General features: G+C 60.1%; 56 protein-coding genes and 4 pseudogenes (1 of these 60 only partly in view). 38 read left to right on the top strand and 22 right to left on the bottom strand.

What is annotated here, in order from left to right:
• On the top strand, positions 1-186 hold the end of the coding sequence (locus NKH23_RS30725; protein ID WP_502912392.1) for a DUF7986 domain-containing protein. It extends 1,176 nt beyond the left edge of the window; the window shows 186 of its 1,362 coding nt (coding positions 1,177-1,362); the start codon falls outside the window, past its left edge; the stop codon is at positions 184-186.
• Between the two features lie 378 nt (positions 187-564).
• Here NKH23_RS30725 and NKH23_RS30720 read toward each other — a convergent pair.
• The 3 genes and pseudogenes from NKH23_RS30720 to NKH23_RS30710 all read right to left on the bottom strand — a co-directional run.
• A pseudogene (locus NKH23_RS30720) lies at positions 565-809 on the bottom strand (diguanylate cyclase); the annotation flags it as partial.
• Between the two features lie 204 nt (positions 810-1,013).
• Positions 1,014-1,763 carry a DUF7146 domain-containing protein gene (locus NKH23_RS30715; protein WP_353036268.1) on the bottom strand — a complete coding sequence of 250 codons (750 nt, stop codon included), beginning with the start codon at positions 1,761-1,763 and terminating at the stop codon, positions 1,014-1,016.
• A gap of 987 nt (positions 1,764-2,750) precedes the next feature.
• The gene (locus tag NKH23_RS30710; protein WP_353036266.1) at positions 2,751-3,092 is read right to left on the bottom strand and encodes a hypothetical protein; all 342 of its coding nucleotides are present in this window, start codon (positions 3,090-3,092) and stop codon (positions 2,751-2,753) included.
• 725 nt (positions 3,093-3,817) lie between these two features.
• Between NKH23_RS30710 and NKH23_RS30705 the strand changes: the two genes are divergently transcribed.
• Positions 3,818-4,270, top strand: coding sequence for a helix-turn-helix domain-containing protein (locus NKH23_RS30705; protein ID WP_352903032.1), 453 nt, complete (start codon positions 3,818-3,820; stop codon positions 4,268-4,270).
• Between the two features lie 145 nt (positions 4,271-4,415).
• Positions 4,416-4,748 carry a hypothetical protein gene (locus NKH23_RS30700; RefSeq protein WP_352903034.1) on the top strand — a complete coding sequence of 111 codons (333 nt, stop codon included), beginning with the start codon at positions 4,416-4,418 and terminating at the stop codon, positions 4,746-4,748.
• 42 nt (positions 4,749-4,790) lie between these two features.
• Here NKH23_RS30700 and NKH23_RS30695 read toward each other — a convergent pair whose 3' ends face one another.
• The 3 genes from NKH23_RS30695 to NKH23_RS30685 are packed head-to-tail and all read right to left on the bottom strand — an operon-like array spanning position 4,791 to position 6,650.
• Positions 4,791-5,489: a transglycosylase SLT domain-containing protein gene (locus NKH23_RS30695; RefSeq protein ID WP_352903036.1), complete on the bottom strand. Its 699-nt coding sequence runs from the start codon at positions 5,487-5,489 to the stop codon at positions 4,791-4,793.
• A gap of 1 nt (position 5,490) precedes the next feature.
• On the bottom strand, positions 5,491-6,000 hold the full coding sequence (locus tag NKH23_RS30690; RefSeq protein WP_353036263.1) for a hypothetical protein: 510 nt from the start codon (positions 5,998-6,000) through the stop codon (positions 5,491-5,493).
• 59 nt (positions 6,001-6,059) lie between these two features.
• Complete coding sequence (locus NKH23_RS30685; protein ID WP_353036261.1) at positions 6,060-6,650, bottom strand: hypothetical protein; 591 nt, start codon at positions 6,648-6,650, stop codon at positions 6,060-6,062.
• 67 nt (positions 6,651-6,717) lie between these two features.
• Here NKH23_RS30685 and NKH23_RS30680 point away from each other — a divergent pair, with 67 nt between their 5' ends.
• Together NKH23_RS30680 and NKH23_RS30675 are read left to right on the top strand one after the other, a co-directional pair.
• A complete protein-coding gene (locus NKH23_RS30680; RefSeq protein WP_353036259.1) occupies positions 6,718-7,788 on the top strand; it encodes an acyltransferase family protein in 1,071 nt (356 codons plus the stop codon).
• On the top strand, positions 7,785-8,063 hold the full coding sequence (locus tag NKH23_RS30675) for a hypothetical protein (RefSeq protein ID WP_353036257.1): 279 nt from the start codon (positions 7,785-7,787) through the stop codon (positions 8,061-8,063). The genes NKH23_RS30680 and NKH23_RS30675 overlap by 4 nt, the downstream gene beginning before the upstream one ends.
• A 146-nt stretch (positions 8,064-8,209) precedes the next feature.
• Here NKH23_RS30675 and NKH23_RS30670 read toward each other — a convergent pair whose 3' ends face one another.
• A complete protein-coding gene (locus NKH23_RS30670) occupies positions 8,210-9,022 on the bottom strand; it encodes a hypothetical protein (protein ID WP_353036255.1) in 813 nt (270 codons plus the stop codon).
• Positions 9,023-9,976: 954 nt separating this feature from the next.
• Here NKH23_RS30670 and NKH23_RS30665 point away from each other — a divergent pair.
• Positions 9,977-10,714 carry a helix-turn-helix transcriptional regulator gene (locus tag NKH23_RS30665; RefSeq protein ID WP_353036253.1) on the top strand — a complete coding sequence of 246 codons (738 nt, stop codon included), beginning with the start codon at positions 9,977-9,979 and terminating at the stop codon, positions 10,712-10,714.
• Between the two features lie 670 nt (positions 10,715-11,384).
• Here the strand turns inward: NKH23_RS30665 and groL are convergent.
• Together groL and groES are read right to left on the bottom strand one after the other, a co-directional pair.
• Positions 11,385-13,040 (bottom strand): chaperonin GroEL, encoded by a 1,656-nt coding sequence (gene groL, locus NKH23_RS30660; RefSeq protein WP_353036251.1) that lies wholly within the window; start codon positions 13,038-13,040, stop codon positions 11,385-11,387.
• Between the two features lie 64 nt (positions 13,041-13,104).
• Positions 13,105-13,401: a co-chaperone GroES gene (groES, locus tag NKH23_RS30655; protein WP_352458515.1), complete on the bottom strand. Its 297-nt coding sequence runs from the start codon at positions 13,399-13,401 to the stop codon at positions 13,105-13,107.
• Positions 13,402-13,552: 151 nt separating this feature from the next.
• Here groES and NKH23_RS30650 point away from each other — a divergent pair, with 151 nt between their 5' ends.
• Complete coding sequence (locus NKH23_RS30650; RefSeq protein WP_353036249.1) at positions 13,553-14,074, top strand: S46 family peptidase; 522 nt, start codon at positions 13,553-13,555, stop codon at positions 14,072-14,074.
• Positions 14,075-14,259: 185 nt separating this feature from the next.
• On the opposite strand, the gene NKH23_RS30645 is transcribed toward NKH23_RS30650, so the two are convergent.
• Positions 14,260-14,451 (bottom strand): hypothetical protein, encoded by a 192-nt coding sequence (locus NKH23_RS30645; protein ID WP_352509872.1) that lies wholly within the window; start codon positions 14,449-14,451, stop codon positions 14,260-14,262.
• Positions 14,452-15,492: 1,041 nt separating this feature from the next.
• On the opposite strand from NKH23_RS30645, the gene NKH23_RS30640 reads away from it, so the two are divergent.
• From NKH23_RS30640 to NKH23_RS30630, 3 genes are all read left to right on the top strand, one after another.
• The gene (locus NKH23_RS30640; RefSeq protein ID WP_353036247.1) at positions 15,493-15,792 is read left to right on the top strand and encodes a Y4lK-related protein; all 300 of its coding nucleotides are present in this window, start codon (positions 15,493-15,495) and stop codon (positions 15,790-15,792) included.
• Positions 15,780-15,950 carry a hypothetical protein gene (locus NKH23_RS30635; RefSeq protein ID WP_353036245.1) on the top strand — a complete coding sequence of 57 codons (171 nt, stop codon included), beginning with the start codon at positions 15,780-15,782 and terminating at the stop codon, positions 15,948-15,950. Before NKH23_RS30640 ends, NKH23_RS30635 begins: the two co-directional genes overlap by 13 nt.
• Positions 15,951-16,039: 89 nt before the next feature.
• On the top strand, positions 16,040-16,306 hold the full coding sequence (locus tag NKH23_RS30630; RefSeq protein ID WP_353036243.1) for a hypothetical protein: 267 nt from the start codon (positions 16,040-16,042) through the stop codon (positions 16,304-16,306).
• Between the two features lie 596 nt (positions 16,307-16,902).
• Here NKH23_RS30630 and NKH23_RS30625 read toward each other — a convergent pair.
• Both NKH23_RS30625 and NKH23_RS30620 read right to left on the bottom strand, forming a co-directional pair.
• Positions 16,903-17,361, bottom strand: a complete 459-nt coding sequence (locus NKH23_RS30625; RefSeq protein WP_353036241.1) for a hypothetical protein — start codon at positions 17,359-17,361, stop codon at positions 16,903-16,905.
• 127 nt (positions 17,362-17,488) lie between these two features.
• Positions 17,489-18,091: a hypothetical protein gene (locus NKH23_RS30620; protein WP_353036239.1), complete on the bottom strand. Its 603-nt coding sequence runs from the start codon at positions 18,089-18,091 to the stop codon at positions 17,489-17,491.
• Between the two features lie 96 nt (positions 18,092-18,187).
• Here NKH23_RS30620 and NKH23_RS30615 point away from each other — a divergent pair, with 96 nt between their 5' ends.
• On the top strand, positions 18,188-18,760 hold the full coding sequence (locus NKH23_RS30615) for a helix-turn-helix domain-containing protein (RefSeq protein ID WP_353036237.1): 573 nt from the start codon (positions 18,188-18,190) through the stop codon (positions 18,758-18,760).
• Positions 18,761-18,878: 118 nt separating this feature from the next.
• Here the strand turns inward: NKH23_RS30615 and NKH23_RS30610 are convergent, their stop codons facing one another.
• Genes NKH23_RS30610 through NKH23_RS30595 form a run of 4 tightly spaced genes read right to left on the bottom strand, consistent with a single transcriptional unit; the run spans position 18,879 to position 22,063 of the window.
• Complete coding sequence (locus NKH23_RS30610; RefSeq protein WP_353036235.1) at positions 18,879-20,195, bottom strand: sensor histidine kinase; 1,317 nt, start codon at positions 20,193-20,195, stop codon at positions 18,879-18,881.
• Positions 20,192-20,746, bottom strand: coding sequence for a putative pterin-binding protein (locus NKH23_RS30605; protein WP_353036233.1), 555 nt, complete (start codon positions 20,744-20,746; stop codon positions 20,192-20,194). The genes NKH23_RS30610 and NKH23_RS30605 overlap by 4 nt, the downstream gene beginning before the upstream one ends.
• Positions 20,727-21,428, bottom strand: a complete 702-nt coding sequence (locus tag NKH23_RS30600; protein WP_353036295.1) for an FkbM family methyltransferase — start codon at positions 21,426-21,428, stop codon at positions 20,727-20,729. The genes NKH23_RS30605 and NKH23_RS30600 overlap by 20 nt, the downstream gene beginning before the upstream one ends.
• A 5-nt stretch (positions 21,429-21,433) precedes the next feature.
• On the bottom strand, positions 21,434-22,063 hold the full coding sequence (locus NKH23_RS30595) for a response regulator (protein WP_352509861.1): 630 nt from the start codon (positions 22,061-22,063) through the stop codon (positions 21,434-21,436).
• 142 nt (positions 22,064-22,205) lie between these two features.
• On the opposite strand from NKH23_RS30595, the gene NKH23_RS30590 reads away from it, so the two are divergent.
• Positions 22,206-22,550, top strand: coding sequence for an SPFH domain-containing protein (locus tag NKH23_RS30590; protein ID WP_353036231.1), 345 nt, complete (start codon positions 22,206-22,208; stop codon positions 22,548-22,550).
• Here the strand turns inward: NKH23_RS30590 and NKH23_RS30585 are convergent.
• The 3 genes from NKH23_RS30585 to NKH23_RS30575 are packed head-to-tail and all read right to left on the bottom strand — an operon-like array spanning position 22,547 to position 23,855.
• On the bottom strand, positions 22,547-22,711 hold the full coding sequence (locus NKH23_RS30585) for a hypothetical protein (protein WP_353036229.1): 165 nt from the start codon (positions 22,709-22,711) through the stop codon (positions 22,547-22,549). The two genes, NKH23_RS30590 and NKH23_RS30585, sit on opposite strands and share 4 nt — an antisense overlap.
• On the bottom strand, positions 22,708-23,256 hold the full coding sequence (locus NKH23_RS30580) for a thermonuclease family protein (protein ID WP_353036227.1): 549 nt from the start codon (positions 23,254-23,256) through the stop codon (positions 22,708-22,710). The genes NKH23_RS30585 and NKH23_RS30580 overlap by 4 nt, the downstream gene beginning before the upstream one ends.
• Positions 23,253-23,855 (bottom strand): hypothetical protein, encoded by a 603-nt coding sequence (locus NKH23_RS30575; protein WP_353036225.1) that lies wholly within the window; start codon positions 23,853-23,855, stop codon positions 23,253-23,255. Before NKH23_RS30575 ends, NKH23_RS30580 begins: the two co-directional genes overlap by 4 nt.
• An 87-nt stretch (positions 23,856-23,942) precedes the next feature.
• Here NKH23_RS30575 and NKH23_RS30570 point away from each other — a divergent pair, with 87 nt between their 5' ends.
• The 16 genes and pseudogenes from NKH23_RS30570 to NKH23_RS30495 all read left to right on the top strand — a co-directional run.
• Positions 23,943-24,596, top strand: a complete 654-nt coding sequence (locus NKH23_RS30570; protein ID WP_353036223.1) for a lytic transglycosylase domain-containing protein — start codon at positions 23,943-23,945, stop codon at positions 24,594-24,596.
• Positions 24,597-24,608: 12 nt separating this feature from the next.
• On the top strand, positions 24,609-24,923 hold the full coding sequence (locus NKH23_RS30565; protein WP_353036221.1) for a TrbC/VirB2 family type IV secretion system protein: 315 nt from the start codon (positions 24,609-24,611) through the stop codon (positions 24,921-24,923).
• Positions 24,924-24,926: 3 nt separating this feature from the next.
• Positions 24,927-25,220, top strand: a complete 294-nt coding sequence (locus NKH23_RS30560; RefSeq protein WP_353036219.1) for a VirB3 family type IV secretion system protein — start codon at positions 24,927-24,929, stop codon at positions 25,218-25,220.
• Entirely contained in the window at positions 25,217-27,619 is a 2,403-nt protein-coding gene (locus NKH23_RS30555; RefSeq protein WP_353036217.1) for a VirB4 family type IV secretion/conjugal transfer ATPase, read from the top strand. Before NKH23_RS30560 ends, NKH23_RS30555 begins: the two co-directional genes overlap by 4 nt.
• Entirely contained in the window at positions 27,603-28,760 is a 1,158-nt protein-coding gene (locus NKH23_RS30550) for a transglycosylase SLT domain-containing protein (protein ID WP_353036215.1), read from the top strand. The genes NKH23_RS30555 and NKH23_RS30550 overlap by 17 nt, the downstream gene beginning before the upstream one ends.
• A gap of 9 nt (positions 28,761-28,769) precedes the next feature.
• Positions 28,770-29,504 carry a type IV secretion system protein gene (locus NKH23_RS30545; RefSeq protein WP_353036213.1) on the top strand — a complete coding sequence of 245 codons (735 nt, stop codon included), beginning with the start codon at positions 28,770-28,772 and terminating at the stop codon, positions 29,502-29,504.
• A gap of 182 nt (positions 29,505-29,686) precedes the next feature.
• Positions 29,687-30,730, top strand: a complete 1,044-nt coding sequence (locus NKH23_RS30540; protein WP_353036211.1) for a TrbL/VirB6 family protein — start codon at positions 29,687-29,689, stop codon at positions 30,728-30,730.
• Between the two features lie 78 nt (positions 30,731-30,808).
• Positions 30,809-31,516, top strand: a complete 708-nt coding sequence (locus NKH23_RS30535; RefSeq protein ID WP_353036209.1) for a VirB8 family type IV secretion system protein — start codon at positions 30,809-30,811, stop codon at positions 31,514-31,516.
• Positions 31,513-32,310 (top strand): TrbG/VirB9 family P-type conjugative transfer protein, encoded by a 798-nt coding sequence (locus tag NKH23_RS30530; protein ID WP_353036207.1) that lies wholly within the window; start codon positions 31,513-31,515, stop codon positions 32,308-32,310. The genes NKH23_RS30535 and NKH23_RS30530 overlap by 4 nt, the downstream gene beginning before the upstream one ends.
• A complete protein-coding gene (gene virB10 / locus NKH23_RS30525) occupies positions 32,310-33,773 on the top strand; it encodes a type IV secretion system protein VirB10 (protein WP_353036205.1) in 1,464 nt (487 codons plus the stop codon). Before NKH23_RS30530 ends, virB10 begins: the two co-directional genes overlap by 1 nt.
• Positions 33,770-34,795: a P-type DNA transfer ATPase VirB11 gene (virB11, locus tag NKH23_RS30520; RefSeq protein ID WP_502912391.1), complete on the top strand. Its 1,026-nt coding sequence runs from the start codon at positions 33,770-33,772 to the stop codon at positions 34,793-34,795. Before virB10 ends, virB11 begins: the two co-directional genes overlap by 4 nt.
• Before the next feature lie 13 nt (positions 34,796-34,808).
• On the top strand, positions 34,809-36,956 hold the full coding sequence (locus NKH23_RS30515; RefSeq protein ID WP_353036201.1) for a type IV secretory system conjugative DNA transfer family protein: 2,148 nt from the start codon (positions 34,809-34,811) through the stop codon (positions 36,954-36,956).
• On the top strand, positions 36,887-37,159 hold the full coding sequence (locus tag NKH23_RS30510) for a type II toxin-antitoxin system TacA family antitoxin (protein ID WP_353036293.1): 273 nt from the start codon (positions 36,887-36,889) through the stop codon (positions 37,157-37,159). The genes NKH23_RS30515 and NKH23_RS30510 overlap by 70 nt, the downstream gene beginning before the upstream one ends.
• Before the next feature lie 392 nt (positions 37,160-37,551).
• Positions 37,552-38,583, top strand: a complete 1,032-nt coding sequence (locus NKH23_RS30505) for an IS110 family RNA-guided transposase (protein WP_353036199.1) — start codon at positions 37,552-37,554, stop codon at positions 38,581-38,583.
• A gap of 424 nt (positions 38,584-39,007) precedes the next feature.
• Complete coding sequence (locus NKH23_RS30500; RefSeq protein ID WP_353036197.1) at positions 39,008-39,916, top strand: tyrosine-type recombinase/integrase; 909 nt, start codon at positions 39,008-39,010, stop codon at positions 39,914-39,916.
• Positions 39,917-39,919: 3 nt separating this feature from the next.
• A pseudogene (locus NKH23_RS30495) lies at positions 39,920-40,624 on the top strand (IS91 family transposase); the annotation flags it as partial.
• 83 nt (positions 40,625-40,707) lie between these two features.
• Here the strand turns inward: NKH23_RS30495 and ltrA are convergent.
• On the bottom strand, positions 40,708-41,928 hold the full coding sequence (gene ltrA / locus NKH23_RS30490; protein ID WP_353036195.1) for a group II intron reverse transcriptase/maturase: 1,221 nt from the start codon (positions 41,926-41,928) through the stop codon (positions 40,708-40,710).
• 734 nt (positions 41,929-42,662) lie between these two features.
• Here ltrA and NKH23_RS30485 point away from each other — a divergent pair.
• From NKH23_RS30485 to NKH23_RS30450, 8 genes and pseudogenes are all read left to right on the top strand, one after another.
• Positions 42,663-43,139, top strand: a pseudogene (locus NKH23_RS30485) (IS91 family transposase); the annotation flags it as partial.
• 821 nt (positions 43,140-43,960) lie between these two features.
• Positions 43,961-45,754: an ATP-dependent nuclease gene (locus NKH23_RS30480; RefSeq protein WP_353036193.1), complete on the top strand. Its 1,794-nt coding sequence runs from the start codon at positions 43,961-43,963 to the stop codon at positions 45,752-45,754.
• The gene (locus tag NKH23_RS30475) at positions 45,744-47,561 is read left to right on the top strand and encodes a UvrD-helicase domain-containing protein (RefSeq protein ID WP_353036191.1); all 1,818 of its coding nucleotides are present in this window, start codon (positions 45,744-45,746) and stop codon (positions 47,559-47,561) included. Before NKH23_RS30480 ends, NKH23_RS30475 begins: the two co-directional genes overlap by 11 nt.
• A gap of 6 nt (positions 47,562-47,567) precedes the next feature.
• Entirely contained in the window at positions 47,568-48,248 is a 681-nt protein-coding gene (locus tag NKH23_RS30470) for a competence protein CoiA (protein WP_353036189.1), read from the top strand.
• Between the two features lie 481 nt (positions 48,249-48,729).
• A pseudogene (locus NKH23_RS30465) lies at positions 48,730-48,870 on the top strand (YegP family protein).
• 348 nt (positions 48,871-49,218) lie between these two features.
• Positions 49,219-49,884 carry a thermonuclease family protein gene (locus NKH23_RS30460; RefSeq protein ID WP_353036187.1) on the top strand — a complete coding sequence of 222 codons (666 nt, stop codon included), beginning with the start codon at positions 49,219-49,221 and terminating at the stop codon, positions 49,882-49,884.
• Positions 49,885-49,894: 10 nt separating this feature from the next.
• Positions 49,895-50,500 (top strand): BRCT domain-containing protein, encoded by a 606-nt coding sequence (locus NKH23_RS30455; protein WP_353036185.1) that lies wholly within the window; start codon positions 49,895-49,897, stop codon positions 50,498-50,500.
• Between the two features lie 409 nt (positions 50,501-50,909).
• Entirely contained in the window at positions 50,910-51,332 is a 423-nt protein-coding gene (locus NKH23_RS30450; RefSeq protein ID WP_353036183.1) for a hypothetical protein, read from the top strand.
• Positions 51,333-51,578: 246 nt separating this feature from the next.
• Here the strand turns inward: NKH23_RS30450 and NKH23_RS30445 are convergent, their stop codons facing one another.
• On the bottom strand, positions 51,579-53,816 hold the full coding sequence (locus NKH23_RS30445) for a relaxase/mobilization nuclease domain-containing protein (RefSeq protein ID WP_353036181.1): 2,238 nt from the start codon (positions 53,814-53,816) through the stop codon (positions 51,579-51,581).
• Positions 53,813-54,220 (bottom strand): hypothetical protein, encoded by a 408-nt coding sequence (locus NKH23_RS30440; RefSeq protein WP_353036179.1) that lies wholly within the window; start codon positions 54,218-54,220, stop codon positions 53,813-53,815. The genes NKH23_RS30445 and NKH23_RS30440 overlap by 4 nt, the downstream gene beginning before the upstream one ends.
• Positions 54,221-54,710: 490 nt before the next feature.
• Here NKH23_RS30440 and NKH23_RS30435 point away from each other — a divergent pair, with 490 nt between their 5' ends.
• Positions 54,711-55,391 (top strand): nucleotide-binding protein, encoded by a 681-nt coding sequence (locus NKH23_RS30435; protein WP_353036177.1) that lies wholly within the window; start codon positions 54,711-54,713, stop codon positions 55,389-55,391.
• On the top strand, positions 55,388-55,795 hold the full coding sequence (locus NKH23_RS30430; protein WP_353036175.1) for a hypothetical protein: 408 nt from the start codon (positions 55,388-55,390) through the stop codon (positions 55,793-55,795). The genes NKH23_RS30435 and NKH23_RS30430 overlap by 4 nt, the downstream gene beginning before the upstream one ends.
• The last annotated feature ends 593 nt before the right edge of the window (positions 55,796-56,388 follow it).

The raw sequence follows: 56,388 nt of genomic DNA, 5'->3' as shown, positions 1-56,388 counted from the left end.
GGAATGCTGGGTAATATTTCCCCGCGCGAGGCCATCAAAACCGCCAAGGGTCGCGAGAAGGCCGCCGAATGGCTCAAATATCTTGAAAACCGTTCTTCAAGCCAGCCTGACCCCAACGATCCCATGGCGACCTATGATTTCCGGTGGATCTGGGCCGAACTCGGTATCGAAAATCTTCGCCGATAATCGCTACCGCATATCTGCGTCCCTATAATGTACTGGAGCCGTCCAGGTTGTTGAGCAGCTTTTCGCCTCGAAGAGCCGCGTTGCGATATTGGCGGAAAGCGGAAAGGGGAGGGGAGATCGTCGTGCTCGCCACTGACTTGGCACAGCCCTCCACACAAAGGGCATGTGAAACGCCACCCCAGCAACTGGCTTCACAAAATCGGCCTCGGATCCTCGCGGTCAGACACGCAATTCGGGCAGGTCTGCAACGGTCGCGTAACGATCAGCCGGCATGACATTTTGGGGGGATGTTGGCGAAGGTCATGCCGCGCACCACTTCCGGTTCCGTGGCGAGCATGCTCACCAAATGATGCACCTGGGTGTCGGTCAGGTCATCTATAGCCAGCGGCCGTCTACAAGGTGCGTCTCAAATGCTCTGAAACCGTTTTGCCGCGCCTCGACTGCGTGGAGACCAACCAGGGTTCGAAATCCCGCTCGCGGATAACGGTGCCTCTGCCGGCGTGAAAATTGTGGCGCATCAGATCCGACCAAAATGGCATCTGATCGGCCTCAATGAAAAACGCCGAACGAAACGCTTGGTTCGCGTAGCGGAGGCGATCGAAACTGTCATACGCCGCCGCCATTACGGCGTATCGTACAGATGGGAAAGCTTCTTAAAATCTCATCTATGCCCAATTTTTAGAGGGCCGAGCTTAAGAGGGCCATCCGGCGCTCGCGGCCCGCTGCATCGGGTTGAGTAGGTCCCGATGCGCGCGGCCTCACCCTTCGCCAGAACAAGTGATGCTAGGTCGGCTATTACAGGTGACGGCAAGCTGGCCGCCGAGACTTCAGGTGGTGGCGAGTGTTTTGCGCAGCAGAAGATCCAGGGATAAGATCTCGGAGGTCGGATCGTCCTCCCACAACTTCGCGAAATCGCGATCATCGGGCGGTCTGTGCATGAGGACCTGGCGCCCAGGGTTGGCTTCGCGAACGCGTTCGGCCGCGCTAAGGCCGGGCTTGTCTGGATCGGCGAAGACGACGACCCGCTTTACGCTCGCGGGCATCTGAAGGAAAGGCAGGCGGGGCGCTCCCAGTGAGCACCATACGGGCAGGCCGTAGCGCAGCATTGCGGCATGGCCGGTCTCGTAACCTTCGGCAATGCCAAGGATGTCGGCCGCTGGGGCGAGCCGCAAGGCAAAGCCCCGGCTGGGGCCGATGATGCGGCGCGGCTCGTCCAGCGCCGCCTTTTCTGGCCGTGTCGGGTGCAAGAGGGTGAGCTGCACCGAACAGATCGAACGGTCTGGGGCCTGCAGAGCAGCCACCAGCGCTGGAAAGCACCTCTTTCCCAATCGATAATCCGGCAGAAAGCGCAAAGTTGGCAACGTCGCCGGCAGACGGCGAGAGGCAAGATAAGCTTCGCCGTGCGTGCCGGCGAGCGCAATCGCTCCCGACCAGAGCGCGAGCGCGTCCGCTGCCGTGGTTTTGGGCGCAGCCGGACGAACACGACGCAGAGGCTCGGCCGCGCGCTTCGACAAATCCAGGTCCGCAATGGCGGTCTCAACGTCGACGGGATCGCAGCCCGCAAAGCAGTGGAGCATAAGACGATAATCCCCGTCACGAACAGAGAGGGAGGGATGGCGGTCGACTTTCCCTTGCCCGTGACTTGGTACTGGGCAACGGCACAAGTAGCTCCCGCGCGCCGGGAATCCTCCCAAGGCGCGATATACCTGGGCAGCGCTTGGCCATGACACCTTTGTCATGGGCCTGATAATGCCGCCAAGCCGCTATCGGATCAATATAATGATTTAATAGCGCGTCGAATATCCCCGGCGAAATAGCCGGGGCGCTTCACGCGTTCTGCCGCTTGGAATAGATTCGCGAACAGCGGTACGTCGTGCTCCAACCTCTTCGCAAGGTTGCGGCACCGCTGGCGCCTGCCTCGGGGCTCCGGCGCCGAATGGGCTTCTGGCTGACCAGTTCCCAGCAGACGGCATAACCGCGCTCGTGCGACCAATGGCGCATAACATTCTCGGGGCACGGTTTGCGCGCCGAACGAGGACAGCGGCGAGAACCTTCGGGCCGGGCGGCTGGATACCCCCCGATCAACGTGTAAGGGAGGGGAAGGAAGGCGAGGGGGTTTTCCTCGCGCCGCCCGCCGCGCTGGGCATCCGGCATCTGGGACAAGAGAGCAAGGGCCAGGACTTAGCTGTCGTGACCGCAGGATCGCCTCGGCCAGGTGGCCCAAGCCTGCATCGCTGAGAGCGCCATTCGCAAACCTCGAGATTGGCGACCAGGAGCCGTTGCATCAGGTAACTACGAGGACCACTTGCGCGCGAACACAGCATAGTGGTGTCTGCGCAGGAACGCTTTATCACTGCGCGAGGGCGCGCGAACCCGACCTTCGGACGATCGGCACATTGGCGGCGTCCCTGGGCGTCTCGGTATGGGCCTTTTGGGAATTCGGGACGCCGCCGTGCGCAAGCGTTGAAGCATTTGGGGCTACGGTATCAGGAGATCGCAGACCTGACGGAACAGGAGGATCGGCTGTGCGTGTGATTGAGCAGATCCTGGCACGGTAGGACCTGTTAAAGTTTGAAGCGGCCAAGGCGCTGATCATTGAGGCGGTACTGCCAAACCAGGTTCGGATCCTTAGGGTTGACGCCGGACGTCGACCAGGCGGAGCGCTCGAACTTTGCAGCGTCATGCAAAGGAAGATCGTCATCACAGCGCGACGGCTGTAACGACGAGCGAAGGCGATAACGTCCGATACTGTGAGTTAGAAATTCGATGACACAGACGGCGGCGAGGGACAGGATCAAGAAAGCAGTGGAAAAGCTGAGCATGCGAAGGCCGGCTTCCTCATCGGGCAGGGCGAAGAAAGCGAGCACGCCGCCGGCGAAAATTGCGAACGCGAACTTCATGAGCATGACACAGAGCGTCCTATTTCGATGTAGATCATTATAATATCACAGATCAAGAGTTATTGTAATGATCAACGGAGATGGGATGGCCCCTCATGGATCAAGCGTTTTTCGAAGGCTGGGGGCATGGTGCCGCCTTTGGCGGTATCGGCTTCAGAGTGCGACGTGTCACCCGGCGCCTTTTCCAGCTCGAACAGGGATAGAGATTGGATCCTCGCCGGCTCCGGGGGGCCAAGCCTGGCGGCCCGTTTTGAGCGTAATCGGCAACAAAAATGAACTGCGCAGGCGCGCCTAAGATCGTTAATAGCCGGGAAATCATCCACGCTCTTGAAACAGCGGCGTCGAGGTTTCGCTTCTGGTCGATCTGAACCAGGTCATTCGAAAATGGTATGGGGCAACGATTGCAGGGCCTGCCTGCCGCAGGGGCAGAGAACAGGGTTGTCCCTCCGGGTGAGGTGTTACACGACAAATTCATAAATCGGATGGCCGGGCCATCCAAACTGGATCATTTAATTATTCATTTTCAACAGGGCATGCAGATCGAAATGCTATCGTGCTCTGGAACGATTTAGCGGCGGCCAAAAGCTGTACGCCGTCACTTTGCGGGAGTATGGGGAGGATGCGGCGACACTTTAATAGGGCAATGAGTCATCGTTTCGGCTAACACCCTGAGCGCTAGACATTTTACAAAAAATGGCCGTCATATTTCGCCGATAAGCAGGAGTGCAACCGTGCCGATATTTAAAAACAAGACAGAAGACAGCGATGGTTGGCTTTCGATCCTGCTCGCCCTGCGACTTCGCCAAATCGAGAACGAGTATCCGGACTATGCGAGTTTTGCCGACGCTACGGGGCTATCGCGCGGCACGCTCTACCAGTTGCGGACGGGGAAGGGGAACCCGACATTCGTCACTCTTGAGCGGCTGGCACGGCACCTGAAGGTGCCGGTGTGGACGCTCATTGGGCGTACTGGTGACGACGACAGCGTGAAGCGCGACATCGAGACGTTCGGCTTCAACTTCAACGAGATTGCGCGGCATATTGAGGCCACGCGTGCTGTGAAGCGCTCGATGACGGAGTTCAGTGGTGTACATTCTTTGAAAGAAGCAGCCATCCCCGCTGGGGCAACTTCCGAGAAGAAGCGGCTACCTCCGGTCAAAAAGGGACGCAGGACAAGCCAGTAGCATACAAGAAAAGCGGACGCTGCTAAACAATCAGCGTAGATTCGTTTGCTACGATACGCTGAAATTATGCTTTATATTTCTTTGACTGGCATTAGAGAATCCGCCAGCGTCGATGCAATGGCATCATTTTGCTGAAGGGTTCACGATGCAAGCGAATCTCTGGCAAGTCGCAGGAGACAATGCGCTCTATAAGGAAGCGGCGGCGTTCGTCGATTGCCGCCCGAAACCATGGGTGGAAGAGGTTTCCGAATTTCTGCGGAAGAAAGGCAAGCCCGAGACGATCACGTTGGTGATCGGACAGTTCATCGTGGCGGCCCTGTTCGAAGGACGACACGCGGATCTGCTGTACTGGTCGCTGGTTGCGTCCGAAGTGAACTGCGGTGGGATGGAGCAATGGCCTGATGATGTGCGCCAGGAGCTGGCGAGCCATCTGAAACGGGGATTTGGAAAGCTCTCGTCGCGCAATCTCTCCCATTGAAGGCGGCTGGCCGACGGCGTGGCCCTCAATGGGGAGACGGGGTCACACCTGACCAGAGGCAACGTTGATGTCGCTGCCGGCGGGACCGGGAGCGGATGAAGCGAGTTTTGTGTCATCACCGTTGGGCGTCTGAAAGTCGCCTGGTCCCATTTGGCAGACCGCTTGCGCGCCGCATCCCTGAGGAATGGATTGGCCGGCCGAATTGAGGCCGGCATAGCGGCGGTTTACGTCGTTCGTCCAGTTACGGCGCTGGCTTTCAGTGCTGCCGTTGTAACGATCGGCGAGGCAGCGAATACTTGACGTGCCGCCGCACGATTTGACGGCATCGCGAAGCGTCATTACGCCGCCTTCAATGTTTTCGGACAAGATGCCCCGATCCATTCCGTAGGCACGGCCGGTCGCCCCCGTAAGCTGCATCGGTCCAAGAACGCCACTGAAGGAGCCGGCACATGCTGACATCGCGCCTTCGTGAGCGGACACGGCAAGAGCAAGCTTGGGATCAACGCCATACTTGTTGGCGGCGTCTACAATCATATTGGCGATGTTCGGGCTGCGCTCCATCATCACTTGCGTGGACGGATAGCTCGGCAGACCCGCTCCGTTCTTACAAAGCGAACGCAAGGTCGTGTTGTCATTGAGGTCGCAAGAATTTGTATCCTGGTCAAAGGAATTCGCTTGTGCACCAGGCGCTTGTCCGACGACCAGGAGCGCGGAGAGGAGTATTGGGAAGGGACGCAGCATCTTACTTCCCCGGGCAGAAATTATAGATGGTGCCATTGATGGAGAGCGCGTCGCTGGATGGGCGCGTAATCTTCATCGGCGTGATGACCGGGGAGCTGCTGCCACGCTCTGTACATGAGGCTTGGAACGCATCGCCTGCATGACGGGTGCCTGCTATCTTGCAGGTGCTTGCGCCTACGGTGATTGCGTCGCCGTCAAACTCGGCAAGTTCGAGAACGCCGACGCCTTGGTCGAGATCGGCACATGTGTGTGTAGACGCTACATATGATCCCTGCGGAGCCTTGAGCGGATCAAGCGCTTGCGCGATTGCCGGCGAGATCAAGACAGCTAGAGTCGTGAAGATTGTCGGGCTGGCCATGGCAGATCTCCTGAACGTCATCCCGCCGCGGCCGCCGGCAGGAGCCGCGGTCAAGGCCGCGCATCGCGCGCCGTGAGGGAAGCCTTGATCCGGTGGCGATGGCCGGTGGCAGGCTGGCGTACTGAATAAGGTCAGGTTTTCCATGTCGATCATGGTTGCGCTCCTTCCGAATATCGAGGCTCCCGGAAACACACCGGGCATCGCGGCTTCCCCTAGGGTTGCGGGACAGGGACCCGGAATTGGCATTCCGGGGCGATTTCACCTTGGAATACGATGCCGGCGCGAATGCTTTTGGCCTGAACATCATATGCACCCATTGCACCATTCCGAGCGAGGTCGGGGCGGACGTTATTCGGTTGCGCGCCATATTCGATGAAACAGCCGGCGCCAGCGTCAGCGACCGTGGATCGGCCATTCTGGTAGATCGCCAAGCGCATGGGGCATCGTTTCAGCGTGGCATTGCCGACAGGATCGGTGCGGATCGGCGAGCAGCCGGTGAGCGTGTGCAGGACCGAGAGGACGACGGTTTTGGTCGGGCTGCGCACCACGATGTGACTCTCGGAAGCCGGCGCGTTGGCGACCGCAAAGCGCGTATCGCCTTTGGCCATGTAGGCGTCGTTGTTCTTCTTCAGCCGGTCGGCCCATAGGGAGGCGTAGGGCACAGCTTCCGAGTTCGGGAGCTCGAGATCAGCGTAGGCGACGGCACGCCAGGCGTTCGGATCATGCGTGAGTGACTGAGCCGAAGCGTGGGGCGCCAATGTAAGGGCAGTCGCGACTGCGACAAATGTCAGGCGTTCGTGCATTCCTTGCCTCGCTTTTGTGCATTATGATTAAATCAATGTCTCAGTGATTGTCGAGCGTGATATTTGAATGAACCAAGAAGCTCGCCTATCGGGGCTGGATGAATTGCGTGGTCTGGCGATCGGGCTGGTGGTGCTGTCGCATGTCGGGCCGGTCTTCGGAGAGGGCGGGACGAGCGCCGCTCTGCTGTTTGCGCCGGCATGGAGCGTCGGGGTCGACTTGTTCTTTGTGATTTCCGGCCTGCTGGTGGAACGCTCATTGCGAAGCCTGCGGCTCGAGCTCGGAGCGCTCGAGGCGGCCTCCGCTTTCTATGTCAGGCGTGCTATGCGGATCGTGCCGCTAGCCTGGTGCGTCGGCGCCTTCCTCTCGATCGGGTTGATCATCCCGGGAAGCGGCGTTGAGCCTGCAGACGCAAAGGCGGCATTTGCCTTCATCTCGAATGCGCATTGGGCGCCCTGTTTCGGTGGCGCTACAGGATGCGGGAACGCCTTTGCGTTTGGGCCATTCTGGTCGGTCGCCGCCGAGATGCAATTTTATCTACTGGCTCCGCTCCTGGTGTTCTTGCTACCGCGACGGGCGCTCGTCGCGCTGGCCGGACTCGTTCTCGTGGTCGGGACGTTCACGCTGCGGCCATGGGGCGGGACGCTTTGGACGTTCCGCATCGATGCAATCGCGGTCGGGCTGGCGATCGGAGCAACCATGGGCAAAAGCGCATGGCCACGACTGGCGGAACACCTGCGGGCGATCGGTAACATGGAAGCGGGGTTCTGGATGACGGCCGGGGCCTTCATGCTGTCGATCTTGCCGCCGGCGACACATGGCGTGGCGACTGCCGCACTGGCGCTGATGTGCGGGTGGATCGTGACAAGGGCGACCTTGCGGAATGGTTCTGTGAACTGGCCGGGGCGGATGCTGCGCCACCTAGGAGACATCTCCTATGCCCTCTATCTGATCCATCTGCCGGTGCTGGCAATGTTCAATTGGTCCCTTGGCCAATTCCTGGGCGCTCCGGCGACGGCAACGCTCTCGATCGTGATTGCGATCGGGCTGTCTCATGTGCTGACAGCGGCGATCGAAGATCCGCTCCGCCAGCTCGGCCGCCAATGGTCAAATCGAACAGTCCGGGAGGTGTCGCCGTGACAGAAGAAAATCGTCAGTGGTCGCTTGGTGGTGAAGATGCCGATAAAATTCCGCGAGGAGCGAGGGCGCTGGCGGAGCAGCTATTGACCGAGACCGACGGCGATGCCCTGGCAGCGCTCGTCGCGGCATGCTGCGTCATTGGAGCCATGCGCTCGGCGGTATCGAGGGGTATGGTGCGCAACGGATCGCCGTCAGGGGTAGATATCGCGCAAGTGCTGGAGGTGTTCGTGCGATGCGAGCCCCCAGCAGAAGAGCAGAACCTAACCGGTAGATGACCTCGACCGTGAAGTAGCTACGGTGTTGGGAGGCTGTGCAGCGTACCGCTCGATCCCCCGGAATCCTGAATGCACGATACCCGCGGGCCGTCGGCTTCTGTGCGCATCTGGCCTGCCGACACGCGCGGTAGTGTGACGGCCGCCGCTTAGTAGCGGTTGCCGAACCAGCCCTTGCTCTTGGGTGGCGAGGGTTCCTGATAAGCCCACGGGACGGATTTGTAGGACGGCCTCGGGTCTTGGACGCGCCAAGCCTTCTGCCAGTAGTAGAAATTGAGGGGTACTCGGGCGAGCACGCGACCATCGGCAGACAGGAGGTCGGAAGCGCAGGCGACGACGGGGCCGTCGTAATATTGCACGCGGCCGGTATAGCCATTGAGCGCTCCTGGCCGGCAGGCAAAGACGCGAACGCCTGCAGCGATCGTGTCCGGGGCTTCCGCAGGGACGGAGATCGTCTTGATGCCTTCCTTCGTGATGAGCGTGCGCACGGGCACAGAGCTCCAATGCGAGCGGCGCAAGGCGTTATTCGCCTGAGCTTCGGTTGGGTAGCCGGTACGCTGGGTAATGATCGGCGGGAAGCGGCCCCAGTCAGGCGCATATTCCTGCCGGCTGCGACTGACCCGATCGGGCTTCCAATAGGCGTCCGTAGCCGAAACGTGTCCACGCGGGACCGAATGTGCAGCATCCGGCACTCGCCCGGCGCAACCGGCGAGCAAGGCCGCGGATGCGACGATGGGGAGGATGTGACGAAAAGTACGCATATCGTGCTCGAGGGTCATGGGTTTCGCAGGTGAGGATTTCCGGTAGAGCCAAGGCATCGGGAAGGGGCTGGCCGAAATGCCGCGATGGGTTTTGCGAGCCTCGCGCCCGATCTGGGCGTAGAGGGGGATGCGACGATCGGGATCATCGGGGAGGGTGACGGCTACGCCTGCTTTCAGCCTCTCGCCGGCGACGTCGGCCATTTCGCTGGTTGCACAACGCCCGGACGATAGCCTCGTCTTTCCGGATCGGCGAGCAGACAACCCATTTTTTCAAGGTGGCGGTTACGAGCCATGCCATGGCGACAAGGCCACGTCTGCTTTCCCAGCGTCGCGGTCTGGCCCAGGTCGCAGCCGTCGACGCCGCGATAGGTGCACGAAAAGTTGATTGCTGGTTCCCATGAATCACTCCTCTTCAGATTCATTGAATCAATAAACTATCTTGCAAATCGCCGTGCAAGTGTCTCTGACTCATATCCAGCGAGGGGAGGAGGGTGCTCGTATCCGGATCGGTGCACGATGGGCCGGGTAGGGGCCTCGGTGTCGAGTTGGCGCGGGGCGGTCTGACTTTCTGGATTTCGGCAAGGGCTGGTACCATCAGGCAATTGATACTCTGAATGCGCGCTATGCAGCGGCATCCGACTGGACGAACTCAGCGGCTTCGTGGGTAGCCTTGCCTGATGTCGCTGCGAGCCTCTCGAAGCCGCTGTTCGAGCGCTAAATAGCGAGACGTAATCGCATTCAGCTTTGTGAAGAACTGCTTGCTCTGCGCAGGGTTGCCCGGCAGAGGTGGAGGGGACAAAGCAAAGAGAGCATCCCTATCAGCGTCTAATTGTTCCAGCTCCGAACAGAAACGGCAAACCTCGTGGTCGGTCGTTCCGGAACTCCGATGTGATGCACGGCGCGAGGCACGCGTAGGGTTAGTCCGCCGACCCACATCGTTTGACGAAAGTACGATCGTATCCAAGGCGTTTCCTCCACGCCGGTTGTGGCCATGCAATCTGGAATAAAGGGGGTTGCAACCTAAGTATACTGGCGGTTTCGCCTGTCACTTTTGACAGGTCGCGAGACGCTGGAATCCAGCGAGGAGCAACCTAGTTAAATAGCCCGCGCGAATGGCTTGGAGAGGCACGTCGATAGCAAGGAGGTAAGCTGGGTATGGCGCAATTTGACTCAAATTTTGATGACATGACTGAGGGTATTCGAGCAGTTGCCTCTCCTGCGGACGCAACGGACCTTCTGAACACAATTGTCGAAAGTTACGGCCTGGAGACGGCGGCCTTTCTTACCGTCAGGCCGGTTTATGAGGAACCGAGTAAGCCGTTCTACGTGACCACCTATTCGCCTGACTGGGTGAAACGCTACATCGAGAAGGATTTTTTCGAAATCGATCCCGTGCTTCCCTGCGGGCTGCGTGCTGTGACATTGGTTGATTGGAAGGAGATCGACCTATCGGACAAGGCTGTGCGGACATTCTTCGGTGAAGCGAGGGAACATGGGGCCGGAAAGCATGGCGTCACGTTCCCAGTTAGGGGTGTCGACGGCGACCGCGGCATTCTGAGCGTGACGAGCAACGAGAACGCAGCGGCGTGGCAGGCGTTTCTCAAATCCGAGGTTCGCGACTTCCAGCATCTCGCCGGCGAATTTCACAATGCTATCGGTCGAATCCAAGGAAGGCCACGCCATCAGACGGTATGCTCCGATAGAGAGATCGAATGCCTGAAATGGTACGCGAGGGGAGAGAAGGTCAAACGGACGGCAGAGATACTGTTGCTATCCCCTCGCACGGTCCGATTTCATCTTGATCTGGCACGGGCCAAGCTGGGTGCCAAAAGTTTGGCGCATGCGGTTGCGATCGCGGCCGAGCGTGGCCTTTTCCTCCAAAGACGGTTCTGATCGCTAGCCAAGCGGCGCGGGAAGGGCCGCCGGCAATGGTTGCCGCCGGCAATATTCGTGCTGTGGCGTGAAGCTGGGATTATAGAATGATAATGACTAGATCATGGGGAAAGAAGGGGGTCGGCGCTCTGGACAACCTCATCCGGAAAGGCGCCGCTACCCTCTGAGGGTAGAACGCTGGCCAAACCAAGCGCCCTATTCGCAAACCATACGGTACCGCTTGCCGGGCTCGCTGACGTTCTTGCAGACAAGCAGCTTGTGCGGCTCGGAAGAGGAGAGCGGAGGACTTGCGACCCGCGATGCACGTCTGTTTGATGTCTTGAGACTTGCCGTACGGCGCGGTTCGAGCCGTTCCGGCTCCTGTGGCGCAACCGGAAACACGCTGGTTTCGATCTGTGGCTGCTGCAGGGGTGGCGGCTCTTTGTCAAAGAATCGCCTCGCATCAAGCGATCGCGGAATAACCACCGTACCATCATCGCTGCGCGCGCAGCCGCTGCCCAACAGTAAAGCCAGCCCCAGGAAAAAAGGCAGTATCCGTCCAAACATAAGCACAACCCTTGGCGGGCATTTACCCCGGCTTGCGGGTCCCCGACAACCGGCGCAATGGGCACGAAGAAAGGGCGGCATTCCTTGCCGCCCTTTCTTCGAAATTGTCGAGATGCGAGGACCTTTAAAAGCCCATGCCGCCCATGCCGCCCATGCCGCCGCCGGGCATACCACCCGGCATGCCGCCACCAGCCGACTCCTTCTTCGGAGCCTCCGCGATCATGGCTTCGGTGGTGACCAGCAGGCCAGCGACCGAGGCCGCGTCCTGCAGAGCCGTGCGCACAACCTTGACCGGATCGACGATGCCCATGGCGATCATGTCGCCATAGTCGCCGGTCTGGGCGTTGTAACCGAAGGTCGCGCCCTGGTTCTCAAGGATCTTGCCGGCAACGATCGATGCTTCCGCACCGGCGTTGGACGCGATCTGGCGGGCCGGAGCCTGCAGCGCGCGACGCACGATGGCGATGCCGGCGGTCTGGTCGGAGTTAGCGCCGGTGACGGTGATGGCCAGCGAAGCGCGCAGCAGGGCGACGCCGCCGCCGGGAACGATGCCTTCTTCGACGGCCGCACGGGTCGCGTTGAGGGCGTCATCGACGCGGTCCTTCTTTTCCTTGACTTCGACTTCCGTCGCACCGCCGACGCGGATCACGGCAACGCCGCCCGCCAGCTTGGCGAGACGTTCCTGCAGCTTCTCCTTGTCGTAGTCCGAGGTGGTCTCCTCGATCTGCTGCTTGATCTGGGCAACGCGGCCCTGGATCTCGTCCTTCTTGCCGGCGCCGTCGACGATGGTGGTGTTCTCCTTGGAGATCGACACCTTCTTGGCGCGGCCGAGCATGTTGAGGCCGACATTCTCGAGCTTGATGCCGAGGTCTTCGGAGATGACCTGGCCACCGGTGAGAATGGCGATGTCTTCCAGCATGGCCTTTCGGCGATCACCGAAGCCCGGCGCCTTGACGGCGGCGATCTTCAGGCCGCCACGCAGCTTGTTGACGACCAGCGTGGCCAGAGCCTCGCCTTCCACGTCTTCCGAGATGATGACCAGCGGCTTCGAGGTCTGCACGACAGCCTCGAGGATCGGCAGCATGGCCTGCAGGTTGGAGAGCTTCTTCTCGTGGAGAAGAATGTAGGCGTCTTCCAGATCCGCCACCATCTTGTCGGCGTTGGTGACGAAGTAGGGCGAGAGATAGCCGCGGTCGAACTGCATGCCTTCGACGACTTCGAGTTCGGTCTCAGCAGTCTTGGCTTCCTCGACCGTGATGACGCCCTCGTTGCCGACCTTCTGCATCGCTTCGGCGATCATCGAGCCGACCGAAGCATCGCCGTTGCCGGCGATGGTGCCGACCTGGGCAACCTCTTCCGAGGTCTTGATCTTCTTGGCGTTCTTGATCAGCGTCGCAACGACGTCGGTCACCGCGAGGTCGATGCCGCGCTTCAGGTCCATCGGGTTCATGCCGGCGGCAACCGCCTTGTGGCCTTCCTGGACGATCGACTGCGCCAGAACGGTCGCGGTCGTGGTGCCGTCGCCGGCGATGTCGTTGGTCTTCGAAGCAACTTCTCGGACCATCTGCGCGCCCATGTTTTCGAACTTGTCCTCAAGCTCGATTTCCTTGGCGACGGTGACGCCGTCCTTGGTGATGCGCGGTGCGCCGAACGACTTGTCGATGACGACGTTGCGGCCCTTGGGGCCGAGCGTGACCTTCACTGCGTCGGCGAGGATGTTGACGCCGCGCAGCATGCGCTCACGGGCATCGCGGGAAAATTTTACGTCTTTGGCAGCCATTTTTTACTCCTGGGCACTTCGCCCGAAATTCAGATTGGATGGTGCGGATGAAGGCGGCGGCGTGTCAGCCGATGACGCCCATGATGTCGGCTTCCTTCATGATCAGAAGGTCTTCGCCGTTGAGCTTGACTTCGGTGCCCGACCACTTGCCGAACAGGATGCGGTCGCCGGCCTTGACGTCCAGCGGGACGAGCTTGCCGACCTCGTCACGGGCGCCGGAACCGACGGCGATGATCTCGCCTTCCTGCGGCTTTTCCTTCGCCGTATCGGGGATGATGATCCCGCCGGCGGTCTTCGCTTCGGACTCGACGCGGCGAACGACCACGCGGTCATGCAGCGGCCGGAAATTCGACTTTGCCATTTTTGGATTTCCCTGGTGCGGATGTTGAACGGTTCTCCGTTGCCGGAGCGTGGTTAGCACTCACCAGAAGCGAGTGCTAACGCGGCAATGAGATAGGCCGTAGGCTCCTGCTAGTCAAGACGGAAGAGGGACGGGCGAAGAGCAAACGAGCGTGGAAGCACCGAGCCTTTTACGTGAACGACGTCGGAGATCGGACGCGGATGCTCCGCCTCCCTCGTCAGTCCACAAGGCTGGTCGCGACCAATCATCACTGCGTGTTCGAATTCATCCAATAACACAGGAAGGAGGGCCAGGACTATCTCCCAGACGGCTTTCTGGTGGCTTTCTGGCGAAGAGCCTGGGTGAGGAATTGCCCGCGGCGCCCGGCAGACGCATCTATGTGAGCGAGGACATGCGGGATGTGACCGCCGAAATGCTCAAGAGCGTCTCGGACAAGCTGAACCAGTTTGCCCGCTATGAGCGGCTCGCCACGAACAAAAAGGGCCTGATCGCCGCATGTGAAGGACAGCCCAATCGCCGTTGCGACGTAGGGGCCTGTTATGGCGGCGCCTCCTACTATCTCCTGCAGAAGCTCGAAATTGAGGACGTGCGCCTCGTCTATGCGCCCGCGCTCGGCATCAGCAACTTCGGCGGCCAAACGCTGCTGAAGGCGCCAAGATGGACATTCTGCTGAATTTTACCTGCGGCGCTGTTTCATGGACGCGCGCTTGGGCCCCCCATTTTCTATTGCCCGCCTCGGCTCATGCGGCGCGGGCTTCTTGGCGTTTTGGGAGGATTTGTTCACCATGGTTCATAGTGGCGGCGCAACCGTCCGGCGAGCGCCTCACCTGAGGCTACATGGCGGCCGTGGAGATTGCCTCAGAAGCGGCGCCCAATCGGAAACCTTAGCACCTCCGCGTTTTGGCGTGGCTGCTTGAACTCTTCGACGGCAACCGCCTCAATCAACAAGTCCAAGGCTTCGCGTCCCCTTCGACTCATCGGGTCATCGCCACAAAGGTAGTCATACGCTCGATCTAAATGCACTCGGGCGGCGGAAAAATTGCTTGTCATAGGACCCTCTCTAACCACCCGCATTGCCGTCTACGAGGTGAAGGTCGCGCAATCGTCAATAACTACAGACAAATTTGAATTAAATCGGGGATGATCGGGGGAGTGGCGAGGATTTCCCCCCACGGTGACTGAACCGGTCGACTTCGACGCCGAGGTCTCGGCATTCCTCGCGCGCGGCGTCGCATGCCTCCGAGATGCCGGCCATCATCACGCGCGCGGAGGCCAAAGTCCCCTGACATGATGCCGCCGTCCAGCCCGCCGGCGATCACTCGCTGGCGCTCGGTCGGATCATAAATGCCGAGCACACCCCGTTCCGAGATCACCTCTGACCGGCGTCATTCGATGCGGACGCGCGGAACCGGCCCCGATTTTGGCGGCGTAGAGCCAGTGGCGGCCGCCAGGTCCCAGGCCGGGTGGCTCCAAATCGCGCTAGGTCGTGTGGATCAGGTTTGTCCACACCACTTAGCTATACGGGGGGGCGATAATGCCATCGAAGAAGAAATGGCGCAGGTGTGGGGTATCGATCGTCAGAGCACCCAATCCCGCCCGCAACGCGGTTCGCAGCCATCTCGACCGATTGGTGGACTCCTGACTGCGGGATCTAAGGAGCTTTTCTTAGCCTATAGCTAAATGGAAAGGCGCCGATCCCCTCGATTGAGCAAACCTCGGCCCAACCTATTGGACTCCAGAGCGAAAAGAGGCGTGCGGCTCGAGCGACTTGCGAGGAAAAGGAAATGGCGCCTCGGCATGACTGACTCCGACTGCCTGAGCGCCGGCATCGCCTTTCAGTGCGCGCAAGGGGAGCGTTCCGGTGGCCAGTGCTGCCTTGCTGGAAGGGAGCAGGTGGGCTGTTCTAGCAACACGGTTGAGTGCCCGGGGTGCCAACGATGAACAAATGCGCAGGAACGTTCGATCCGGCGCCATCGGCAGGCCTGAGACCCTACAACCTGTGCAAGTGCACAGGTAGCGAAGGTGAGCGCATTCAAGCACGTTTGAGTGTCGGCGCAATTTCCATGCCGACCAACAACGGAGATTTCTGCGATGACCAACAACATTCGACTAATGAAAGCGAGCGAGATTCCCGCCTTCGTCGACAAGATGATCGAGGCTGGCTGCGACATCTGCGCGATCGGTGAGTTAGGCTATTCGGCAGGTGATGTTGACCGGAAGGTGCCCTGGCGCAAGGTAAGAAGAATCGTAGAAGAGTTTGGCGATCGTGATCACCTGCTACCGGAGATCGTTGCCTATCTTCGCTCGATTGGCCGGTACATAGAACTCTCGTCGTCGACAAACGAGGGCCGGAGACCGCACAAAACAGGCACTCGAAGTTGGAACGTATAAAGGACGGGTCGGATACGATTGTCGAATCCGGCTCCTTCCCCGACAATGACGAGCTGGACTTCGGGACCGGTATCGACGCCAACGAGCTGTGGTTTGCCCAACAGGGCAATAACCTCGTCTTCTCGTACTGGGCACCACGGACAAGGGTCGGTCAATGACTGTTCGCCGGGCAATGTCGTCGAAACTATCAAGTCCGGCGACGGCAAGGTGCTTAGCCATTCCGACGTGGCAACTCTGGGTCGCGGCCATGGCTGGTGTCGATCCGGCAACGTCGCACAGGGAATTCGGCATCCAACCAAAGATGCGCGGTTTGGCGACGCCTGAGCAGGTTGGAACCATCCCTGCCGCTATGCAGCAGTCCTGGTGGCTGATGAAAACAAGTCCAAGATGCCCGGTGGTGCGCTTCCACCGCACCACCTGGACCTTTGCCGCAGCTAAATGCAGAAAATCCAGGCGGGCGCTGAAAATCGTGAGAAATTCGATTTGGATTATGACAGCTGATAAAATGACCTGATTCAATTTCGATATCAATCAGCGCCCTTCGCCGGGGGCTGTCGGTCCGCATCGCCTGACGGCGGCGCTATGCTGGTGCTCCTGCGGCCGCCCTGTTGGCGAGGGCTTTCGGGTCATCGCACTGTCACGCTTCGGCTATCCGCCTTCCCCCTCATGCTCAGTCCTAATCGATGCGGTGGACGCCCCCCAACAGCATCGCGATGTGCTGTCGTTTCCGACTCTGACACCATAGTTCAAAATCCGATAACCGCAGTTTACTGAAAGAATCCACAACTTCGTAAGCTGCGGCAGGAGAGAAAAAAGCAACAGCGGCAAAACCGCCGAGTTGTTCCATAATATATCTTATGCAACTTTATAAGTATTGGCACTGGTTTCAGTGAGCGAATGCAGTTGCACCGCATCGAGGTCTTATCGAATCTCATCGCTCATGTCAATGTTACTTTTGATCACCCCTGATCGCTGATGAAACACCTAGAACCGGAAGACGGTTACGCCGGAGTTTTCTGAAACGCCGGTGGCTGGCGCTCGAGGTCAGACCATATCGGTTTTCGCTCGCGTTCCCTTCTCGGCTCACTCACCCCTTCCCTCTCGGCTCACTCACTTGTGCGGCATGCAATAGATGCCCTCGGATTCCATGAGTACCGCGCCGCCCTTTAACTCGCTCATTGCGCCGACCCAGGCTTCCGAATAAGTGCGGCTGGCATCCACGGCCGTCAGCCAAAGAACGCGATTGTCAGCCAGTTCGACTTTAACTTCCTGCTGCAAAGGGCTTGCCTGCACGGTCTGTTGATAGTGCCGTTTGATCCTGACATTGCTAGCCGGGAACTCAGCTTCGTTGCTGCCATAGTTCAGCACAAATCCGGTGTGGTCCTCGGCCACTGTGCAACTGCCGTCACGCTCACACACGATTTTGGCGGCGGTCTTGCAGTCCCATTTCAGTGAAGCGGGCCACATCGGATTGTCCGCGCTCGATCGCGGCTTGTCGCTCTGACCAGCCGCCGTCGAGACTGCCCATGTGATCATTATCGCAGTCGACAGGAGAAGCGCCTTCAACACTTATTACCCTTCCCTGATCCAGTATTCGCATTTGACCTTTCGAAGCCATCGCTGTCGTCGGCGTGAATGGACCGAACAGAGACGTCTTGTGATCCTCATGGCGACTCGTCCTGCGTGATCACCTGGCTTATGGCACGTTGAGATTGAACCAGCTTTTCTGGCGTAGGCCGTTCGCGTCGTCATACTCGATGAACCAGGGCTTTCCGCGCATCGACCGAGAGATGGTGTAGTAGGTGGAGCCGTTAACAAGGGAATGCCCTCTATCGTTGCCCGTGATCTGGATTTTTGCCGTCACCAACCTGCCGTTGATTTCGATCTGGGCCTGTCGAGATCCGTTGTCATGGGCTTGGCCGAGACGACTATTCGTGAAAGTGACGGGCAGCGTGAACCTGTCGGAGCTGATACGACAGATGTTCCGTTCTTGCCTCATTCCTGGCCGGTCGGAGTCGTAGCTGCCAGCTGCTTGCCAGCCAGCTGGACAATCCTCATACTTCTCGAATCTCGCGGCGCTGGAGTTGGCTTGTGGACAGGTCGGCCAGTTAAAACCCGGTGCTTTCATCGCCGCAATCAACTTGTAGATTGGCGGGTGGCAAGAAGGAGTGCCCTGCCAGTCACCGGACAGACAGAGGAGAACCTGACAGCCCCATTCCGATGCCTGTGATTGGGATGGAAGAGCCGCGGCGCCCGCGACGGCGGCGGCACCCACCAAGAGATATTTCAGTACGATCATAGCCTTTTCCTCGCTGTGGATTCTGGTACTTTACTATGGATCATCCGCGCTAAAAAGGACAGATCGAGAAGGCAGGTTGTGCGACTACATCGATTTATGAAACGAGACATCGCGGGCGTGGTCGACAACCCGTTGCGTGTCAACATTGCGACCGTGCTGGAGCGGGAGAGAGCCAAGCGTGGCCTATCCCATATGCACATGGCCGAGCTGTTCCGCACCCTTGAAGGCGAAGGGCTCGCTTACCGAACCTACATCCAGACCGTTCGGCAGAAAAATAATGTCACATTGACGACGCTGCAGATCATGGCAAACGGCCTGCAAGTGCCTGTCGCAGAACTGCTCTCCGGCGGGAAAAAACTTCCCGAATGGGCGCGTCAGTTGGACGAAAATGCAATCCGCATGCGTCTGGCGCACATCATCGACATTGAGCGAAAACAACGCACTTTGCTCCGCTATGAGATGGCCGAGCTCATAGGCGTGGCGGAGGCGACATTCATGAAATTGGAACGCGCAAGCGGCAATATCAGCGTCGACACAATTGCGGCGATCGCCAAGGCGTTGAAACTTGATCCAGCGACCTTCCTCTTTTCCGATAAGGTCCCGCCATCAACTGATCTACCTGTTTCTGACGCCCCCGGAGGCGTAGATTCTCATTTCAGAGAGCCGTAAACTTCCAGCGTCATCATCCGTCTAAGCTGGGCTACACCGAATGGCTGGCAGGTTTTCGCCGTGATAGCGCATACCGGTGCAATTCAGGTGAAAATGGAGCAGAGCTGAGAGCTCACAGCTAGCCGCCCCACGAGTGTTCCTTTGTTCGCCCGTACCTGCGGCACGATTGCCAAAAAGTGGCTGCGGCGGAAGCCAGGGGAATTCTGACCTGTACAGTTGTGCCGACACCATGAGCACTCTTGATGATGAGCATTCCGTTCAGCGTCGAAACCATCTGAGAACATGCGGTCAGGCCAAGGCCAGTATGATTCCCGGCTCGCGTTGAAAAGAAGGGAGTAGTTGCTTTTGCAACGATTGCAGGTGGCATGCCTGAGCCCTCGTCGGCCACTTCAAGCACGAGGTAAGTGCGCGGGAAAAAGGGGCGCCGCTTGACTGTCGCGGAGATGAGAACTCGGGCGTTTTTGGCGCTCGACGAAGCGGCCAGAGCGTTTTCTATCAGCTCATTCACCACCAACCGTAACGGCGCCGCCGGAACAGGTTGCACACGCGCTTTGGAATCGACCGAAACTTGCACCAAACTGCTGCGATCGTGCGCGAGATCCTCGAGGAGTGGGCCGAGCGACATAGTGCTGGAATCTTGTGGCGCATAGGCGATCTGAAGCACACTGTTGGTGATCGATTCCAGTTCGGTAGCAGCACTGCGCGCAGCCTCAAGCATTTCGCCGCTCGGCTGCTTGTCTGGTTGTGCGTGCTCAAGGAACAGCCTCAAGGCTGTAACCCGCGATCGGGTCATATGCGCAAAGAGCGAAGCGAACGAGCGCATATGCTGGTCACGGCGAATGGCCAAAGCATAGCGCTGATGGACAACGAGATAGAAGGTAGCACCCAGGCCAAGTGCGATGGCAAAGATGAACCAGTTGCGCGAGGCCGCAATGTCGATGCTGGCGGTCTGCTGCAAGGTGGCGCTGTGATCAACGGTAGAGCTGGAAATCTCGTAAATTGACTGTTCCAGCTTGGCCATCTCGGCAATGGCTTGGGTGTAGTTTCTACGCGCTGACACAAGAGGTGCAATTTTCTGTTCGAGGGTCAGGCGAATCCGGCCCAGGAGTTCGGCGTCATGGTCGGGAAAAAAGCGGTTCAGATAGGGCACGTTTTCCAACTGCGCGACGTTGACGCTCACCAGCGCCATTTGTCGATCGATGTCCGCATCAAGCTTGCCCGTCTCGTCGGCGATGCGAAGATAACCATAGACTCGCAAAAGACGCTCGCGAATCTGTGCCGCGCGCCACTGAATCTCGAAGGTCTGATTGAGGATGGCATCAGTCTCCTGACGGTAGCGGTTCGATTGGATGAACGTCCACGCACTCAGGCCAAGCGCCGCAGCCATACCGAGATACGGCAGAACAGTGAACAAACGGCCGTTGAAGAACTTCATTGCGTGGCGCGCAGGATGACTGGGAAAAATACCCAGATCGAGTTTCTTGCGGGAACGTAGGAGGCGGGCAGCTGGTCGAAGGGCCAAACGATGAAGATGGGGCCTTTCTCTACCATGCTGATCGGGCGGAAATCCTGACCCGGCAGGCAATGTGAACCGGCCTTGTCGTTCTCGTTGCAACGACGCTCGATCGCCAGGATCGGATTATAGGACCGGATTTCGTCCATATGAATATCGGAAACGAAGTTGTCATAGGCGACAACTTTCACCTCCTGCGCGGCGGTGATTCCGGCCTTGGCAAGCACATTTGCAAGCAGTGGCCCACGATATTCGATCTTCTCGTTGTCGCTCGTCCAAGGCGTACGCGTGTCATAGGTCTGTTGCGGAAACTCTGCCCGCAGCTGCTTTACCGAAAAGATGGCGACGGTCTTGCCGCTGGCGTCTTGAACCGACACTTCGTTGGGATCGAGGGGAATTTCCTCGGCGGCGCTGGCGAGCGGAAGGGACAGGGCAAACATGACGGCGAGAGCATTACGCAACATCTTCCACATCCTCGTATTCGCGGGGGCCATCGTTCTTGGCGAAGAGCACGCAAGGTCCTCCGGAGCCCCGCGGATCGTAGGCAAATCCCTTTTCTGCTAGGGCAAGGGTGATGTTGCGGATGCCGTCAAGGCCATAGAGGTGGTCGTGCAGCTCAAGAAAGATGCGCTCGACGCCGGGCAGCTCGGCATCCTGCAGAAGTTCTTTCTCAGCTCCTTCAATGTCCATGACGAGGGCGTTTATTCGATGATCGGTGATGAAACGATCGACGTCGGCCGAGAGGATCGAAAGTTCGCGCTCATATGGTCCTTGGTCTTTGTCCGTAGAAGACATCCAAAGGTCTCGGCGAACGTAGAAGGTGAAGGACCGCGGCGGGCCTGCTGTGAGGATACCCTGGGAATATGTGACATTGTCGAGATCGTTGGCCGCTATCACGCGCTTCGCTAGTTCCGCTGTTGCGGGATTTGCTTCAAAAGCCCACACCTGAACGCCGGGGATTTTCGCGATCAGTGCGGTGATGATGCCGATACCGGACCCTAGTTCCAGTACGCGATCGCGCGCCTTGACGGCTCTGAAGATCCACTTCGCTTCCTTCGCCTCATAACTCTGGCTTTGAAGCGCTCGCCAGATGACCGGCGAGACATCCTGCGGTTCCACGGGAACTTTGATTCCATGCACGGTTAGAGAGGCCATGGCGATCATAGCCCCCGTGGGAGCGGATGGCCTTGCCGCATGAGCTTGGCGCGAGCCTGTTTGTAGTATTTCTCGGCCGAGCCGGCATCAATGGCGAGCCGATCGGCCATGAGCGAAAAGATCTCCTTGCGTTTCACGCCGGGTTCGCGATGCGCCATCATGTCGATGGCCTCCTGTTCGCGCGGTGTAAGAACAGAAAAGCGGTAATCGGGTTTGGTCATGACAACCCGCGACAGGCGCAACGAGAATCCCTTGGTGGAAATATCGTCCAGCACGTCGCTGAACACGCCGGGCGCAAGCCCGGTCTTGCCGAGATACGCGGCAGCGCCGATTTGCCGGAAGCCATCCGCCTCGCAACGGTTGTCAGAACCGGTGACGACAACATGGATTGCACTGGGTGAAGCCTCGATGATCTTGTCGACGACAGCGACGCGGTCGCCTTGTGAGGTGGGATCAAAACCGGGCAAGCCAGGATCGATCACGACAAGATCGAAATGATTGTTTTGAAGCTCGGCGGTCGCGATGTTCAGCGTCTCCGCGCCCAGGACAATGCATTCTTCGAAGCTTGCTTGCACTTCGTTCATCAGTGCCAGACGCATAAGTGTCTGGTCTTCGACCACCAGGGCACGAAACATTGGAAGCCAATCCCTCTACGCAGGCGCCCACCGCTCCTGTCTCTCAGAATTGGTCGCTTCAAAAAAGGGATGGTGTCATCCCTATTTTTCCTCACCTCCCGAGCTACCAGTATGTGAACCGATGTACGCCAGGGCGAGGACGATGCCTATTCAACAGGTCTGCAGCAATGGACAGATGGAAGCGGCTGAAGACGTCGCAAAACTGATTGCGGAACATCGTCAGAGCCTCGCTGAGCTTGAACGTCTCGGCAAGCGAGCGATGCAGGCCGAGGGCACGGACGCTATCTTGCTGGGTCAAAGGCTGGACGCGGTCATGGCGGAGGAGGCCACGGTGCGAAGGCGTGCTGCCATTGCTCCAGTAGCAACTATCGCGGAAATGAGAATGAAGGCTGCTTACTTCCAACGGCTGACGGCTCATGGCTGGTGCGAGATTGATGTCGACGATTGGCGCGCGTTGCTCGGTTCTTTCACGAAACTGCAGTCCTAGGAGAAGAGCGCTGAAATCCATGAGGCCACGGTATTCCAGGCCGCATAGAGTCCTGCCGGCACCAATATGATCGCCATGAATGCGATAGCATCGCCGATGGCGCCGTCGGTGCGTCCTTCGACGGGATAGTAATATTTTTGCGCTTCATCGTCTTGTTTCATTGTTGTCTCTCCAACCCTTGGCTCAGCAGCAGTTGCACAGGATGCTGAAACGTCGTGGCCCATAAACCTGCACGTTTCATCTTAGCGTTGATTTCCGCGACGAGGTAGTTCTCATTGACGGCTTTGCCCTTTGCTGTCGTTGCGGCAAACGCGTATCCGGTTGCTATGAGCGCTGTGCCAACGTCGATTGTTTCGCCATTCAACTGCGCACCGCACACGACAAAAACCGCCTTGTCCAGGGCGTAGCCGACTGGCTGGCATGTAACCGCCGCGCTATCGAATAGCGCAGCAAGGTGCGCAAGCGAGGTATTCCCGCAGTCGATTTTGTTACCATTTGGCTCCTCAGCTGACGTGCCTCGAATACATGACTGGACGCCATAGAGGCGGAAAAGGTCATCTCCGTCACGCCAGGTATCTCCGGTCAGCAGTTGAGCCGATTTCGATACCGCGAAGGGCCTTGGCACGACAGACTCGGATAGATCCTGGGCCTGTGCCGATGCGCAAAAACCAAGTGCGGCCAGCACTGCGATGCTCGCCTGCTTCATTCCTGGAACTGTCCACCGAGGTCGGCGGAATGCTCGAGATCGGGGCGCAGCGACTTGCCGTCCCTGTTGCGTCCGATCGCCGCCATGTGGAAAAAAATCATTTCGTCATCGTCATAGGCGACGTTGTACGGGTCGTTTGCGTTGCCCGCACCCACCAGCGAGAAACACGACACAGCGTCGGGTTCACCCTTCCTGCTTTGCAGCACAAGCGTTTTGCAAAGCACGACAGATGCACGATCGTTGTAGATTCCTTCTTCATAGTCCTGCGCGGCCTTCGTGCAGTCCCATTGCCGCGTCTTGTACGTAATCTTCGGTTTGGGGCAGGCCTGAAGGCCGCGCAGTCGATACGTCACGCCGTTGATGACGCGCTCGGTCGCCGACGGCACCTTGACCGGCGAGATGAGGGTCACCGCATCGCGCTGAAAGAGCGCGCCTTTTGCATCGTAGCGCTCGTAGACGAACACCTTCTCGCCCGGCTTCGCAAACTGGAGCAGGTATTGCTCAGACGGCTGCGCGAAGGCGCTCGGGGCGTCAGCGCCGGCAGCATAAGCCAAGGTGCCCTGGAGCAGCAAAACCGTGCAAAGGGCCGTCTGTTTCATCGAAATCCGTCCTTGCAATCGATATCGTGTTGACACTTTACTAGGGCTGCGTGTAGCCATAGTAAAGTGTTAAATTTTGGCGACACTATGAACACTCGATTCGCTCTCCTGCTCACCCTGTGTGGCGCCACGATGCCGTTCAATGCGCTCGGCCAGGACATGGCATCAGACCGCGTGGCAGTCGCCTTTGCAACGCCGGCGCAAGCCCTTGCCGCGGTCGGGGCGCAAACGCCGGGAGCGTGTAAGACCGCAAATCGTGCTGAGGTCTCCCAACTTGTGCGTTCAATCGCGCAAGAGAAAGGGTTCGACGCCGATCTGGCCGAGGCAATTGCATGGGCCGAAAGCGATCTCGGCGCCAGTCAGGGTCCCTCGAGGGCCGGAGCCCTGGGGATCATGCAGTTGATGCCGGGCACGGCGGCCGATCTAGGGGTGAGCGACCGTTGCGATACACAGGCAAATGTCCGGGCTGGCCTCCGCTATCTGAAGTCACTCTATGACGAATTCCAGGATCCGCTGCTGATGCTGGCGGCATACAACGCCGGTCCCAACAGCGTCTACAAAGCGCAGGGTATTCCGGTGAATCCGGAGACGGCGGAATACATCGTGAAAATACTCAACCGCTGGAAGTTCGGCGGTGTCGTGAAGAAGTCCGCCCTGACCAAATCCGAAACGCTCGCGGCCGCACCGGCAGCAAGCGAGGACGCTTGGCAGGATGGTCATGTCATGGATTTGGGCAACTGAAAGGAGCCAAGGGTGGAATACAGAAAAGCGGGCAAATTTGCCCTCAAACTGGCCTTGGCCTCGGCGGTCGGAATTGCTCTCGCGCCAGCCACTGCGTATGCGCAGTCGGCGGCACCAGTCGAAAATGTGCTGGAGTGGTTCGTCGGAGTTCTGCAGGGCAACATAGCGCGCTCATTCGCCATCATCGCGGTATGTTTTCTCGGCTTCCTAGCCATGACGGGCCGACTGGCGTGGATGATGGCTTTTTCCATCATCATCGGCATCGCTCTGATCTTCGGCGCTGCCCAGCTGGTGGATGCGGTTCGATCCACTGCAGGAGGCGGCTGACACATGGACGACGAGGAAGTCTATGTCGAGCCTATCAGCCTGCCGCTGACGCGCCCCCCGATGAAATGGGGGGTGCGCTATGAGGTCTTCGCTCTAAATGGCATCCTGGCGGTGATCGGCTTCATTGCCACGAGCAGTTTCATGCTCGGCCTTGGCGTGTTCGGCGCTGTGCATCTGGTCAGCGCATATCTGTGCCAGCGCGACCCCTACATCTTTCATATCTTCGAGCGGCGCGTCTCCAAACGCGGAGCGGTGGCGAACCTCACTTTTTGGGGCGCAAGGAGCTATTCGCCATGAGCCTCGATGCCGATTTGAAATTTGGCCGTGAGCGCCGGCGTGAAAAGCCCGCGGCGATGCACATCCCTTACCTTCGCCATGTCGATGACAATCTAGTTGTGACGAAGAGCGGCTTGCTCCTCGGCGTCATCCAGCTCAGTGGCCTGCCGTTCCAGACGATGGACCAGGCCGAGTTGAACAGCCGAATGTTCAACCGCAACACGACGTTCCGCAATCTCTCGACCTCTCGCTTTGCGGTCTACACAACGATCATCCGCCGCCACGTGAAGCCGGAGATCGAAGGCGACTTTGACAATCCTTTCGTGGCCGAGCTCGACGCCCGCTACATGGATGAGCTTGGGGCGAAAAACCTCTTCGTCAACGAGGCGTATCTGGCGGTCATACGCCGACCGATGGTCGGCCGCGTCGGCTGGGTGGACAAGGCCCTCAATGCGTTCCGCATCAGTACGGCGGGCGAAGAAACCCGCGAAGAGGCGATGGCCGAACTGCGTGACGTTCTCGACGGCGTCCTCAAGGATTTCACCGCTTATGGTGCGCGCCTTCTCGGCGTCGTGAAGCGCCGCGACAGCTTCTTTTCCGAGCCTGCGGAATTTTTGGCGAAGATCCTCGCCGGCGGCGTCGACGTGGAAATGCCTTTGCCGCGCATGAGCCTTGGCGATGTGCTGGCGACACGACAGCTGTTTTTCGGCAAATCCGCGCTGGAACTTCGCGGGCCCGACGAAGGCACGCTCGGCGCCATGGTGTCGATCAAGGAATACCCACCGTTTACCGCTCCGGGCTCATTGGACGGTCTCTTGCGCCTGCCACATGAGTTTGTCCTGACGCAGAGTTTCGCGATCGAAGACCGTGTAACGGCGATGCGCAGGATCAACACCATCGCGAACCAGGTCGAGGGTTCCGACGAGGCGGGCACGACGGTCGAGGAGTCAGTCCACGACGGCGCCGACAAGCTGGCCGGCGGCGAAGTCGTCTTCGGACAACATCACATGAGCGTCATGGCGTTGGCACCGGACATGACCGGGCTCAACCGTGCGCTATCCGATATCACGGCCGAGCTTTCGCGCATGTCGATCGTGCCGGTTCGCGAGACACTGAACACGGAACTGGCCTTTTGGGCGCAGTTGCCGGGAAATTTCAGCTACATCGCGCGACGTGCATTGATCTCGTCGCTTAACTTCGCCGGTCTTTTCTCAGGACACAATTTCCCGTCCGGCCAACGTGAGCGGCTGCATTGGAAACGCCCCATCGCTTTGCTCGAAACGACCAGCCAGACGGCCTACTATTTCAATTTTCACGTTCACGATGTCGGGCACTTCACGGTGTTCGGCCCGACCGGCTCGGGCAAGACCGTCGTGCTGTCGTTCCTGATGGCGCAGGCCATGCGCATCATGCCACGGCCGCGATGTGTATATTTCGACTATATGCGCGGCGCTGAAATTTTCGTTCGAGCGCTCGGCGGTCGCTACGAGGTGATGGAACCTTCCCAGCCGACAGGGTTCGCGCCATTGCAGCTCGAGGACACGGCAGAAAACCGTTCTTTCCTGGAAGATTTGCTCATCTACATTTTGACGCCGGAAGGTGGCGCGCTGGACGTGGCGGAGATGCGCGTCATCAACGCCGCCGTCGACATGATCTACAAGATTCCGCGCGAACAGCGGACCTTCGACCTGCTGCCGGAAGTGCTGCGGGGCTCGCTCACGCCTGGCATGAATGATCTGGCCGCGCGGATACAACCCTGGCTCGACCCGAAGGACAAGGGCTGGCTTTTCAACAATCCCGTCGATCTGGTTGATTTCTCCAAACCCGTAGTCGGGTTCGACATGACGAAGATCCTGGGCGACCGAAAGCTGCGCTCGGCGGCGTTGCTCTACATCTTCCACCGTCTGGAAGACGTCATCGACGGCTCGCCGATCATGCTCTTCCTCGATGAAGGCTGGAAGCTGTTGGACGACGAGGTTTTCGCCGCCTTCATCAACGAGACGCTGAAGACCATTCGTCGCCGGAACGGCGTTGTCGGCTTTGGCACGCAGACGGCGGAAGACGTCGTCAATTCCTCCATCTCGTCGTCGCTGATCGAGCAAACGAAGACCAACATTTTCTTCCCCAACCCGAAGGCCAGCAAGGAATCCTACATGGAGCGCTTCTCGTTGACAGCGAAGGAATTCGAGTTCGTGCGCCGAACCGCGAAGGAAACACGCACCTTCCTCGTCAAGCACGACAGCGACTCGATCGTCGCCAAGCTCGATTTGTCGGCGATGCCCGATCTCATCAAGGTCTTGTCCTCGAACGAAGCCAACAGCAAGGAATGCGCACGGCTCCGGGAGACCTTCGGCGACGAGCCGGAGGTGTGGCTGCCATACTTCTGCGGATGGGAGAACGAGCATGACGAAGCCGCTTAGCAGCGCATGTCTGGCGGTGGCTCTCGCGACGGGGGGAAGCATGAGCATGGCTGTCGCTCAGATCGCGGTCATCGACGATTCGAACCTCGACAAGCGGCAAGAGGACGAGCAGCACAGCAACAAGTCGGATGAAGCGAAGAAAGACGAAACCGACAAGAAGAAAAGCGTCGTCTGCACCTATTCGAACAAATACCGCTCACAGATGTTTCGCCGGTCGCCGGCCGACGCATTGCAGCGCGACGCGGGCAACGTGAAGCTAATCCGCTATTATGCGCAAAAATACGGCGTGCCAGAAGGCCTGGCGCTCTCCGTCGCCTATCAGGAATCGCGCTTCGACACATGCGCCGGGAGCCACACCGGCGTCAAAGGCGTCATGCAGCTGACCAAGGGCACCGGCAAGTCCATGGGACTGGACCGCGACGTGAACGAGCAGAATGTGGAAGGTGGTGTAAAATATCTCGGAATGGGCGTGAAGCAATGCGGGGCGACGAATTACAGCTGTCTCGCCTCCTTCTACAACGGATCGAACGCAGGCGAGCAAAATCAGTGGGCCGGCGGTGTCGGCCGTTGGAACAGCTACTTCGACGAATATGTGTCGAGTGGCAAGGCTCCGGCCGCCGCGCCTCCACCATTCTCGATTGTGACGGCCGACGGCGCAGGCGGCACGGCCCAGCACGCGGCCATGGGCGTGGTCAGGAAGGCGGCTGGCGGCCTTGATGCAAGCTCATCGCAGATGGGCGCCAACGACGCGGCGATCGACGCGCTGGCGGGCACCGTTGGCCAGGTGACGGAATACAAGGACGCTTGGGAGCTGAACTCGTCCGCTCGTGGGATCAACGCCGATGTCACCAACCAGTACCTCGCCCAGGCGGGCGACTTCACGGCGTTGCTGGCTCAACTTCTGTCGATGCAGAACGTTCAGGCATCCCAGTCGTCCAAGCTGGTGCAACGGCCGAAGAGCGGTTCTCCAAACCCGTTCTCTTGCGATCCCGCGGAACTGGAACGATTGAAGATCGATCGCGGCCGGTGGTTACCATGCGAACTTGACAACGCAGGGGCAAGCTCAGCCGACAGCCGCTCGATGATCATCACCCCCGACCCTGCTGGCGCTGCCAGCGTGATCGATTCCTTGCAGCAATAGGAGGCTGACATGAAGAAATTCACGATTACGGCCAGTCTGGCGCTTTGGGCAGGCACGGCCCATGCACAGATTGCTGTCATCGATGGCGCCAATCTCGATGTGGCCCGCAAGAATGCGGACAACACCAACTCCATCATGGACTCGAACAAGGATATTCTGAAAAAAAGCGAGGAGATCCTGCAGGCTCTCAGCGGCAGTCGTGACGGTTCGCTTGGCATCGGACAAATGGGCCTCGGCGGCAACATGTCGATCGCCCAGGCTCCGTCGTTCGGATCGATCCTGAACGGCGGTGCGCTTTCGTTTGATGGCCTGTCGCCCGAAATCCAGAAAATCGCCGGCGCTGTGATTAACGGGCTTCAGCTGGTGAAGCAGCTCCAGCAGATCGCCGGCAAAGAGACGAGCGCCGTCAACTCAGCCTACGGCGGCAGCGTCAACGTGGCCTCGCTGCTAAGCGCTTTGACCTCGCAGGCCTCGCAGGGCGTCACCCAGCGCCAACAGTCCCTGCAGTCCGCGAGCGGGCAGATCGGGCAGTCGCAGGACGTCAAGGGTTCGGTGGACCAGAACACACGAATGCAGCTGGAAAACGCGCGCGCGGTCAACGAACTGATCGGCGTCCAGAACGGTGCGGTCGCGGCCCTGAATGAGAAGCTGAAGGGGGATCTTCTTCGCCAAAGCCAGGTGCAGAAGATGATGACACCACGCAACGTCAATCCGTTCGCGGAATTTGGCAAGAGCGGAGGCTAGCACTTGTCGGGACGGGCGTTGCGCACATGCGTTGTGATCGGGCTCGGCGCAGTGCTTTTTGGATGCGCAAATCGCGAACTGAAAGCGCCGTGCGGGCCTTTGGCGTATGCCCACGCCGACGAATGTGGCGCGCTGAAGCCGGTCAATTCAACGCCGTTCGCCAGCATCATTGACGAGGATCCATGAACGGTCTCGCCGTAAGCATTCTCGGTGGCATTGACAACATCGGTCAGGACTTCGTCCGCACCGTCTATATGCAGTTGGGCAATGCGATGGGCAACGTCTTCACCCTGATGCTGACCCTCTATATCGTGTGGTGGGGCTATTCGATCCTGAGCGGGCGTGGGTCGATTTCGCCAATCGAAGCGGCCTATCGCCTCGGCCGCGCCGTCATCATCTATCTGCTGCTGACGGGATGGGGCACATTTTCCGCGACGATCTATCAGCTCGTGCAAAGCGTTCCCGACGAGGTCGGCAAGGTCATCGTTGGCGCCGTGTCGCGCGCCACCGGCAACCAGCTCAGCGACCAGGCGGCAATTCCAGCGCTGATCGACAATCTCTACCAAGGGGCCCAGGACGTCGCCAATCAGGTCTACAGCGGATCCTTCTATGACATTTTTGGTGCGCTCTTGTCGCTGCTCGTTCTGCTTTCGGCCATCATCTTCGCAGCGCTTGCCATTGCCGCGATCATCGCCGCCAAAGTGATGTTGTTCATCACGCTGGCCTTGGCGCCGATATGGATCATCCTTTGGCTTTACCGATGGTCCTCGCGCATGAGCGAAGGCTTCCTTTCGCTGACCACCTTTCTGATGATCCAGCAAGTCCTGATCTACGGCTTTCTCGGTTTCTACTTCTCGCTCGTCAATGCGGCGTTGAACACCGCCACGTCCGGCGGAGCGACCATGGACAGCAAAATGTCGCTGGTGCTGCCGCTGGTGCTGGTGACGATCATCGGGATCTACGTTCTCATGCAGATACCCTCGATCGCTTCGATCCTGAATGGCGGCGGGTATCTCAGCGCCGTGGGAGCGCGCTACTCATATGGGACGTTCGGCAGGAATACCGTGCGCTATTCCGGCGCGCGATGTGCCGCCAGCCGCGCTGCTCGCGGAGCCCGGCAACTCGCGGCAAACAGTTTCCGATCTTCGCGAGCAGCCAGGGCAGATGCCGCAACCCGGTCCGCCATCCAGCAAGGTGCGCGCGATAACGCCAGGCCTCTGGCCTAGAACACAAGAACGATCACCGATCGCGGCCTCGATCAGGATGCGTCGCGCAAACAAGGCAATAGCAAAGGGTCAATTCCAGTGGAAACACCTGCTGACCGCAGCAGCGAACTCGTCGACAAGCGCTATTACAGGGCGGGCGCGACCTGGGAAGACGACACGCACAGGTCAATGCGTCGATCGCGTACATTGGCATGGATCGTCAGCGGCGTTTCGGGACTGGTTGCGGTGCTGTCGCTGCTGGCGCTCGTGCTGATCCTGCCGCTCCGGCAATTCGAACCGTATGTTGTGGAGGTCGACAAATCGACGGGCTACCTCGAGATCATGCGCGCGCTGAAGCCTGGAGATTTGTCGCAGAACGAAGCCGTCACGGCGGCAAATCTGGTGCGCTATATCAGGGCCCGCGAAACCTACGATTCGCGTGAACTAAAACAGAATTACGACCTGGCGCAGCTCTACTCCACCGACGCCGCGTCCAAGGATTTGACATGGCTTTATACGCCTGCAAATCCACAATCGCTGGACAAGACCTATGGCCGCAATGTCACCGTCTCGGTCGAGATCAAGTCGGTTTCCCTGCTCAATCGCAACACAGCCTCGGTGCGCTTTGCCACGACGACCCGGCGGGACAATTCGTCCACGGCCGATAATTGGGTGGCAGTGATAAAATTCCGCTACACCTCAACGCCGCTCAAGAACGAATGGCGTTTCGACAACCCGTTGGGATTTCAGGTTACGGATTACCGCCGCGACCAGGAATCGGCGCCGGCTGCGGGAAGCCTGCAATGAGATGGCGCATGGGCCTCGCCCTGTCGGCCGCCCTTTTCCTCGGCATTACCCACAACGCGGCCGCACGCGACAGCCGGATCCGATATGTCACCTTCAACAATGACGACGTGACGTCGGTGCGTGCAGCTCTTGGCATTTCGACGATGGTCGAGCTCAGCCCCACCGAAGTCATTGAAACCGTCTCCGCCGGCGACACGAAAGGCTGGTCGATCATCCCCAAACGCGGATCGCGATTTCTGTTCGTCAAGCCGCTGGAGCGCGATGCTTGGACCAACGTCAACGTCGTCACCAACCGGCGCGTCTATTCTCTGCTGCTGCAGGCGACTGACAATAGCCGTGACCACGCATCCTTCCAGGTCCGGTTCAAATACCCGGACGAGGATATCAACGCGCGCCTGCTCTCACAGGCCAAGGAGAGCGCCGCCGATCCGGATTTGAAGGATCTGAACTATGCCGATCTCAACTACGACTATGCCTACAAGGGCGACGACAGCTTGAAGCCGCGCACCGTATTCGACGACGGCACCAAGGTGTTTCTGGAGTTCAGGGGTGACATTCCGGCTATTTTCGTTGTCGACGACAAGCGGCATGAGTCGCTGGTCAACGTTCGCACGCAGGGCAAATACACAATCATCGACAAGGTCGCGCGGCAATTCACCTTGCGGGCCGATGGCAAGACGCTCTGCCTGTACAACCGGGCGCGACCCAACGCTATCGACCCGGTCGAGCAAGTCTACGGTCCAACGAAACTGACAGGCGGTTCCACCCTGTTCGGATCCAGCGGAGGGCGGTGATGACCCAGATCGATTATAACCAACTGGACGGCAGCCCGACGGTCGCGCGCCGTGGTGCGGGCGTCGGTACCAGGATTGCCCTGGTCGGCCTCGGCCTAGTGCTGGTAGGCGCGCTGATATGGCTGAACTGGCCCCGGGAGCCTGTATCGCGCGACCTTCGCAGCGATGGCGAGGAAAACTTCAACCCGCCCGAGTTTCGCCCGCCGGTGTTGAACGAACCGCCGCAACCTGCCGACGGCACGATCGACCAGATCGTGGTGCCGCCACCGGCCGTCGACCAGAACGGCACGCAACAAGCCGATAATGTCGATCAGACCGTACAGGAGGGCGCGGACCTTGATGCGCAGCGGCGCGCGCTGGAGGCGCAAATGGCGGCCGAGGAGGCTCGCCGCAAGGCCGAGGCGGAAGAAGCCCGCCGCAAGGCCGCGGCTGAGGACGAGGCTCGCCGCAAGGCTGAGGCCGCCGAGCATGAAAAAGCGGTGTGGGAACGCTTGCGGTCGAACCAGATGGTGACGAGTGATCAAACCGGCTCGACAGATGCCGGCGCCCAGGCGGCGCAGGTCGAAATCGCGCCCGACGGTCAGATCATCCCGGTCCCCGGCGCCGACAGTGATCCCAACAAGGCATTCCTGGCGCAGTCTGAGGCAAGTTCTTCCAGCATTGTCAAAGCCAGGGTCTTCCGACGCACCGATGCGTTGATCCCTGAAGGAACGATCATTCGCGGCTATTTGGAAACCGCCATCAACACCGACCTTCCCGGCGCTGTGCGCGCCGTCGTGCGTGAGGATGTATTCTCCCTTGACGGCAGGCGGATCCTCATTCCGAAGGGCTCGCGCCTGACCGGGGAATACCGCTCGGGGCTTGCGCGCGGTCAGAAGCGTGTTTTCATCGTCTGGAGCAGGGTCATCCGCTCGGACGGCATTTCTGTCGATATCAAATCGCCTGGTGCCGACGCGCTCGGCCGCGGTGGCATGGGCGGCCGTGTCGATACGCACTGGCTTGAACGCTATGGCAACGCCATCATGCTTTCCGTCGTTGGCGGCGTCTCTGAATATCTGTCCTCGCTTGCCGATAGCAGCCAGGATGGACAACAGCGCCAGGTGTCGACGATCGATCCCGTAACCGGTGAGACCACGACCGTAACTTATGGTGGCAATGGCTCGCAGCGCGACGCCCGCAGCATCGCGTTCGATAAATCATCGACCGCCCTGCAGCAACTCGCGCAAGAGGCGTTTCGCGACACGCAGAATATTGGCCCGACAGTCTTTGTCGACCAGGGCACATCCATTGTCGTGCTGGTGCGGCGAGATCTCGATTTCTCGGACTTATACGCCGACCCCGTTCAGGAAGAAGTGGCGCGCCTGAAGGCAGGCGGGCGGCCGAAGACGACGATCGATCCGACGCCTCTCTACGGGACGCCGAAGGATCATTTTTATCCCGGCTATGGGAGCCCGGTAAAATGAATGCCGTGCATCCCCTCCCCGATCCTTGGGCGAGAGCCCCGGTCCTGCGCGCTCATCTGGAACCGATATGGTCCTATTTGAACGAAGATTCGGTTTCCGAGATTGCGATCAACAGGCCGGGTGAATTGTTCATCGAACGCCTCGGCGCGAAGGAAATGGAGCACGTCGTCAAGCGCGAGGTCACGCCCGGCTGGATTCGCAATATCTCGACGGGCGTCGCCTCGGCGACCAATCAGGTCATCAATGAAGAAAAGCCGGTCCTGTCGGCCGCTTTACCCTCGGGCGAGCGCATCCAATGCATCTTGCCGCCCGCGGCTCCCGAAGGCGGGGCGATCTCGATCCGCAAGCAGGTCATCATGGATATGAGCCTTGATGCCTACAAGGATCTTGGCGCCTTTGAGCACACGGCGATGGGCGCCGGCTTGGCGCTTTCAACGGAAGAAAAGCGACTTGTCGAAATGCTGCACGACACGTCGCCGATGGACTTCCTGCAATATGCGGTGCGCAACCGGGTCTCGATCGTCGTTTCAGGCGGTACGTCGACCGGCAAGACGACGTTCTTGAATGCGCTCTTGAAGGAGATCCCGGCCCATGAACGGATCATCACAATCGAAGACACCCGCGAACTGAGGCTGCCGGCCCCCAACAACGTCACCCTGATAGCCTCGAAGGGCGACCAGGGGCTTGCCAAGGTCTCCGCGCAACAGCTGCTCGAGGCCTCGCTTCGCATGCGGCCCGACCGTCTGCTATTGGGCGAGTTGCGCGGCGCTGAAACCTTCGCGTTCCTCCAGGCGATCAACACCGGCCACCCGGGTTCACTCACGACCGTTCATGCCAATTCCGCGCGGTCCGCCTACGAGCGGCTGGCGCTGATGGTCATGCAGGGCAGTACGGGCCTCTCACGAAGCGAAATTCTCGACTATCTGCGCGAGGTCATTCCGGTGGTCGTTCAGATGGTCCGCACCGAAGGCGGACGGCGCGGCATCAGCGAGATCAAGTTCACCAAGGCGGAGACGATCTAGCGGGGGCCCATCCATGCAGAAAATCGCAACAGCAATTTTCATGGCGCTCATGGCCATGGCCTTGGGCGCCCTGCTCTTCACGGTCGCCTATGCCGCGACAGATTGGTATCGGACCGGCTCACACTTCCTGTTCGACCAGCTGAACGCCAATCCGTTGCCGGTCGTTCGTCAGGCCTGGGCGGACACGATGGCGAGGAATTTTGGCCGGGTGCAATACGCCGTTGCAGCCGGAGCATTAGGGTTTCTCTTGCCACTGGTCAGCTTGTTTCTCATGCGCCCGAGAAAGCGCAATGACTCTCGCTTCATGACGATGAACGACGTATCGAAAACCGGCCTGACGAAAGTTGGCGGCGTCTTCGTCGGTCGAGCCGGCGGCAGGCTTGCCGAAATTCTGTCGCCCGGCCGCGATCAGCGCTCCGGCAAGATCCGCTTGACGCAGCGCAAGCTGATCGGCGGCAAGAAATTGTGGATTGATGGCGATGATGTCGGCGGCTTCGTCATAGGGCCGCCGCGCTCCGGTAAAGGTACTTCTCTCATCATCCCGAACGCCTTGACCTGGCCGCGTTCGCTCGTGGTTCTCGACCTGCGGGGCGAGACCTATGCGGCGACTGCCGGTTACCGTTCAACCATCAGCCGCGTGGTGCGTTTCGCGCCGGCTGATCCGGACTGCAATACCGCATGCTACAATCCGATGGACTTCATCTCGCTGGATTCAGCACAGCGTGACATCGACCTTCGCAACATCGCTGCGGCGCTGTTTCCGCGCCCCCCATCAAACGCAGACCCGTATTGGGTCAACGACGCCCGCCTCCTTTTTACCGGCATAGCGTCATTCGTCATGGAATCGCCTGCGATCCCAAACGAGAAGAAGACCTTCGCCGCAATCCTCGAGATCATGAACGGTGCCGAGCAGCCGCTCCTGGAATTCATCGGCTCGCTGCGCGAGGAACGCCGACGCGATTGTTCGCATTTCACCCTGCAAACCCTGCTGCCATATTTTGAGATGTCTGAGCGGCAGTTCTCCGGCATCTACGCCGGCGTACGCACTGGCATGGCCCCTTTTCTCAACCAGCGCCTGATGCGAGCTACGTCCCGCAGCACGTTCGATATTCGCAGGCTCAAGCGTGATCGAATTTCTCTTTATCTCGACGTGCGGCGCGAGCAGATCACGTCGCTTGGACCGTTGTTCAACGTCCTGATTACGCAGATGATGAACTTCATGTCGGAAACCATGCCGCGTCCGAACGAGCACCCGGTGCTTGTGCTGCTCGACGAGTTCCAGAACCTCGGCAAGCTGGAGAACGTGACCGAAATGGCGAGCGTGCTCGGGGGCAACGGCGTTTCCATGTGGTTCTTCGTGCAGTCGCTGAAGGCTGTAGACGAGATCTATCGCCAGGAAGGGCGCAAGACGCTCATCAACGCCGCTCGCGTGCAGATCTTTTTCGGTGCGCAGGACGCCGACGATCTGCGCTACGTTTCCGAGCAGCTCGGCGAAACGTCGGACGTGCAAAAGGACGTGACGCGCACCAAGGCGACGTTGTTCGACACGTATTACACGCGGTCGGAGCACCGCAAGGAAGTGCGGCGGCCCCTCATGCGGCCGGACGAAATCCGCACGCTCGACAAGAACAAGGTCATCATATTGCCGCGCGGCGAACTGCCAATTCTCGGCACGCGCAATTTCTATTTCGCCGACGGCCAGCTAGTCAAACGCGCGTTCATGCCCCTGCCCGCCTCGACCGACGTTTCGCGCGCGAAAAACTCTGCATTGGACTCTTCTGCGGCGGTGCCATCTCCTGCGCTCCCGACGATTGTGCCGACAGCACCCGCGTACCGCTCAGGCCTCTTGCAGACCCGCCTGCGGCGCGGCGCGACATTTGCCGCAAAAGCTGGCCGTATGGCTTCGCCGCAGGGACGGCGCGCAATCGCAGAAGAACGGCCGAAAGCAACCGATGCTGCAGCCGTACCAGCTTACGCCGCCATAGATTTTACCACGTTGGCGGCCAAAGCTGTGACAACAAGCATAGCGCCCGACAAAGAAGCAGCCGTTGCGGCGATCCTCAACAAGGTGCGCTCTCTCCGAGCCCACGCATCCGACACCGAGACTTTCGATCGAAATTTGAGCGTCGTCGAAGATACTTTGCCTGTAGTCGACGGATAGGCTACCGTGTCAAGGCCGAGGAACGGAGCCTGATTAACCGTGCCAAGGCGCGAGGGAAGAACCGAACGGATTTCGTCCTTGATGCCACGCTTATAGCAGCAGAAGAGGCCCTGCTTGACCAGGCTATCATTGCAGCCAGCCCGGATGCGTTCGCAGCATTCTTAGCCCGGCTCGATATGCCTACTGAACCTAACGAACGGTAGCGCCAAGGCCATCAGACGCCGGCTCCTGGGAGAAAGCATGACGGTTGCGGCGCCTGAACCTATGGCGGCGGATCACGACGTCCAATTATTTCTATCCAGCGTGGAAAGCCTGGATCACTGGCTAAAGCAATACGCCCCGAAATCAGACGAAAGGGGACCTGAGCTTTTGTTGCCTGCGATGGTCATCGCGTGCTGGCAGAGCGGCCTTCGCTGTGCCGATCGCCAAATGTCGTGTTTTGAGCCGATGAACGAACATGACGTAATCGCGGGAGCGGTGGCCACCAAAGCTGTGGCGTCGATGTTCGAACATCTAGCCGGCTGGCTGTCCCCCGATAGGATGAAGAACGGGCTCACGATCGACACCGGGCCCAGGCATCGAACGGAGGACAGCCATGAAGCAGTATATCGGTCTCGACGTATCCATGAAAGAGACGGCAATATCGATCCGGCAGGACGGCAAGAGGATTTGGCGGGGCAAGTGCGCGTCCGACCCGCAACTGCTCGCGGCGATGATCCGCAAGCGCGCACCGTATGCCTGGCGGGTCGTGTTCGAGACGGGGCCGCTGTCGGTGTGGTTCTACCATGCGCTGACGGCAGAGGGGCTGCCGGTGATCTGCATCGACGCGCGGCATGCCAAGGCCGCGCTCGACATGGCCGCGAACAAGACCGATGCGAACGATGCCGATGGCTTGGCACATCTGGCCGAGGTCGGCTTCTACCGAGAGGTTCGGGTCAAAGGTTTCGACAGCATGCTGATCCGCACGCTGATCACCGCGCGGCGCCAGCTTCTAAAGATGCGTTTGCAGATATCCAACCAGATCCGCGGATTGATGAAGACGTTCGGCCTCGTCGTGCCCAAGGGCGCCGGCAGCGTGTTCGATCGCAACGTTCGCGAGCTTCTGCAGGGCGAAGAAAAGCTGGCGCGCATCGTCGTGCCAATGCTTCGGGCATGGAGTGATATTCGATACCAGATAGCAGAGCTGAGCAAGCAACTGGCCGCGATGGCTCGTGAAGACCAGCACTGCCGTCTGCTCATGTCGGTGCCCGGTGTCGGCACCGTCACAGCCACCGCCTTTGCCGCGGCCGTGGAGGATCCGGCGAACTTCAGGAACTCGCGCGCCGTGGGCGCATGGGTGGGCCTGACCCCGAGACGCTACCAATCTGGCGAGGTCGATAATGACGGCCATATCTCGCGCCGTGGCGACAATCAGTTGCGCGGACTGCTATACGAAGCGGCCGCGGTCATCCTGAACCGGTCGACGGATACCAGCACCCTGCGAACCTGGGCGTTGGAGCTGAAAGAACGGCTCGGCTTCAAACGAGCCGCCGTGGCCCTGGCGCGCAAGCTGGCAGTGATCATGCATGCGATGCTCCGGACGGGCGAGCTGTTCGATCCGCACGGAGGAACGCCCGCCGCTGCCTGATCCTGCAGACGCGCTCGACTACGACGATTTCTTCAGGCCATTCAACCAATAGCGTTCTTACAGGACGCACCGAGCCGTCCCTGCCGGGACGTGGCTGAGATCATTCCGCGAAGCGGGAAGCAACTGGCCTCGTTTAGCAGATTGCGTAACGAACATAGGAAGATCTCACCTGCGAAACTCATCCTGCGGCGATCAGCTTTGCGTCGACCGCGTAGACGACCCTGTACCCGGCATACGAACGAGCATCGGCAAAAAGGACGACTGCCTTGCACCTACCCCCTTGACGGTCGGGCGATTAGACGACCCGCTGCGCGGGAGGGCGCCTGCGGTTGAGGTAGAGATCAGGAACCGGTCGTCGCGCCTGCATTGAGCGTCGTTCGGCGGCGGCAGAGCATGACGGGCTTCTTCAACAAGGAGCCTGACCATGACCCATCCTGTTCTCGAAGCTCCGATCAGCCCGCTGCGCCAGCGGCTGATCGACGATATGACCCTGCGCCGGTTCGGCAAGGAGACGCAGCGCAACTATCTCCGCGATGTCGGAAGGTTCGCCAGCTTCCTCGGCCGATCTCCGGATACGGCCACGGCCGACGACCTACGACGATTCCAGGTTGAACAGCAGGAGGACGGCGTTCCCGTTCCGACCATGAACAGCATCGTGTCGGCGCTGCGCTTCTTCTTCACCCATACGCTCGACCGCCCGGATCTGGCGCGCAGGCTCGTCCGGCTGGCGCACCCGCGCAAGCTACCCGTGGTCCTAAGCCGAGACGAGGTCGCCCGGCTTCTCAACGCCACCACCTGCCTCAAGCATCAGGCCGCGCTGTCGGTCGCCTATGGCTCAGGGCTTCGCGTCGCCGAGGTTTCGACACTGAAGGTCGCCGATATCGACAGCGAGCGCATGCTGCTGCGTATCGAGCGTGGCAAGGGCGGACGATACCGCAATGCCATGCTGTCGGCCGACCTGCTGACGCTGTTGCGCCAGTGGTGGAAGGTCGGGCGGCAACAGGGTGTCATGCACCGCGATGGCTGGCTGTTTCCCGGGCAGCATCCGATGAAGCCGATCAGCACCCGACACCTTCACCGCATCGTCGTCGAGGCGGCACAGGCCGCCGACATCGCCAAGCGGGTCGGGCCGCATACGTTGCGCCACAGCTTCGCCACCCACCTGCTTGAAGACGGCACCGACATTCGGGTCATCCAGGTCCTGCTCGGGCACGCCAAGCTCGACAACACCGCCTTCTACACCAAGGTCGCGACCCGCACGGTGCGCACGGTCACGAGCCCGCTCGACAAGCTCGGCCTGTTCAAGGAGGCAGAGATCTCGCCCGATGGCTGAGCCGTGCGCGCCTCTGTCGAGGTCGCCGACATCTTCCGTGCTGCCGGACCCGCCTACCGGGCCGTTCATGCCGGCCATCTGAGCATTATCCAGCTCAAGGTGATGTCGGCGATCGAGCACTGCCGCACCGCGGCGCTTGGCGGTCACGTCGAGGCCTGCGAGGACTGCGGCCAGTGGCGGATCGCCTACAACTCCTGCCGCAACCGGCACTGCCCCAAGTGCCAGGGCGCCGCGGCGCGGACATGGCTGGCCGAGCGCGAGGCTGACCTGCTGCCGGTCGGCTACTTCCATGTCGTGTTCACCCTGCCCGCCGAAGTCGCCGACATCGCCTTCCACAACAAGGCGCTAGTCTACGACCTGCTGTTCAAGGCGGCATCGGAGACGATGCTGACCATCGCCGCTGATCCGAAGCATCTCGGCGCGCGCATCGGCATCACCGCCGTGCTCCACACATGGGGCTCGGCGATGACTCACCACCCCCATGTTCACATGATCGTGCCGGCCGGCGGCATCGCACTCGACGGGAAGCGCTGGGTATCGTCGCGCCCGGCTTTTCTCCTTCCGGTGCGCGTGCTCGGCAAGCTCTTCCGCCGCCTGTTCCTGACCCGGCTGCTCGCGCTTCACGATGCCGGCCGGCTCGCCTTCGTCGGATCGGCGGCGCATCTGGCCGACCGACGCGCCTTCCTGCGTCATCTGAAGCCTGTTCGCAGCAAGCGCTGCCGAGTAGGTGGGGGCGTTACTGCCCCCACCCCTCACAGACCCGGACGTGCAGTTTTCCCGCATCCGGTTCCTCATGGTAGAGTTTCGCTCACGGTGGCAAACGAATGAAGAATTCTGGCTGGCGGCAGCGGATGGCGTTTCAGGATTTCGTTGAGGCGGGTCCATCGGAACACGCTTTGACGATCTCGCCGAGATAGCCATTTCTGCCATATCCTCACGACCTGGTGGGCGAACCATCGCAATCGCCGAGCATTTCCCCCGACGCCATAATAGGCGAAGTGGCCCCGCATCATGGACGAGAGATGGCGATGCTGATCGCGGATCGACCAGTTCCGGTGTTTCCGGCACCAGTCACTTACCGCAGCCAGCGCACGGGCAAAACGGCTCTTGGCCGTGACTTGCATCACCATGTCCTTGCCTCTGCGCGACCGTCCCCACACGTGGGTCAGGCCGAGAAAGTCGAACTTGGTGCCATCCGTCTTCGGATGCCGTGTGCTCTCCGTCCTTCGCGGGCGAAAGTCGACAAGACGCGTCTTGTCGGGGTGGAGCGTAAGCCCGAACCGTCCAAGACGTTTGTCCAGCACTGCCAGGACACGCTGGGCGTCGACGATGTTGTCGAACGCCATGAGCGCATCGTCAGCGTAGCGGGCAATGGTACAGCCCCCACGGAGCCGCGGCCGCACCTCGGTCTCGAACCATTCGTCCAGCACGTGGTGCAGGAAGATGTTCGAGAGGCAGGGCGAGACCACGCCTCCTTGCGGGGATCCTTCGGCCGTTCGGCGCAGAAGACCGTCTTCGACGGCTCCTGCGTTCAGCCATTTATCGATCATCCGTCGGATGACGCCGTCCGTGACTCGCTGGTCGAGGAACGCCCGGAGGTGAGAGTGCGGAATCGAGTCGAAGTACTTCTGTATGTCGAGATCGATCACCCAATAGAGCCGCTTTGCCCACAGCACGTTCTGCATATTGCGGAGCGCCTGATGGGCCGAACGGCCCGGTCGGAACCCATACGAGCAGGGGTAGAAATCCTCCTCATAGACGGTCTCCAGCACCATCGTAATGGCGCGTTGCGCCACCTTGTCCTCGAAGGTCGGAATGCCGAGCATCCTTTGCGACCCATCCGCCTTGGGTATATAGGCCCGCCGGACCGGCGGCGCACGATATCGGCCGGACTTGATGCGCTCCAGGAGCTCCAGAAGTCTGGTCTCCAGGTTCATCTCATAGTCCGCCGCCGTGACGCCGTCGATGCCAGGGGCACCATCCTTGCGGGTCAGCCGGTAGGCCTCCTTCATCCAGTCCAGATCGATGACATGGTGGAGCGAGCACAACGCCACACCCCGTTTCGTCCTCGCCAGTTCGGCTATCCGTTGTCGGTTCGTAGACAGGTTTGTGGGGTTCAGAGCCCCCTCCCATGTTTCAGGTCAACGGTTCTCTACACATGACGCCTCCCTTCGCTCCGTCGGGTCCCGGTGAGCCCAGTTCCCCGTCTTCACCGCTACTATGAAGGCGCTACGACTTCCCGCTCACGCATACCTGCTCCCTTATAGTTTCGGTCACAGGCCCCACATGCGCCTCCCATGTTCGTGCTCGCCGAGGCGCTCCCGATGAGCGTGGAGGACGCTCATCGAGCCTGGACCCATGGTCAACCGGCGGTCCCTGTTCCGGCGTACTTCGCTTGTGGACGTAAGCGGGATCTCACAGGTTCCCTGGCGATCCATCCCATGCCTTTGCCCTGCTCCAAGACCCCGGCCGAGCCGCCAGAACCTCGCCCCTGGCGGTTCCGACGATGCTGCCCCCGGGCTACCCACGCCGAAGGCCTCCGCATGCACATAATCTCGAGGCTGTCACATGGCTTCAGCATCCGCTGTCTACGCTTCACGAGCGACGTTGCCGTCGCCCATGCAAGACTCGCTTCCGGCTGGCGGGCTGCGCCTTTGCCGGGAGGGGGTCGAACCCTCTGGATCGCTTCGAAAGGTTTCAGGATCTACATTCCATTCTCCTTTCCAGGGCTTAGCCTGTCGCAAGGGTGGTCTATGCCAAGGCACCCTTCGCCGGGCCGGAAGCGGTGCTTGCCTACCTGTCGCGCTACACGCACAGGGTCGCCATTTCAAACCGTCGCCTGATCCGCTTCGACGAGAGCCGCGTCACCTTCCGCTACAAGGACTACCGCCGCGACGGCGCGGACCGGCAGCAGATCATGACGCTCGCCGCCGACGAGTTCATCCGCCGCTTCCTGCTCCATGTCCTGCCACGCAGTTTCCATCGCATCCGGCATTACGGCCTGCTCGCCGGCTCCGCCCGCAAGGCCAGCCTCGCGCTCGCCCGCGAACTCCTGGACGTCACCGCGCCAGCCGATGACGAAACACCAGGCGAACCGGAAGACTTCCGGCCGCCATGCCCCTGCTGTGGCGGACGCATGATCGTCATCGAGGTGTTCGAACGGTGGAGGCAGCCGCGCGGACCGCCCTACGCCAGGACACCGGACCGGGAGAACGCCCCATGACCCGGCATGGCTTGATGCAGCCTTCTGGCGCAGGCACTCAGCCTCCGGCAACCAACCCGGGCGCGTCCATGGTGATCATCGGCGTCGACAGGGCTGCGTCCGACTGCATGCCGAGCCGACGATGCCGCACGGCCGGAAGACAAGGCAGTCCGTCTGCATCAATCCCGCCGCTTCCCGGCGGCGGTCGCGCCATCCCAGACACCAGCCGAAAATCGAAATCTCCATAGCCATCGCCCGTGGCCCGCGGGTTCCTTCCTCGGGGACTTTCGTACGCCTGCCGGCGCCCGAAACTCTTCACGGCAGCGGACCGTCCGGCACTGGAAGTAAAGACGACTTAGCTGCCATTTCGCTTCCTGCCCACTTGAGTGCGCTGAGTGTGCTTAACCCCGCGAACCACATCGCCTGCAACACGTGTCGGCCGTACGTGATCAGCTACCGCTCGCCGCCGCTCAGGGAGAGGAGCATCTTGCTCCAAAATGGAGCGGGCCGGAGGACTACTGCTATTGGAATACGTCCCCGTCGTCGGTCTAAGCTGGACAAACGGGTGCCAGCGCGTGGAACACGCGCGTGAGAAACACTTTGCGCAGCTTCACGCTGCGACCACGTCTCCCGCCAGGGATCGTCACCCGTATGGGCCGAAACCGCACTATGCGCGGGTGGTCGAGCGCCCCGCGAGATAGAGCCCCGTCCGGTCTACCGGTGCGGTATGGAATTTACGGAAATAAGCAGCCGTTCAGTCTATGCGAATCCTTGCACATACTTGTGGTTGAAGGTCACGTCGCGCGCTAAGCTATCGCCTTCATGTAGTGGGGGCGAATCGCGTGCATATTGCCAGACTCGACATCACAAATTTTCGTGGAGTGAGCGCAGCCACGCTGTACCTGCCAAAACACGCTGTGCTCGTGGGCGATAACAACACCGGCAAGTCGACGATTCTGGAAGCAATCGATCTGGTCATGGGACCTGACCGGCTCGCCCGCCGCCCGCCCGTGGACGAGCATGATTTTTTTCAAGGAAAGTATCTGGCCGAGGCCGCCGAGGCGCAGCCCGGTGCGGAAGTTCCGCCGGCGCCAACACCCGCACCGGAAATCACGGTCGAAGTCGTGGTCATAGATTTGAGTGAAGACCAGCAGGCCCGTTTCGCCGCGTACATCGAATGGTGGGATACGGCGGCATCCAAGCTTTACGACGATCCGAATCCGGAAGGAGTTGACGCGGCACAGATCGTCGCGGCGCTACGGCTTTCTTTCATCGGCAAGTACGACGAGGACGAAGACGATTTCGAGGGCGCATCCTATTTCGCGCGCACGATCGAGGAAGGCGAACCGGAGGTCTTCCACAAGAAGGACAAGCAGCATTGCGGGTTTTTATACCTGCGCGCTGCGCGCACCGGCACGAGGGCGCTCAGTCTGGAGCACGGGAGTCTGCTCGACATCATTCTGCGGCTGAAGGAAGTCCGGCCGAAAATGTGGGAGGACACGCTTTCGGAATTGTCGGGGCTCGATGTCGCGGCCAAACCCGAACTCGGTCTTTCCGGCGTACTCACCAAAATCAACGATGCTCTGAAGCACTACGTCCCGAAGGAATGGGGTGTCGAACCGCATCTGCGCGTGTCATCGCTCACCCGCGAGCATCTCCGCAAAGTCATCACCGCCTTCGTCGCAACGGGCGATGGCGCGCACGCCGCGCCCTTCTACCGGCAGGGCAACGGCACGATCAACATGCTCGTCCTCGCGATGCTCTCGATCATTGCGGAAGACAAGCAGAACGTGATTTTCGCGATGGAGGAAGTCGAGACCGCTATCCCGCCCTACGCGCAAAAACGCATCGTGCACGAGATCCGCAAGATGGCGGCGCAATCGATCTTCACGTCACATTCGCCTTACGTGCTCGAGGAGTTCGGGCTCGAGCAAACGGTGATCCTCTCCCGCGATGGCGATGGCAAGCTGACCCAGGCGAAAGTCGTTTTGCCCGATAGCGTAAAGCACAAAAAATACCTGCAGGATTTCAGGACGCGCTTTTGCGAGGGTCTGCTCTCCAGAAGGGTTCTGATCGCGGAAGGCGCAACCGAAGCAACGTCACTCCCGGCTGTGGCGCGGCGGCTGCACGAGCTTGCACCGGCCACTTACACCTCGTTCGAAGGCCTCGGCATTTGCACGATGGATGCGGGCACGCAAAACCAGATTGCGGACCTCGCGGAGCTCTATAGATCACTCGGCAAAAAGGTGTTCGCCGCCTGTGACAAACAGGAGGCAGCGGCGCAGGCAGCGATCGAAGCGAAGGTCGACAAGCTTTTCATGCATGCGGAAAAAGGCTTCGAAAACCTCGTGCTGAAGAACACGTCGCAAGCAGCGCTGGAGCGGTTCTGTGATGCGCTTCAATGGCCGCCGCACCTCTCGCAAAAATATCCGAACCCGAAAGCCAACGCGGCGGCGGCTCTGAGCGACTATTTCCAGTGGTCGAAGGGCAACTGGGGGGTTGCGGACTTCCTTACCCAATGCACGGAAGCCGAGATTCCGCTCTGGCTGCGCGACATGTGCAAGGAATTGGCAAAGCTCTGCAATCCGCCTCCGGCGGTAGCTGCTCCCGCCGCCGGAGCTGCGAATGGCGCTTGAGCTGACCGAAGGGCAAAAAACGGTTCTGGCCGCGAAGGGACATCTTCTCGTTCTCGGCGGGCCGGGCTCCGGAAAAACGACGGTCTCGATCCTCAAGGCGGCGAAGGAAGTGCGCGAGCGCCTTGGCCCCGAACAACGCGTGCTGTTTCTGAGCTTTGCCAGGGCGACGATCTCGCGCGTGCTGGAAGCAATACGCGAAGAGCCGAGCGTCGGCGCCGCCGAACGTCGGCGTATCGAGGTCGAGACATACCATTCGTTCTTCTGGCAGATCATCGTCACGCACGGCTATCTGATCGGACTGCCGCGCAGGCTCTCGTTGCTGACACCGCCCAACGAAGCGATCGCCTTGTCGGCGATACGCGCGGCATTCCCCCGTTCCAAACCGACGAAGCAGCAGCAGGAAGAGCGCGCAGCGCAGGAGGATGCGGAGCGCTGGCGGCTTGCCCGCAGCAAAGGGAAAATTTGCTTTGACCTTTTCGGGACCTGCGTTGCCGAACTGCTTTCACGCAGCGAAAAGGTCGGGAAGCTGATCGCAAACCGCTATCCCGACATCATCCTCGACGAATTCCAGGACACCAACAAGGCGCAGTGGGATGTGGTCAAATCCTTAGGGCGCTACAGCCGCCTGATCGCATTGGCGGACCCCGACCAGCGCATCTTCGATTTCATCGGCGCCGATCCAGAGCGCCTGAAGCATTTCGAAGAGGCGTTCGCGCCAGAGATAGTCGACCTCAGCACGGACAATCACCGCAGCAAGGGAACCGAGATCGCCCTTTTCGGCAATCACATCCTGACCGGCAAATACAAGGCTGCCTATACCGGCGTCGAATTCGGAGTCTTCGTTTCGAACGAAGCGCAGGCCTTCGCGAAGCTGCGAGGAGAAGTCATGGCCGCGCGCGGGCGTTTGGCAGAAGGCCAGGTGATCGATTGGTCCGTCGCCGTTCTTGTGCCGACCAAAAAAATGATGCGGATTGTCTCCGACCATATGCGGGTGAAGTTCGGCAACATGCCGCCGATCCGGCACACGGCCTCGATCGACATGGACGGCGTCATTCTCTCGGCCGAAATCATCGCCTACCTGTTGCAGCCGGGAAGAACGCTTGCAGGTCTGGTCGAAGTTACGGCCGCATTCTTTCGCGGCAGGAACGGAAACCAGCCGACGAAAGACGCGCTCGCCGAAGCAGACCGGCTGGAAGCAGCCCTGCACAAGGCGCAGGAGCGTGCGGCCGCCGGCAAGGAACGTGCGAAGGCGAGCATCATGAACGCCATCGAGGAAGTTCTGGACGCTGTCTTCGCACTCGCCCTCAGCGGCGATCCCGATACGGATTGGCAGTCCGTTCGCGCCCTACTCGAAAGCGGAAACTGCGCGAGGCTGAAGCAGGTCGCGGCCGAAGCCCGCAACATCCGCTTGCTGGAAAAAGGGACGGTGCTGCGTCAGGCGCTCTCCGCCGACTGGCGCGCCGGCGGCGCCTATAGGCACGCGCTCGAAATTGTCCGGCGCGCTTTCGTGGAAGAGCATTTCGCCTCGGGCAAACGTCCCGAAACGGGCGTCATCGTGATGAACATGCACAAGGCGAAGGGCAAACAGTTCGACGAGGTCGTCATCTTCGAGGGCTGGCCGAGGCGGGCTCAGGGAAAGATCGTCGCAAACCCCGATCGCATCGTGCGCTCGAACGAGCGCATCGGCGATCTTACCTCTGCGCGTCAGAACTTCCGGGTGAGCGTAACGCGATCAAAGCGCCGGACGACCATTCTGACGCCGGAAGGTGATCCATGCGTGTTGCTGCTTCCCGCAAACGATGGATGACGCGATATGCTCTACGCATGGGTAAATGGCACCAAGCGTCGCCCTGACAAAAAGGGAGAGCGCACCGTCTGTGCGGATTGCCAAGGCGTGCTGACAGCGGTCATGCCGCTCCAGAATGTATCGCACTGGCGCCACCTCACGGGCGAGTGCGATCCCTGGAGCGAGCCGGAAGGCGAATGGCATTTGTGGTGGAAATCACAGTTCCAGCGGGATGAGTGCGAGATAACTCTCACCGACCCGCTGACCGGAGAGCATCACAGGGCCGACGTGCTCGTTGCGGGCCAGCAGCAAACGACCATCGTCGAGCTACAGCATTCAACGATTTCCGATGAAGAGCGCCAAGCGCGAGAGGCGTTCTACGGCCGCGGGCGGCGCATGTTCTGGCTTTTGAATATGGACGACGACAAGAGCTTTCGCGAGATCAATTTCGGTTTGTCGCTGGACTACAGCCGCCCGGTAAAGGTCGGCACCACCGAGTTTTTCATCATGCGGTGGGCTGGCAGGTCATCGCAGTTCATCCAGAAATGGAAGCGCTCGAACGTCCACGTCTTCTTGCACTGGCGACGCAGAATTTTCTATCTGGCGACGCCTTGCGCGTGCCGCGAGCTGTGCAACTCCCTCCAGCCAAGCCAGTTCGCGGTCAGCATCCTCTCGGAGGCGGATTTCTTCAAGGCGATCAAGTCGTGATCGACTAGCCGGCTTTCACTTCCCACGGGGCGATCCAGTCACCTGCTACGCGCAGTTCGACGTCGCCATCATCTTCGACGACCTTGCACACGATCATCTCTCCCGATTCCAGACCATAGCGCTCGCCCGCTTCGCGGAATCGCGAGTAAGTAGCGTCGGTCAGATCGGAGCGCGTCCGGCAGACGCGTCATCACGAACGTCCGCTTCTGTGCCGCCGACCAACGTTTCTCGAATGTCAGAAATTAGGCGCAAAGCTGCCGCCGAAATCGGACCCGCGTACGCCGCGATCCATTGTCCGGCGGGGTTGTCCAGTCTAAACATAGTGGCTGATCAAACGGCTCGCCACGATCGCAGCTCCGCTCGCATCCTCAGGGATGCTCACGCCGCTTCCGTAGCCCAACGAGACGCAAAACACCTGTTGGCAGGAGCCAAGGCCATCTCGATTCCTGCGAGCTTCTCACTGTCAACGGAGGGCACACCCATGGCACATAAGTTCGAAATCTAAGGACAAAGCTGGCGAATATCGCGTCGGCTTCAGACCGAGGGCAAATCCAGCGCTCAGAACGCCATCCATTCGATTAAGAAAAATGGCCCAAGTGCGCCGGTCGAAGACAATAGCTAATAGCCTTCGACTACCCACAATGCTGAAGCAGTTCCTAAGCTGGAGCATATTGGCTTCGGAACGGCACTAGCACCTGTTGCGCCAGGGCAAGTGAAGCCGTGATCTCCTAAGGGAATCCTCAGCAGATAGGCTTCACTAGACCTCTGCTACATTTAGGAGCATTCTCCCGCTGGGGGAGAGGGTGTGGATAGGTCTCGTTACGACAATCGGTCTCATTGGCGCAAACGCACTGGCGCCCGGCGTTCGCGCGCTATGCGTTGGGCAAGTGTCCCGCGACGGTTGATCTTCGTCACCGCTGCTGCAGTCGGTGCCTTAGCCGCTCAGACGGTCATGATGCATAGTGACCGCTTGCCCGACCTGACCCCTTCGAACTGGATCGAGCCAAAGCCCGCCCTCATGACCGGCGTGGCGTCCGTCATTGACGGCGACACGATTGAGATCCACGGCCAGCGCATTCGGTTCAACGGGATCGATGCGCCAGAGAGCAAGCAATATTGCGACGACGACAAGGGCTTCGAGTATCCATGCGGTCGGCGATCCGCCGAAGCGCTGGATAGCTTCCTCGCGGCCTCTAGGCCGGTGGCATGCATCTTTGTGACTTGGGATCGCTATCACCGCTTCGTCGGCGACTGCCGGCGCGCCGACGGCGCCAGCGTGGCGGCGTGGATGGTAGAGCATGGCCAGGCGCTCGATTGGCCGCGCTACAGCAACGGCGCCTACGCGCCGCAGCAGGCCAAGGCCAAGGCGGCGAGGCTTGGTCTCTGGGTTGGCAAGTTCGAAGCGCCTTGGGACTGGCGCGCATCGCATGGCGACGGGGCTGCGCCGTCGAGCCAGCCGCTCGGCATGATCAGCCGCAAGCTGGTCGCGCAAAGCGGCGGCCTTTCGTGCGAGCCCCGGCGGTACCGCTCGCAAATCAGCTCCTGCGAAGACGCCCAATGGTACCTGCAGAACTGTGAGTGGGGCCGCAAGCTGGATAGGGATGGTGACGGGGTAGCGTGCGAGACGCTTTGCTAGGGAGGGGTCCATGGATGACAAGTTTTACAGCCGCGTCGGCGGCGATCGTATTTCTTCGCGGCAGATCGATGAGTTAATTGGGTTAGCGCGCGGCCTCGCTGCAGACGGAAGTATCAACAAGGCGGAAGTCGAGTTCCTGCAAAAGTGGCTGGCCGCCAATGTCGAGATTAGCGATCAGCCGATCGTCCGGACCTTGTACCGACGGGTCAATGAAATCCTTGCGGACGGCGTGCTCGATGCCGATGAACACACCGAACTTCTCGATACATTGAACAGCTTCTCGAACCGAGATTTCGAACTCGGGGAAGTGTTGAAGCCGACCACCCTGCCCCTTTGCAATCCGCCTCCGCATTTGACCTTTGAAGGTCGGTCGTACTGTTTCACCGGGACGTTCAATTATGGCCAGCGAAAATACTGCGAGCTGGCCATAGCGGATCGTGGCGGCCGCGCCGGCAGTTTGACGCAAAAGACCGACGTGCTCGTGATCGGGGCCTACGCCACGGAGTCTTGGAAGCACTCATCGTTTGGCGACAAGATTTTCAAAGCGACCGCCTGGCGCGACGAGGGGTTGCCAATCTCGATTGTCGCCGAGAGCCATTGGGTCTGTTTTCTCTGACTTCGTCCGTTCGTTTGGCAGCGTCTCGTACCATCAGCACCCTATTCGACCGAGGTGGAACGATGCGACACAATGCGTTCAGCGATCAGATCCGCCTGTCTCGGCGATTTGTATGTCGCTTCATTACGAGCGTGATCGCGCTCGCAGTTGCAACGGCAGCTGGGTGCAGCTCCATAGACTACCAGAAGCTCACCACCGGTGAGATATCCGGCAGCTTGTTCGTCATGTGGGTCGGTGAAGGCAACAGTTCCGGCGACGGGAATTTCCTGTTCGTGCCCGACCCTCACGACCCCTTAATCTTCCATCGGGCCGATTCGACGGCTCCAGGTAGTAAGATCAAGCCGGGCCTCATGTACACGGACGGCGGCTCAATCCCGAAAATCGCGCAGGTCTTTAAGGGGCTCTCACCTTGGGGCTACGCTCCGGCCTACATGATCCACGACTGGACTTCATCGCACATCACTGCATCGTCGACGGCAGCACCGAGAAGAGGTTCGACCAAGTCCGTGGCGTCGAGTTCGACGACTCCGCAGCGATCCTCGGCGAGGCAATCAAGGCGTTGATCGCGACGCGCCAGGTCGCGCCAAACGATGTTGCAACCAGCGCCATCACTGCAGCCGTGGGAAGCGCAATCGCCAAGAACCTTTGGGACGAGAAGGGAGCCTGTAAGTCGTTACAGGTCAGCGCGAAAGATATTGCTTCAGCAGAGGCGGCGATACCGGGCTCGACATCCAAAGCTCAAAATCTGAGGACCTTCCAAATACCAGAAACCGTCGCACCGGCGGTCCGAGCAGCGAGGCCCGCGAAGATCATAGCACGCCTGTCCTTCTGATCTTGAGCGTCGTGCCTACCCATGGCGGGCCGGCGTGCGGTGACCGTCGAAAGGGCCGTCATGGGTGTGATGGTCATGGACCTAGCGCGAATGGCGGCCCTTATCGGACAAGTCCGCTTTCAGCAGACGTCATAAACCAATGGAACGACCCAAGAAAGGCGCATTGCTGCCATCTAGACTGATCATTCTGTGACGAATGCGCCGTTTCGATAGACCGCCGCACGAGGACGCTGGGTTGGCCCTTGCTCAACGCTCATAATCGTTCTCATTTGAGCGCTGGGTCTTCCGGTCCTGCTCTTCCGACTGCCGCGCCTTCCGTTTGTTGGCGTCCTTCTGCTTGGCACTCACCTGCTCCTGCTCGGTGCGAGTGCGCGGCTCAACCGGCTGGCGGGGATCCTCCCGAGTTGGCAGGTCTCGCCCACGCGCCTGGCGCTCGGGGATTGGCTCGTCGCCGCCACCACCACGACGCTGCTGCTGGCGCTCGAATTGAAGCCGCGCCAGACGGTCGTGCATCTTGTCGTTCACCTCTTCACGATACTGCTCGAACTGTCCTTGATGCGCCGGCGGCAGCGTCTCGCGCATGTTGTCCAGAGCCTGATTGACGCGGGCCATCTGACGCCGCATTTCTAAGGGGGTTTGCGCCATGTTCAAATCTCCTATCAGTGCATTCAATTCTCTCATACCGGGATGGGACAGGAAAGACTTCTGCCCCGATTGATCAGCTCCGCGATCCGCGGCACCTGACGGCCCCTCCCCTGTGCGGCGGCGACGGAACTGCAGCAAATTGTTGCCGATCGACTCCGCTGCCGTGAGAGCCTGACCGACAATGCCCGCGGTCCGCATCGTCGTCACAGTCTTTTGCCATGCGGCAGCGATTGCATCGCCGTTCACGACAAGGGATTGCCCGTCCAAACGGCGTTGCCGCTTGGCCTCCACTCGCTCGATCGTCCTAGCGCTGACCTGATAGCGCGGATCGTTCTGGGCGCGGCTGTAGGCTCCGGCATGCTCCTTCGTGAATGGCCGCGTCATCGCATGATCCATGCGCCGCGTCGCCACCATCGCAATGCCGTTCTCGCGTGCTTTTCCCGCAAAGGCCTCGCGCCAGGCTGCGAGATCCGGCTTGTAGAATTTCAGGCGCTCGCCGTCGGCTGACCGTGCCTGCACCATCGCATGGATATGGACGTGCTTGGTGTCGTTGTGATGCGCCAGGACGAACTTGTATCCTGGCGCTCGCTCCTCGAGTACGGCGCGCGCCGCTGCCATTACGGCGTTGGCATCGGTGCCAGCTCTTGCCGAGAAAAGCAGGTGATAGGCATTGCGGCGCTCACGCCCCGAAAACTGCGGGCGCCATTGTTCATAGACTGAAGCCGCAGCCTTGGTGGAATTCTTCACCCCAGGCACAGGGTCGCCATTTGCGCGGCGGACTTGGCTGTGGGTGCGGATAAACTTCTGCAGGAAATATTTCGCTTTGAGTTCACGGCTGACGGCCGCAGTCACCTCTGCCTTGGCTACCACCCCAGCCGCGCCCATGGCTTCAGCCAAACGCGCCTCGATCTTGTCGAGCGCCTTGCTGCGCGAATTTTCCCGCCCGCCAGCCAGGACGCGGGCGAGGGGTCCGGCCCGCTCATCGGTATCCGCGTAAACCTCCACCCCCTGACCGCCCCGTGCATAGATGAACGGTTTTGCTCCGAAGGCCTTGTTCAGGGCCTCGCTCATGGCGGCATCCGTGACCTCGCCAGCGAGGTCGAAACGAACCTCGATAAAATTGGTATTTTCCAAGGGTGGTTCAAACGTCTCGCAAAACGTTTCCAGGAACGCTTTTCGTGCGCTGCCTGTCGCAAGGACCTGCCCATCCTCGTTAAAAATCTCGATGTCGTGTTTCTCGCCTTTTTCGTCCTCGCGCTTGCCGATGTAATTGAGCAGCCGAGCGGCGGCTTCCTTGGTCGACGGCGGATTGGGCATGACCTTCAACACGGCAGGCTGCGCGCCCGCCGCATAGCCTGCCCGTGCCGCCACGGCCCGCGCCTGATACCCCGCCCGCGCCGCTCGGCCTGTACCGCCAGAGCGGCCAGCGCCGCGGCCGCCGCCGCCGCGCCGCTTCCAGTCTTCCTCCTCCTCTTCCGGCCGGAAACCGGCGAGCGTGGCGCCATAAACCAGGATCGGCGCGCTAGGGGCCCTGGGCGACCTCGCAGCAGCAGTGGACTTCGGTGCACCGCTGGAGACGGAGCCCCCCGCCACTCCTGTTACTCCCTGGAAAGAACGAGGGGCGCTCCTGCCGCCACCTACGGTCGAGCCGGTTTGTCCTTGCCCGAGGCGTCCGCCGCCACCGGTCAGCTCATAACTCTTCATCGCCTGGAATTCGCTGGCCACGCGTCCGGCGCCCGGCACGGACTTGTCGTCGTCCAGCTCCTCACGCTTCACGCCGGACTCGCCCCGCAGATAGCGTTCGATTTCGGCCGCGTAGCCGGCAAGAGGACCGCTCATGGCCTAGCCTCCCTCGCCTTGCGAGACCCGACGGTCATCGTTTTCAGTTCGTCGCGGAACTGCCGCACCAGGTCGCCCACGGCGATCAGCGCCTGCTCAAGATCCTCATCATGGGCAACACGGCCGTCTTTCATGGCGCGCACCGCCTGATTGAAATTGATGCCGACGCGCCGCAGCTGATCGGTCATGTCCACGATCGCCGGCCGCAACGCCTCTGACGCGACAGGCAGAAGCCCGACCTCTGCCCGCACCAGACGCCGGACGACCTCGCTGAGGGTAACGCCGTCCCGCTCCGCAATGGCTTTAAGGTTGGCTAGCTCGTCAGCCGAAAACCGGATGTGCGTCACCTCGCCATAGCGCCGTGACGCGCTCTTGACCGTTGCTTTCTCGGCGTCTGCATCCATCTCTCAAGCCCGCTTGCGGGCGCTAAGGCCCGCCAGGGCCGCGCCGCCTATTTTTGTGTGTATCACAAAATAGGCTATCCTGCCAATAGAGAGTAGAGGAATGAAGATTACAGGCGCGTTTTCTCACCAGCGCAGTCGTCAGCGGCAGCGGCAGCGGCGCAGGCGAAATGTTCCCATCGTGATTTGATGCAATGTGTCTATGATGCCTTGGCGACTTGTCTCCATGTTGACATGGAGACAAGTCGCCCCTCTGATGCGTAGTCGGAAATGCGCAGTTGATGGGCCACCAGACCCCTTCTTTCCTGAAGACAGCATCTGCCCAAAAACTGCCCCTTTAGCGAGCCCTTATCGATGCGCGCCTGGGTTGCCAAACCAGTCTTCCCCGTCGACAATGTCACCATGTTTCGACCGTGATTTTGTTTCATGTGTCCATAATGACTTGTTTCCATGTTAACATGGAGCAAGGACACAACGCCGGAAGGAGGCCCCAATGATCATCTGCGCTGCGATCCCCAAGGGCGGCACTGGCAAATCGACGATGCTGCGCACCCTCGCATCCGTCGCGCTGCATCGGGGTTATTCGGTCACTCTTATCGACGGCGACCGGCGGCAGAACATGAACCGCTGGTTCCAGATGCTGGGTGAGGCTGGCAATCGTCCTGACAGGCTCACGATGGTGAGCGCGATGACACCGCAGGAAATCCTTCGCGCGGCAGCCACTCACAACGGTGAACGCTCGGTCGTCTTGATCGATACGGAAGGCACCACAAACGATAACCTCATGGCCGGGCTCTTCGCCGCCGACATTGTCGTCGTGCCGGTCTATTTTGCCCTCGACGATGTGACCGCCGCTATCCAGATCACCGACCACTATATTCCGCTGGCGGTCGGGAGCCGGGGTAGACCGTTGCCTGCGATATTCGTGCTGACCAAGCAGACCATCATCGATGGCAGGGCGCGAGCCCTGACCGAACTGCGAGCCATCATCCAGGCCAACGGCACGCCCATTGCAGAACACGTCCTGCACAATCGCGTTGCCTACCGCGACCTTCAGACGGGGCAGACCCTTTACAGCCCCGAGGTGCCTGACGCGAAGGCGATTGCCGAGAGCGAAGGGGTCTTCGACGACCTTCTGCAAACCTTCATCGAAGCCACAAGGAACGCGGCATGAGTGAAGAAACCGCACCGAAACCTGGTGACGACAAGAAAGCCCGCATGATGAAGGCGATCTCCACGCAGCCGCCGGCGCTGCCGAGCATGTTCATCCCGCCGAAGGCCGAGACATCAGGGACCAAGGAGCAGGCTGCGCCACAGATGCAGGAACCGACAAAGCCGTCCCCGGCAGTCGGGCCCGATTTCCGCAAGCTGCTGCGGCAGGGTCAGAAAAAGGACCCCATCGCCGGGAAGAAGATTCGCGAGGAGGAGATGATCCGCTGCGGGTACTATCTGACGGCTGCGGAGCAGCGGCAGTTCAAGCTGCTGGCGATCAGCAACGGGCATAGCATGACCGAACTGCTGCGAAAGGCTGTCCAGGACTATATCCGCATTCATAAGCACAAACTGCCGAAGGAATGATCGGCGGTTTGGAGTCGCTATCGCATGCTGCGAGGGTGATGTTCGTGGCTCTTTTGCGACGCGCAAAAAAAGGGCCCGCGACGGAACACTCCGTCGCGGGCCCTGAGACGTGTCGCCTACTTGGGTTGGATGAGGTGTTTCAGCACCTGGCCGAAGATTGTGTGTCGCACCGGACGCCCGCTGGCTGCCGCTTTGTCGTCGACCAGCTTTGCGGCCAGTTTGGGCGACAGCGGCATGAAGTCGTAGCCGTGTGAGATGGCTGCGCGGTGAAGATCCTCAACCGTTTCGAACGCGCGATCGTGGGTGCCGAGCCAAAGACCGGGCTCGTCGGTTTCTTCGTGCGGGAACGCCTGCAGGAAGTAGGTCCGAAGTGGTGTCGTAGCCGATGACAGCGTCTGGATCCGAGCGGCCCCGTCCGGTGACGGTGCCAGTGACAGTGATGGTGTAGCGGCTCATTGCAACCTCCTTTTGCCGGTGGGGAGCCCGGGGGGGGGAGGCGGCGCCGGGGGGCCGGGGCGCCAGTGTGTGTGGGTGGTTGGGGAGGAATTGGGTTTGGTTGTGAGCAGCGGGGCCGCGGGCGGGGGCGCTTGGTT

This window comes from Mesorhizobium sp. M1328 (assembly GCF_040318075.1).
Taxonomy (GTDB): domain Bacteria; phylum Pseudomonadota; class Alphaproteobacteria; order Rhizobiales; family Rhizobiaceae; genus Mesorhizobium.
The sequence above is the reverse complement of the archived record's forward strand: the minus strand, read 5'-3'. Positions and strand labels throughout refer to the sequence as shown.

Coding starts and splice junctions, on each gene's coding strand:
- NKH23_RS30715 (WP_353036268.1), bottom strand. CDS start 1,763: ATGCTCCACTGCTTTGCGGGCTGCGATCCCGTCGACGTTGAGACCGCC.
- NKH23_RS30710 (WP_353036266.1), bottom strand. CDS start 3,092: ATGCTCATGAAGTTCGCGTTCGCAATTTTCGCCGGCGGCGTGCTCGCT.
- NKH23_RS30700 (WP_352903034.1), top strand. CDS start 4,416: ATGCAAGCGAATCTCTGGCAAGTCGCAGGAGACAATGCGCTCTATAAG.
- NKH23_RS30695 (WP_352903036.1), bottom strand. CDS start 5,489: ATGCTGCGTCCCTTCCCAATACTCCTCTCCGCGCTCCTGGTCGTCGGA.
- NKH23_RS30690 (WP_353036263.1), bottom strand. CDS start 6,000: ATGATCGACATGGAAAACCTGACCTTATTCAGTACGCCAGCCTGCCAC.
- NKH23_RS30685 (WP_353036261.1), bottom strand. CDS start 6,650: ATGCACGAACGCCTGACATTTGTCGCAGTCGCGACTGCCCTTACATTG.
- NKH23_RS30680 (WP_353036259.1), top strand. CDS start 6,718: ATGAACCAAGAAGCTCGCCTATCGGGGCTGGATGAATTGCGTGGTCTG.
- NKH23_RS30670 (WP_353036255.1), bottom strand. CDS start 9,022: ATGGCCGACGTCGCCGGCGAGAGGCTGAAAGCAGGCGTAGCCGTCACC.
- NKH23_RS30665 (WP_353036253.1), top strand. CDS start 9,977: ATGGCGCAATTTGACTCAAATTTTGATGACATGACTGAGGGTATTCGA.
- groL (WP_353036251.1), bottom strand. CDS start 13,040: ATGGCTGCCAAAGACGTAAAATTTTCCCGCGATGCCCGTGAGCGCATG.
- groES (WP_352458515.1), bottom strand. CDS start 13,401: ATGGCAAAGTCGAATTTCCGGCCGCTGCATGACCGCGTGGTCGTTCGC.
- NKH23_RS30645 (WP_352509872.1), bottom strand. CDS start 14,451: ATGACAAGCAATTTTTCCGCCGCCCGAGTGCATTTAGATCGAGCGTAT.
- NKH23_RS30640 (WP_353036247.1), top strand. CDS start 15,493: ATGACCAACAACATTCGACTAATGAAAGCGAGCGAGATTCCCGCCTTC.
- NKH23_RS30630 (WP_353036243.1), top strand. CDS start 16,040: ATGGCTGGTGTCGATCCGGCAACGTCGCACAGGGAATTCGGCATCCAA.
- NKH23_RS30620 (WP_353036239.1), bottom strand. CDS start 18,091: ATGATCGTACTGAAATATCTCTTGGTGGGTGCCGCCGCCGTCGCGGGC.
- NKH23_RS30615 (WP_353036237.1), top strand. CDS start 18,188: ATGAAACGAGACATCGCGGGCGTGGTCGACAACCCGTTGCGTGTCAAC.
- NKH23_RS30610 (WP_353036235.1), bottom strand. CDS start 20,195: ATGAAGTTCTTCAACGGCCGTTTGTTCACTGTTCTGCCGTATCTCGGT.
- NKH23_RS30605 (WP_353036233.1), bottom strand. CDS start 20,746: ATGTGGAAGATGTTGCGTAATGCTCTCGCCGTCATGTTTGCCCTGTCC.
- NKH23_RS30600 (WP_353036295.1), bottom strand. CDS start 21,428: ATGGCCTCTCTAACCGTGCATGGAATCAAAGTTCCCGTGGAACCGCAG.
- NKH23_RS30595 (WP_352509861.1), bottom strand. CDS start 22,063: ATGTTTCGTGCCCTGGTGGTCGAAGACCAGACACTTATGCGTCTGGCA.
- NKH23_RS30590 (WP_353036231.1), top strand. CDS start 22,206: ATGCCTATTCAACAGGTCTGCAGCAATGGACAGATGGAAGCGGCTGAA.
- NKH23_RS30585 (WP_353036229.1), bottom strand. CDS start 22,711: ATGAAACAAGACGATGAAGCGCAAAAATATTACTATCCCGTCGAAGGA.
- NKH23_RS30580 (WP_353036227.1), bottom strand. CDS start 23,256: ATGAAGCAGGCGAGCATCGCAGTGCTGGCCGCACTTGGTTTTTGCGCA.
- NKH23_RS30575 (WP_353036225.1), bottom strand. CDS start 23,855: ATGAAACAGACGGCCCTTTGCACGGTTTTGCTGCTCCAGGGCACCTTG.
- NKH23_RS30570 (WP_353036223.1), top strand. CDS start 23,943: ATGAACACTCGATTCGCTCTCCTGCTCACCCTGTGTGGCGCCACGATG.
- NKH23_RS30560 (WP_353036219.1), top strand. CDS start 24,927: ATGGACGACGAGGAAGTCTATGTCGAGCCTATCAGCCTGCCGCTGACG.
- NKH23_RS30555 (WP_353036217.1), top strand. CDS start 25,217: ATGAGCCTCGATGCCGATTTGAAATTTGGCCGTGAGCGCCGGCGTGAA.
- NKH23_RS30550 (WP_353036215.1), top strand. CDS start 27,603: ATGACGAAGCCGCTTAGCAGCGCATGTCTGGCGGTGGCTCTCGCGACG.
- NKH23_RS30545 (WP_353036213.1), top strand. CDS start 28,770: ATGAAGAAATTCACGATTACGGCCAGTCTGGCGCTTTGGGCAGGCACG.
- NKH23_RS30540 (WP_353036211.1), top strand. CDS start 29,687: ATGAACGGTCTCGCCGTAAGCATTCTCGGTGGCATTGACAACATCGGT.
- NKH23_RS30530 (WP_353036207.1), top strand. CDS start 31,513: ATGAGATGGCGCATGGGCCTCGCCCTGTCGGCCGCCCTTTTCCTCGGC.
- virB10 (WP_353036205.1), top strand. CDS start 32,310: ATGACCCAGATCGATTATAACCAACTGGACGGCAGCCCGACGGTCGCG.
- virB11 (WP_502912391.1), top strand. CDS start 33,770: ATGAATGCCGTGCATCCCCTCCCCGATCCTTGGGCGAGAGCCCCGGTC.
- NKH23_RS30515 (WP_353036201.1), top strand. CDS start 34,809: ATGCAGAAAATCGCAACAGCAATTTTCATGGCGCTCATGGCCATGGCC.
- NKH23_RS30505 (WP_353036199.1), top strand. CDS start 37,552: ATGAAGCAGTATATCGGTCTCGACGTATCCATGAAAGAGACGGCAATA.
- NKH23_RS30500 (WP_353036197.1), top strand. CDS start 39,008: ATGACCCATCCTGTTCTCGAAGCTCCGATCAGCCCGCTGCGCCAGCGG.
- ltrA (WP_353036195.1), bottom strand. CDS start 41,928: ATGAAGGAGGCCTACCGGCTGACCCGCAAGGATGGTGCCCCTGGCATC.
- NKH23_RS30475 (WP_353036191.1), top strand. CDS start 45,744: ATGGCGCTTGAGCTGACCGAAGGGCAAAAAACGGTTCTGGCCGCGAAG.
- NKH23_RS30470 (WP_353036189.1), top strand. CDS start 47,568: ATGCTCTACGCATGGGTAAATGGCACCAAGCGTCGCCCTGACAAAAAG.
- NKH23_RS30455 (WP_353036185.1), top strand. CDS start 49,895: ATGGATGACAAGTTTTACAGCCGCGTCGGCGGCGATCGTATTTCTTCG.
- NKH23_RS30445 (WP_353036181.1), bottom strand. CDS start 53,816: ATGAGCGGTCCTCTTGCCGGCTACGCGGCCGAAATCGAACGCTATCTG.
- NKH23_RS30440 (WP_353036179.1), bottom strand. CDS start 54,220: ATGGATGCAGACGCCGAGAAAGCAACGGTCAAGAGCGCGTCACGGCGC.
- NKH23_RS30435 (WP_353036177.1), top strand. CDS start 54,711: ATGATCATCTGCGCTGCGATCCCCAAGGGCGGCACTGGCAAATCGACG.
- NKH23_RS30430 (WP_353036175.1), top strand. CDS start 55,388: ATGAGTGAAGAAACCGCACCGAAACCTGGTGACGACAAGAAAGCCCGC.